Below are 56,290 nucleotides of genomic sequence, written 5' to 3' on the forward strand. Positions count from 1 at the left end.
CTGCCCAGCCACACGATCGGCTCGTCAACCAGGTGCAGTTGCACGAGCAGACCGTTGAGCAGACCGTAGTTCGCGTTGAAAATCCACAGCCACACGAACGACACCACCACACCCGGGATCACCCACGGCATCAGGAACAACCCACGCAGCACCGCCCGCCCACGCAACTTCGTGTTCAGCGCCAGGGCGAGGGCGAAACCGATGACGACCGGGACCACGGTCGAGCCGACGGTGAACACGACCGTGTGCTCCAGGACCGGCCAGAAGTTGCGCTGGAGCACCTCCTTGAAGTTGTCCAGGCCGGCGAACGAGCGGCCGGGCAGGACCAGGCTCTGGTTGAACAGGCTGGTGGACAGCGACCCGACGAGCGGGTAGAGCACGACCGCGCCGAGCAGCGCGAGCGCCGGCAGGGTCAGCAGGAACCCGAACGTCCGGTCCTTCACAGCGACACCGCGCTGGGGTGGTGGGCCGGTCCGACGTACCCGAGGCCGATGCTGATCGAGTCGGCGGCCTCGATGACGATCCGTGACAGTGCGACCTCCCGGGTCTGCAAGTCAATTGCGGAGAGCGGACCCGACACCGACAACGCGGCGACGACACTGCCGGCGCCGTCGCGGATCGGGGCGGCGACGCAGGCCCGGCCGAGCGCCAGCTCCTCCAGCTCCGAGCCGTAGCCGCGGGCGGCGGTCCGGTCGAGCTCGGCGTCGAGCTGCTCGTGGGTGGTGATGGTCCGCGGCGTGTACGCCACCAGGGCGCTCGCCGGCAGCAGCCCCCGCCGTTCCAGCGGCGTCAGACCCGTCAGCAGGGACTTGCCCAGGCCGGTGGCGTGCAGCGGGTTGCGCTGCCCGGCCAGGACGAACGCCCGTGGCGCCTGCCGGCCCTCGAAGTTGAGCAGGTAGAAGAGGCTGGCGTCGCGGCGGACCGCGACGTTGACGCCGAGACCGAGGTCGGCCGCCAGGTTCTGGGCGATCTGGCGCGCCTCGCGGTGCACGGGGTGGCTGTTGAGCACCGCGCCGCCGAGGCTGACCGTGTCCAGGCCGAGCCGGTAGAGCCCGCTGACCGGGTCACGGTCGACGAAACCGGCCGCCTCCAGGGTTGCGAGCAGGCGCGACGCGGTGGAGAGTCCAAGGTCTGCGAGCTTGGCGACGTCGGAGACGCGCAGCTCGGAGCGGCCGGCCGTGAAGACCCGCAGCACCGTCAGCGCCCGCTCGACGCTCTGGTTGCTTCCGACATCCGAAGCCATCGGGACCCTCTCTGGAAGTTACTTGCGTGATACGGCAAGATATCCCGCATGCTGCAAGTGGTCAACCGCAGGGCGGTGGTGCTCGGTGAAGATCGTTGACGTGACGACGTTTCCGCTGAAACTGCGGGGCGACGACGTCTATCTGGGCGCCGCCACCCGGGAGAATCCGGAAAAGTCGGACTATTACACTCGGCCGCCGTGGCGCAGCCTGTACTCGGACCGTTACGAAACGCTCCTGGTCAGGATCACCTGCGACGACGGCACGGAGGGCTGGGGCGAGGCACTCGCACCCGTCGGGCCGGAGATCGTGCAGGCGATCGTCGACCGGCTGCTGACGCCCGCCCTGCTGAAACAGGACCCGCGCCGGGTCCGGCCGCTGTGGACCAGGCTCACCGGGCTCATGCGGGAGCGCGGCCACCTCGTCGGTCACCAGGCCGACGCCCTCGCCGCCGTGGACATCGCGCTGTGGGACCTCGCCGGGAAGGCGGCCGGGCTGCCCGTACACGCGCTGCTCGGCGGGGCGTACCGCGACACCGTGCCCACCTACGTCTCCGGCCTTCCGGTCGCCACCGACCCGGAGCGGGCGGCCCTCGCCCGCAACTGGATTGCGCAGGGTGCAACGTCGGTGAAGCTCCACCTCGGCCGTGGGGTGGAGGAGGACCTCGCCACGTTCGACGCGGTCGCCGCGACCGGCATGCGGGTCGCCGTCGACGCGCACTGGGCCTACGACCTCGCCGACGCGCTGCGCCTCGGCAAGGCCCTGGACGCGCGCGGCGCCTGGTTCCTGGAGGCACCCCTCGCCCCCGAGGACGTCGACGGCCACCACGAGCTGGCCGCCGCGCTCATCACCCCCGTCGCGGTCGGCGAGACACTGCGCAACCGCTTCGAGTTCAAGTTGTGGCTGCAGGAGCGGGCCCTGGACGTCGCGCAACCCGACGTCGGCCGCACCGGCATCACCGAGGCCATGGCCATCGCGGAGATCGCGTCCGTGCACCACGTGCCGGTGGCGCCGCACCACTCCGTCGGGCTCGGCGTCGTGCTCGCCGCCGGGATCCACGTCGCCGCCGCGATCGAGGCCATGCCGGTCTTCGAGTTCCAGCCCGGACCCTTCCCCGTCGCCAACCGCATCCTGACCCGGCCGCTGACCGGCGGACCGGGGTCGTTCCACGTGCCGACCACGCCGGGCCTCGGCGTCGACGTCGACATCACCGCCCTTCTGGAGGACCAGTGAGCCGCTCCGCCGACGTGCGCGGGCTGATCCCCGTGCTCGCCACCCCGTTCCACCCCGACGGCTCGCTGGACACCGGCAGCCTGCGCCGGCTCGTCGAGTTCTCCGTGCGCTCCGGCGTCGACGGGGTTGCCGTGTTCGGCTTCGCCAGCGAGGGTTTCACGCTGACCACGCCGGAGCGGGCGGCGATCCTCGCGGTGGTCCGCGAGGCGCTCGGCCCGGCGCTGCCGATCGTCGCCGGGGTGTCGGCGACCGGCACCGGCGACGCGATCGACCAGTGCCGGGCCGCGGCCGACGCCGGCGCCAGCGTGGCCATGCTGATCCCGCCGTTCATGGTGAAGCCCTCCCCCGCGCAGATCGTCGACTTCTACGGCGCCGTCGCGGCGGCCGGCGGGCTGTCGGTCATGGTGCAGGACGCGCCGGCGTCGACCGGGGTCAACCTGCCGGTGCCGCTCATCGTCGAGCTGTCGAAGCTGGACGGCGTCGACTCGGTGAAGGTCGAGACCCAGCCGACCACCCCGAAGGTCGGCGCGGTCATCGAGGCCACCGCCACGGACTTCCTCGTGCTCGGCGGGCAGAACGCGCTGTTCGTGCTCGAGGAGTACGCCCGGGGCGCCGTCGGCACGATGCCTGCAAGCGAGTTCCCGGACCTGCTCGGGCCCGTCCTGCGGGCGTACCAGGCGGGGGCGGCGGCCGAGGCCCGGGCCGGGTTCAACCGGTTGCTGCCGCTGATCCGCTTCGGGCTGCAGCCCGGCATCGCGTGGTCGATCCACAAGCACGTGCTGCACCGGCGGGGGATCATCGCGTCCACGACGGTCCGCGCTCCCGCCGTCGACGCCGACCCGGCCACGCTTGCCGCGCTGGCCCTGATCCTGGACGACCTCGGTCTCGGGGGTACGGAAGAGGTCGGGGGTCCTGCCCGGTGAGGGGTGTGCTCGTGCTCGGGGCGACCTCGCCGATCGGGCTCTCGATCGGCCGGGCGTTCGCCGGTGACCGGGTCGCGGGTGCCGCCCTGGACACCACCGACGATCCCGCGTTCGAGGCGAGCTGGGCGGCCGACTGCTCCACCAGTGCCGGTGCCACGGCGGTGGTGGAGCGCGCCGCGGCCCTGTTCGGGCGGCTCGACGTGCTCGTCCTCGCCGCGGCGGTGATGCCGGTCTCCCCCGCGGAGACGCAGACCGACGACGAGTGGCGCGCCGCGATCGACGTGACCCTCTCCGGCGCCTTCTACGCCTGCCGGGCGGCGCTGCCGCACCTGCCTTCCGGCGGCAGCATCGTCGCGGTCACCTCCGTCAACAGTTTCCTCGCCGCGCCCGGTCTGCCGTCCTACGCCGCGGCGAAGGCGGGCCTGGACGGCCTGGTGCGCCAGCTCGCCCTCGAGTACGGGCCCCGCGGCATCCGCGTCAACGCCGTCGCGCCCGGCATGATCGGCGGCGAGCACCTGCCCGATGTCACCGAGGGGTACCCGCTGCGCCGGGTCGGCCGGCCGGAGGAGGTCGCGGCGGCGGTCGCGTTCCTGGCCTCGCCCGGCGCCGGTTTCATCACCGGCGCCTGCCTCCCCGTCGACGGCGGCCTGTCGATCGCCTCGCCGGCCGCGTTCCTCCGCCCGGACCTGCGCGCCCGGTGGCTGTCATGACCGCCCCGGCCACCAGCCCGACCACCCGGCCGGCCACGCGACGGCACGCGGCTCCAGCCACCCGCCCGAACATGCCACGGCACGCGGCCCCAGCAACGCAACCGGCCACGCGACGGCACGCAGCCCCGGCCACCCAGCCGGCCATGCCACGGCACGCGGGACCGGCCACCCAGCCGGCCATGCGACGGTATGCGGGACCGTCCACCCGACCGGCCAGGCAACGGCACGTGGGACAGCCCGCGGGCCGTGTCGCCGGACGGGTCGGCGTGGGATGCGGTGGTCCACGGCGGCGGTGGGTGGCATGAGCGGGCTCATCGTCGGGCTCGGTGAGGCGATGGTGCTCTTCCAGCCCACCGACCGCACCCTCGAGGCGTGCCGGTCGGCGTCGGTGCATGTGGCCGGCGCCGAACTGAACCTCCTCGCGGCGGCGGGCCGGGCCGGCGCCCGGACGGCGTTCTGCAGCAGGGTCGGCGACGACCCGTTCGGCCGGAGGGTCGTCGCGGCGGCGGCCGGCCTCGGGGTGGGCACGGGCCTGGTGGCCGTCGACGGGACCCGGCCGACGGGGGTGTTCGTCAAGGACGTGCAACCCGACGGCGCCCGGCGGGTGTACTACTACCGGGCCGGTTCGGCCGCGTCCGTCCTCGACGAGGCCGACGCGGACCGCGCGCTGGCCGCCGGGCCGGACCTGGTCGCGGTGTCCGGCCTGACCGCCGCGCTCGGCGCCGGACCGCGGCGGGCGGTGCTGCGGCTGGCCCGCGAGGCGCACGCCAAGGGCATCCCGGTCGCCGTGGACCCGAACCTGCGCCCCGGGCTGGACGGCGCGGTGGGGGTTGTGACGGAGTTGCTGCCGCTGACGACGTACCTCCTCCTCGGGATGGACGAAGCGGTGCCGCTCTTCGGCACCGACGATCCCGTTGCGGTGTTCGCGCAGGCCAGGGCCGCCGGCGTGGGTGAGGTGGTGCTGAAAGCCGGTGCCGGCGGCTGCTGGCACGAGGGTGGCACGCCGACCCACCTGCCGTCGGTGGCGGTGCGGGTGGTGGACCCGGTCGGCGCCGGAGACGCGTTCGCCGGGGCCTATCTCGCCGCCCGTCTCCGCGGGATCGGACCGAGGGGCGCCGCGTGGCTCGGCACCCGGTTCGCGGCGGGAGTGGTCGCGACGGCCGGCGACACCGACGGCCTGCCGTCCCCGGCCGAGGCCGCCGCGCTCCTGGCGGAGGCCGGCTGACAGCGCCGGTCGGTGCCCGTCCCACGGCGGCGGGCGGGCACCCGATCGGCACGAATGGGGCGAACACCCTTCAGTTCGCCCTCCAGCGGCCGATGGGCGGTTGGGTCCTCTTGCAGGGTCCCGGGGTCAACCGACCAGAGGGAGCGTCGAACGTCATGCCCGGAGTCCTCGCCTGGCTCATGCCGAAGGTCCGGCTCAGCGACGCGGCCTTCCAGTCCAGACATCGGGCGCTGCGACTGCTGCTGTGGCTGCACCTGCCGGTGCTGGTCCTGATCAGCGTCCTCAACGGCCACACGATCACCGGCGAGCACGCGCACGACGGCGCCTGGCTGGTCTGGTCGGCGAACGCCGGTGTCCTGATCTGCGCGGTGGCCGGCAACATCGCCCGCAGCAGGCGCGGCGCCGCGGTCGCCGTGTCGACGGGGATGGTCCTGGCCGCGGCCGCGCTCGTGCACGCCGGCAACGGCCTCACCGACCTGCACTTCCATTTCTTCGTCGTGGTGGGGCTGGTCAGCCTGTACCAGGACTGGGTGGCCCTGTTCGTCACCGTCCTGCTGGTCGGCGCGCACCACCTGCTGGTCGCCCTGGCGATGCCCGACATGCTGTTCAGCAGCCCGCAGGCCCGCGACCACCCGATCCTGTTCGTGCTCATGCACGCCGGTTTCGTCATCGCGATGTGCCTGACGCAGCTGACGTACTGGAGGTTCGCCGCCAACGCCGAGGCCGAGGTCGACGCGGACCGCGCCCGGGTCGCGGCCGAGAACCAGACAGCGCTGCGGGCCGCCGCGGACGACGCCACCCGGCGTGAGGAGGCCGCCGCGAGCAACGCCGCGGAGCAGGTGGCCCACAGCGAACGGCTCGGCCGGCAGCTGGAGACCGTGCTGGCCGACGTCGCCGACGCCGGGGTCCAGCTCGGCGCCGAGGCCGGCGCGGCGATGGAGTCCTTCGAGCAGAAGCTGGCCGGCATGACGGGCACGGTGCGCGACGCCGTCACCGACGTCGAGGCGGCGCTCAGCGACTCCAACCACGCGCGCACCGTCATCAGCGAGCTTGAGACGGCGATCGCCGACATCGCGACCGTGGCCGGGCTCATCCAGGCGGTCGCGGACCAGACGAAGCTGCTCGCGCTCAACGCGACGATCGAGGCCGCCCGCGCCGGGGAGGCCGGCAAGGGTTTCGGCGTGGTCGCCAACGAGGTCAAGGATCTCGCCGCGCAGACCGCCGCCGCGACCGGCCGGATCGAGACGACCGTCGGGCAGGTCACCGCGGGCGCGGCCGCGGCGGCGAACGCGGTCGGCGGGGTCGCGGACCGGCTCGGCACGGTCGCGGCCGCTCAGCGCGAGGTCGAGGCGTCGCTGTTCGAGCAGACCAGCCTCGCCGCCACGACCCGCGGCTCGGTGGCGGCAGCGGCCGAGAAGGTCAGCGCCACCGCCCACCAACCCTGACCGGCCCGACGCCCACGCCACAGCCACAGCCAGCCGACGCCACAACGCGGACAGCCGGCAACCATGTGGTCAGGGAGTGGCGGGTGCCGGCACTTCCGCCGCCAGGGCCGGTGCCACGGTGCGGACGGCACGGACAGCCAACGCCCACGCGAACAACCGACGCCACAACGCGGACAGCCAACGCCCACGACGCGAGCAGCCGGCGATCACGCGGTCAGCCGGCTATCACGCGGTCAGGGGGTGGCGGGTGCCGGCACTTCCGCCGCCGGGGCCGGTGCCGTGGTGCGGAACGCCGGCGCCAGGGCGACGATCCCCACCGCGAGCACCGCCGGCACCACGAAGGCCAGGCGGAGCGACGCGCCCTCCGCCACCGCGCCGATGAGCCCGGCGCCGACCACGAAGCCGACATAGTTGAACAGGTTGACGCGGGCGATCGCGACGCCCGTGCCGGCCGGGTCGAGGCGGCCCGCGGCGGAGAAGGACTGCGGGACGACCAGGGACAGGCCGATGCCGACCACGGCGAACCCGGCGATGCCCATCGCGGCGGACTGGGACGCGGCGACCAGGCCGAGACCGAGCCCACCGACGACCCCGCCGACGGAGACGACGCCGACCGGGCCGAAGCGGCGCACGATCAGGTCACCGGCGGTGCGGCCGACGAGCATCATCGCCTGGTACGCGGCGAGGCCGAGCGCGGCGACGCTGGTGCTCGCCGAGAAGGCGTTGTCGAGGAAGACGGTGCTCCAGTTGGAGACCGCGGAGTCGGCGATGAACATGAGCATCATCGCGACGCCGACCAGGATGACCGGGCGCCACGGGACGGCGGTGGCCACGCCGGGTGGCACGTCGGCGACCTCCTCGGCGCGGCGCAGCTGCCAGGGGCCGGCGGCGACGGCGAGGATCGCGCCGACGACCGCGACGGAGCCGAGCGACGCGGCGATCGACCAGTCCAGCCGGGACGTGCCGGCGGTGGCCAGGGCGCCGAAGATGGCGCCGACGCTCCACACGGCGTGGAAGGAGTTCAGGACCGGGCGGCCGTAGCGGCGTTCGACGCTGACGCCCTGCATGTTCATGGTGGCGTCGACGACGCCGAGCATGAGGCCGACGAAGGCGAGCGCCAGGTACAGCTGCCAGGCCTGCCCGGCGAGGCCGACCGCGGTGATGGCGAGCGCGACGCCCGGGCCACCGGCGCGCAGCACCGGGGAGCTGCCGTGGCGGGTGGAGAGCAGACCGGCCAGGACGCTGCCGACGCCGGCCACGACGGGGACTGCGAGCAGGACGAGGGAGAGCTCACCGTCGGAGAAGCCGAACTTGTCCTGCAGGACGCCGACCTGGGTCAGCAGGGCGGCGAAGCAGAAGCCCTGGACGAGGTACGCCACGGCGACGCTGAGTCTTGCCCGGCGGTCCCGCATGAAGGCCCCCAATGGTGAGAATTCTTCGGAAGCATCGTTCACGAAACTGCGGAGCGCAAGGCCCACCAGCGGCTCGCCTGCAGGGTCGCACCGTATCCGATGAGTGTCAGCAGGTGCAGCACGTACAGCCACAAGAGGACGGCGACGATCGCGCCGACCGCGTCCAGGCCGCCGAAGGGCACCCCGAGGTCCAGCGGCAGCGACCAGAACAGGACGAACCCGTGGGCGAACCCGGACACGTTCGCCGCCGTGAACGCGCCGACCACGACCGTCGGGGCCCAGCTCGGCGTGGGCGGGGCGCACCACCGGTACACCATGACGAACGCGGGGCTGAGCGCCAGCCAGGCGGCAAGGAACGACATGACCACCGCCCCGACGCTCGACCAGCCACCGTCCTGCAAGCGACGTGCGGCGCCGGTCAGCACGAGGAGGAGACCGAGCAGAAGCACCGGAGCGACGGCGAGGACGGGCAGGATCAGCAGCCGCCCCCGCCAGCCGGAGACCGGGGCCGCATCAGGGCCGGAGCCGGCGAGGGAGGCGAACGCGCGGCGCAGGCCCTCGCCGTACCAGGTGGCGGGCAGCAGGGCGGTCAGGGTCAGCAGCCAGGACATGCCGAGCCCCGCGTCGACGAGCACCGCGAGGGCCCGGTCGGCACCGAGCCGGTCCGGCATCGCCGCGATCACCGGGCCGGCCAGGTCGCGGACCCGGCCGGCGCCGGCGATCAGCCCGGCGAGCCTGATGGTGAGCAGCGCGACGGGCACGACGGCGACCGCGCCGTAGAACGTGACGGCGCCGGCGTGCAGGTTCAGGTCACGGCCGTGGAAGAACCGCAGGACGACCCGCACCAGACGCATCACGACCGCCCGGTACCCACCCCGGACGGCTACGACACGGCGGCCGGCAACAGTGTGGTGAGCATGGCGCGCAGCAGGTCGATGCCGTCGTAGCTGAGCACCGACTCGGGATGGAACTGCACCCCGGCGAACGTCGGCCCGCGCAGGGCGTGCACGTCGCCGTTGGCCGGGTCGCGGGACAGCTCCACGTCGCCGTACTCACTGGAGAAATGGTCGTGCGGGTGCGTCGCGGTGAAGGTGGAGTAGAAGCCGACGATCGCCGGCCGCCCGAAGAACACGATGTCGCGCTGCATGCCCTGATACGGGTTGGCCTTGCGCCGCAGCGGCAGCCCGAGCAGCCCCGACAGCAGCTGGTGGCCGAGGCACACGGCGAGGGTGGGCGTGCCGTCGGCCAGCAGCCGCGCGGCGACCGCCCGCATCGCGGCCATCTTCGGCTCCTCGATCCGTCGCGGGTCGCCCGGCCCGGGGCCGAGGACCACGAGGTCGAAACCGGCGACGGATGAGACGTCCGTGTGCTTCCGGAGGGTGACGTCCAGCCCCAGCACCCGCAACTGGTGGTGCAGCATGCCGGTGAACGTGTCCTCCGCGTCGACGATGAGGACCCTCCGCCCGGCGAGCTGGGGCGTCGCCAGGGCCCGCGTGTGGTGGTCCTGCAGCCAGAACGGCGCCAGGGTGGCGTTGCGCGCGACGAGCGCGGCCTGCACCCCGGGGTCCGCGGCGAGCAACGTCGGCGCGGAAACCTCAACAGGCCCACCGAGGCCCAGCGCGGCGAGCACCCCCGCGGCCTTCGTGTGCGTCTCGGCGACCTCGCCGGCCGGCGTCGAGTGCCGCACCAGCGTGGCCCCGACCGGCACCCGCAGCCGGCCGGAAGCGGAGATGTCGGCGGTGCGGATGAGGATCGGCGCGTCGAGGGTCTGCCGGCCGGCGGCGTCCCGGCCGATGAGGGCGAGGACGGCGCCGTAGTAGCCACGGCCACGCCGCTCGTGCCGGGCCACGACCCGGCACGCGTTCTCGATCGGGCTGCCGACGACCGTCGGCGCGAACATCGTCTCGCGCAGCACGTCCCGCACGTCCAGTGCACTACGGCCGGCGAGGAGGTACTCCGTGTGGACGAGGTGCGCCATCTCCTTGAGGTACGGGCCGACGACCTGCCCGCCCTCGGTCGCGACGGTCGCCATCATCTTGAGTTCCTCGTCGAGGACCATGGACAGCTCGTCGATCTCCTTGCGGTCGGTCAGGAACCGCAGCACCGCCTCCCGGTCCGGCACGCCGCCGGGGTGCCGGAACGTGCCGCTGATCGGGTTCATCATGACCAGGCCGTCCTCGACGCTGACGTGCCGTTCGGGGGTGGCGCCGACGAGGGTGCGGTCCCCGGTGTGCACGACGAACGTCCAGTACGCGCCCCGCTCCCGCTCCAGGAGCCGCCGGAACACGGCGAGGGCCGCGGCGACCGGGTCGCCGTCGACGTCGGCCTCGAACACCCGGTGGATGACGAAGTTGGACCCCTCGCCACGGCCGATCTCGTCCCGGAGCACCTCGGCGACGATCGTCGCGTAGTCGTCGTCGGACACGTCGAACGCGCCACCGGACAACACCACCGGCACGGCGGACAGACAGGCAACGACGTCAGCAAGTGGATGCAGCGCACGCGACGCGATGCGCAGCACCGACAGCGGCGTGCCGTCGTCAACGCAGTCGAAGCCGCGCTCGCGGACCTGCCGGAACGGCACCAGCGACAGCGATTCGTCGGGAATGTCGGCGAGCGAGGCGACGGTGACGACGGTGCCGGCGAGCACCTCGACGACGTCGCGGCCCTCGCGGCGCAGCAGGGCGAACGGGCGGGTCAGGTCGGGCAGCATTCGGGTCGTCCCTCTCAGGTCTGGCCGTCCGTCCGGGCGGCCGGCCCCTACGAGGAGGGAACGAAAAAGCGACCGCCGGAAAGGGCGGCCGCGGATGTGGGTGTCACGCGGAAGTGGGCCGCCTCGTCAGGCGGGCCACCAGCAACTGTTCTGGAACGCGGACACGTCGACCACCATACGACGAACCCCCGGGCGGCGCCAGCACCGCCCGGGGGCAACCAACCGATCAGCGGTTCAGCGATCCCATCGTCTCGGCGGCGTACCGCGTCCCGGCGACGTCGCTGCCGATGGCCAGTTTCTCGATCGCGGCCAGATCGTCCGCCGTGAGGACCACGTCCACCGCGGCGGCGTTCTGCTCCAGGTACCGCTGCCGCTTCGTCCCGGGAATCGGCACGATGTCGTCGCCCTGCGCGAGGACCCACGCGAGGGCGAGCTGCGCCGGCGTGACGCCCTTCGCCTCGGCCAGGGACCTGACCTCGGCGACCAGGTCGAGGTTGCGCTGGAAGTTCGCGCCCTGGAAGCGGGGGTTGGAGCGGCGGAAGTCCGACGGGTCGAACTGCGACGGATCGGTGATCTCACCGGAGAGGAAGCCGCGGCCGAGCGGGCTGTAGGCGACCAGGCCGATGCCGAGCTCACGGAACGTCGCCAGGACCCCGTCCTCCGGGTCGCGGGTCCACAGCGAGTACTCGTACTGCCCGGCCGTCACCGGGTGCACGGCGTGCGCGCGGCGCACCGTCTCCGCCGACGCCTCGGAGATGCCGAGGTGGCGGACCTTGCCCGCGGCGACGGCCTCGCTGAGCGCGCCCCAGGTGTCCTCGATGGGCACCCGGTCGTCGACGCGGTGCTGGTAGTACAGGTCGATGTGGTCGACGCCGAGGCGGGCGAGGGACGCGTCGAGGGCAGCCCGCACGTAGTCGGGGTGGCCGTTGATGCTGCGGGTGCCGCCGTCGCGCTGGATGCCGAACTTCGTCGCCAGGGTCACCTCGTCGCGGCGGCCGGCACCCAACTGAGCAAGGGCCCGTCCGACGAGCTGTTCGTTGGTGAACGGGCCGTACATGTCGGCGGTGTCCAGGAACGTCACGCCCAGGTCGAGGGCGCGGTGGATGGTGGCGACGGACTCGGCGTCGTCACCCGGGCCGTAGAACTCGCTCATGCCCATGCAGCCCAGGCCGAGCGCCGACGTGGTCAGAGTGCCAAGGGTTCGCTGTCGCATGCCTCCACCCTCCCCCTTCGAGCGCGCTCTAAGGCAAGCTTGGCGGCATGGAGCACACCATCGCCGAGGTGGCCGAGCAGACCGGGCTGACCGCGCACACGCTGCGGTACTACGAGCGGGCGGGCCTGCTGGACCCGCCGGAGCGGGACTGGAACGGTCACCGCCGCTACTCCGAGCGCGACGTCAGCATGCTCCAGCTGCTGACCCGCCTGCGGGCGACCGGGATGACGATCGCCGAGATGCGCCGCTACGCGGAGCTGTGCCGGGTCGGACCGGCGACCTTCGACGAGCGCCGCGAGCTGCTCGAGGAGCACCGCCGGCAGGTCAAACAGAAGATCGCCGAGCTGCAGACCGACCTGGCGCTCATCGAGTACAAGATCAGCGTCTACACCGGTGTCGAGGAGGTGCCGGCTGCCATGGTGGGCCTGCCGGCGCCGGATCTGGCCAGGCCGTAGAGGCAGACCAGCGCGGCGAGGACGAGCGGGATGCCGTCGCGGATGAGACCGTCGGCGCCGAGCATCAGCCAGCACAGCACCGGCTGCACCAGCAGCACGAACACGCTGATCATGGCGAGGAGCACGCGGGCCCAGGTGTGCCCGAACATCATCGCGAAGCTGATCAGCGACGCCACGAAGGCGACCGCGATGCCGAGCACGAACCACGAGATGACCAGCGGCACCGCCGTCGAGCGGGGCTGGCGCGGCTCGTCCCACAGCGTGCCGGCGGCGACCAGGCACGGCACCGTCAGCAGCGCGGAGTAGGACAGCGCCGCGACCCGCGCGGTCAGGGCCCACGGCGGGATCGGCCGCTTCGGCGGGCGGCGGGTCAGGTGCGCGGCGATGTCGGGCGAGCGGAACAGCTGCCACACCACCACCGCGCACAGCGCCAGGATGACCGTGAGGGCCACCAGGACGGGCCACGGCGGCAGGTACCCGTCCTCGCGGGGCTGGGCGAGCCGGGCCGAGGCGAACACCGTGGTGATCGCGAGAATCAACCCGAACGGCCGGGCGGTGAGCCGCCCCCAGCGGATCTCCCGCATCAGGAACAGGAATCCGAGCGCGCGCAGCATCGCCCAGAAGGTCCGCACGCCGAGACCGAATCCGCCCTCGGCCGCGTACTCCAGGTTGACGAGGTCCGCGCCGAGCGTCAGCACGGCGGTGAGCAGCACGATCCGCCGCAGCCGCCGGCTCGCCGGGGTCGGCGCCGGAGGCCGTTTGATTTGCACCAGTTCACGCCAACTGCCCTGCATGAAACGGCACGCTAACACCGTCGACCGCGCATCGCTGACGTCAATGCACTATCGTTTCCGCCCATGACCGGGCGATTTGTTGGTGTGGTCAGGCGGAGTTCAGTTCTCGCCGCGATAATTGTCGGAATTCTTGGCATCCTGCCGTTTCCGTCAATTGCAACCGCATATGCACCGCGGCTCATGCTCGCCAGCAGCACCCCGGGCGCGGAGACCCGGGTCGGGCACCTGCCACAGGAGCTCCAGCTGGTCTTCAACGACAAGATCCTGGGCGCTCAGGTCACCCTGCTCGGACCGGACAACGCCACGGTCGCCCTCGGCACCGTCAGCGTGCGCAACGAGACGGCCCGCATCGCCCTCGGCGTGCCCGACGGGCCGCCGGGCAGCTACACGGTGTCCTACACCGCCAGCGGCAGCGGCGGCGTGGCGGGCAACGGCAGCTTCTCCTTCACCGTGACCACGGGCACGAAGAGCAGCTCCTCGACCAAGCCGACCCGGACCCCGACGTCGTCGCCGACCGTCGCGCCGCCGCCCGCGACCAGCGCCGCCGCCGCACCCGCCGACTTCGTCACGAGCATCACCCCGCCGCCCGCCGCGGCCACCCCGACGCCCGCCGGCCGACCGGCCTGGTGGACCTACGCGGCGGTGCTGCTGGTGGTGGCCTGCGTGCTGGTGGTGTTCCTCGGGTTCAGCCGGCGCCGGATCCGACCGGCCAACCCCGCGAAGTAAGCCACGCACATCGGCCAAGTACGGCAAGTCCGGCACAATCACGATTTATCGTAAAGGCATGCTGGAGCACCTACGCGTCCTCGTCGTCGACGACGAGCCGGACCTGTGCGAGATCGTCAAACGGGTGCTCAGCCGCGCCGGCGCCGAGGTGTACACGGCGTCCGGGCTCGCCGGCGCCGAACGCGTCTGCGTCGAGCACCCCGCCGCGATCGACCTCGCCATCACCGACCTGAAGCTCAACGACGGCTCCGGCGTGCAGGTCGCCGAGGTGGTGCGCGCCAACTGTCCTGACGCGCTCATCATGTACATGTCGGGCCTGCCGTACTTCGACGCCGCCGTCGTCGAGCTCGGCGAGGACGCCTCGGTCATCGCCAAGCCGTTCCGCGCCACCGAACTGGTCGACATGGTGCAGGTCGCGCTCATCCGGGCCGGAAGGGTCGCACCGTAGCGTTATCCCCGCTCACCGGCAGGGCATAGGTACGGCATGGCGCAGGACGACGAGAGCGGCCCCCAGCTCGACAACCCCCCGAGCCGGCTCTCGCAGCTCACCAAGCGCTCCTGGATCGACGTGCTCAAGCGCACGGTCAAGGAGTTCAACGACGACAACCTCACCGACTGGGCCGCCGCGCTGACCTACTACGGGGTGCTGTCCATCTTCCCCGGCATCCTCGTGCTGCTCGCCGTGTCCGGCATGCTGCTCACCGACACGACCCAGGACGCGGTCATCCGCAACGCCCAGGAGCTGTTCCCGAAGTCGGTCGCCGAGCCGGTGACCGGCGCCGTCGACGAGCTGAAGCAGGGCTCCGGCTCGGCCGGCTTCCTCGCCATCGTCGGCCTTCTCGGCGCGCTGTGGACCGCCTCCGGCTATGTCGGCGCCTTCATCCGCGCCGCCAACGCCATCTACGACGTTCCCGAGGGCCGCCCGATCTGGAAGGTCCTGCCGATCCGCCTCGGCGTCACCGTCGTCGTCGGCGTCCTGATCTCCGTCGCCGCGATGAGCATCGTCTTCACCGGCCGGTTCGCCGAGAAGGTCGGCGGCTGGATCGGGCTGTCGCAGCAGGCGGTGCAGATCTGGGACATCGCGAAGTGGCCGGTCCTGCTGCTGATCGTCCTGCTGATCCTCGCCGTGCTCTACTGGGCCTCCCCCAACGCCCGCCAGACCGGCTTCCGCTGGGTCACCCCGGGCGGCGGCCTGGCCGTGTTCATCTGGCTGGCCGCCTCCGCCGGCTTCGCGATCTACGTGTCGAACTTCAGCTCGTACAACAAGACCTACGGCACGCTGGGCGGCATCATCGCGTTCCTGGTCTGGCTGTGGATCTCCAACATCGCGATCCTGCTGGGCGCCGAGTTCGACGCCGAGCTCGAACGCGGCCGCGCCATCCAGGGCGGCATGCCGCAGGAGAAGGAGCCGTTCATCCCCCTGCGCGACGCCAGCAAGGTCAAGGACGACCGGGATCCGGACCTGAAGGCCACGGAGGACCGGGATCCGGACCTATGAGAACGACCGCGCGGCCGGGGTCAGGACGGCGCCGACCTGGTCGACGAGGCCGGTCATCTCGAACGCCACCTGGCTCACGTCGCAGCCCGGCTGGACCATCGTGGCCAGGCTGGCGAGGGTGCGGCCGTCGCCGAGGGTCATGACGAACAGCAGGCTGTGCCCCATCTGCACGATCGTGCGCAGGACCGGGCCGGCGTCGGTGCACGCGGAGACGCCCTGCGCCAGGGAGACCACGCCGGCGACCATCGCGGCGAGCTGGTCGGCGCGTTCGGGTGGCAGCTCGTCGGACGCCGCGACCAGCAGGCCGTCCCCGGAGACCGCGACCGTGTGACGGACGCCGGCAACACGTTCCGTGAAGCCGCTGAGCACACAGTCGAGCCCCGTGGGAGCTGTCATGACGTGGCATGTCCTTCCTGGTTCACCGGCACCGCCACGGCGTCGAAACGACCGATCGCGTGCTGGTAGGTCGACAGCAGGTCGCTGACGTCGTCGGGTTCGACCGGAGCGGAGACCGGAGCAGGGCCGGGAGCTGAGACAGGAGCGGGGCCGGGCTCGACGGTACGCCGCGGCGGGTCGCCGTCGAACGCCCGGGCCTCGACCGTGGGCCCGTCGGCCGTCACACCAGCCCGGACGGCCGGGAGCCGGCCGCCGTCCTTGCGTGGATGCGGGATGTCCATCGGCTCGGCCCCGGGCAGCGCGGGACTGCGTTCGAGCACCCGCGGCGGCAGGGGACGGGCCGAAACAGGCGGCACAACAGGCAGCGCCGACACGATCAGCGCGGGCGGCAGCCGTACCGCGGCCACCAGCCCTCCATGCGGCGACGACAGGATGGTGACGTCGAGCCCGTGCCGGGCGGCGAGCCGGGCCACGACGGTGAGCCCCGGCCGCGGGCCGAACGGGGCCGGATCGGTGAGCCGGCCGTTGAGCTCCTCGAGGCGGGCGGGGTCGACCCCGGGGCCATGGTCGGCGACGTGCATGACGGCACCGTCGCCGGTGTGCCGGGCCTCCACGACCACGGGCCGGTCGGCGGGCGAGTGCCTGGCGGCGTTGTCGAGCAGCTCCGCGAGCAGGTGCACGACCCCGTCGACGGCCGCCGGCTCGACCGCCACGTCGTCGTCGACCCGGCCGTACTCGACCCGCTGGTACGCCTCGATCTGCGACTGGGCGGCGCGCAGCACGTCGAGCAGCGGCACCGGGGCGGGGTGCTCGCGGGCGGTGCCGGCGCCGGCGAGGACGAGCAGGCTGTGATTGTCGTGACGGAGCAGGGTCGCCAGGTGGTCGACGGCGAAGAGCGCCGCGAGCCGGTCCGGGTCGGCCTCGTCGCGTTCGACGTCGTCGAGGCGCTCGAGGAGCGCGTCGGCGAGCCGGGCGGAGCGGCGGGCGAGGTCGGCATACGCGCCGCTCATGCCGGTGCGCAGCGCGGCCTGCTCGGCGGCCGCCCGGGCCGCCTCCCGCCGGACGGCGTTGAACGCCTCGGTGACCCGGCCGATCTCGTCCCGCCCACCGGCGGCGATCTCGGCGGCCGGCGCCTGCAGCAGGGCGCGCAGCCCGCGACGCTGGGACCGGCCGACGGCGACGGCGAGCCAGACCGCGGCGGCGGCCACCAGCAGGACGGCCGCGAGGCCGAGGATGATCGTGCGGTTCTGCCGGTCACGGGCGTCGGTGACGGCGGCGGCGTTGTCGGCGGCGACCCGGTCGGCGAGGTCGCGCAGGCCGTCGAGCTGGGTGAGGCTGGTCCGGGTCGCTTCGGTGGCGGTGGCCGGCACCGGCCCGGGCCGCTCGACATCCAGGGAGAGGCCGGCCAGCTGCGCGCGCCACGCCGGGGTGGCGGCCGCGGCGAACCGCTCGAACGCGCCCGCGGCGGCGGCCCGGTGGGCGACCACCTCGTCGCGCTCGGCCGGGGTCAGCTCCCCCGCCGCGACGGCGCGGAAGGTCCCCAGCTGGGCCAGGGCGAGCTCCTCCCGGGCCTCGGCGAGCCAGCCGGCGGCCCGGATCGCGGCGGCGACGGCCGGCGGCGCGGGACGCTCGGCGATGCCCTGCTGGAAGGCGACGAGGTCGGCGATCAGCTGCCGGTACCCGAGCAGCACCAGCTGCCCGGACGTGTCGGCCACCCGGGCGCGCAGCACGGCGAGCCCGTCCAGGCCGTCGACGGCCCGGGCCAGCGCGGCGCCGCCGTCGACGTGCGCGGCGGCGGCGCGGAACCGGGCGACGGCGGTGTCGGTGCCGGCGGCCTCGGTGGCGAACGCGTCGCGGGAGCCGTCTGCGCTGAGCAGCCGGGCCAGCGCGAGGCGCTCGCGTTGCAGGCCGTCGGTGACCCGGCCGGCCTCCGTGCCGGCGGCGACGGCGCCCCGCAGGTCGCCGATGCGGCCGCTCTGCGCGGCGTAGACGGACGCGGCGACGCCGGCGAGGCCGAGCAGCCCGGCGAGCGGCAGGACCAGGATGAGAGCGAGCTTCCCGGCGACGGGGATGTCGGCGATCGTCACCCCCCGACGTCGGCGGACCGGCGCAGCGTCGGCCACGACCCCCACCGCCTCCCTATTCGGCTTCCTCATGCGTACACCCTCTTGCGTTACGTGCGGAAGAGATAACTTCAGGTAGTCGCCCGAATTCCACGCATTGACGCGGTATGCGCTCGGCTTAAGCAAGAACAAAGACAAAGTTGAGTCGGACCCGCACCTGCTGGCTTGAATGCGAGATCACGCGCTCATTAGGGTTCAGGGATGCCTGAGCGGCTCTTCTCGGACGACACCCCCGCGTCCGATTCGCCCAAAAAGGTCAAGGGCGCCTTCTTCGCCGACTACACAGGCGAATTTCCGATGCCACGCGTCCTTGAGTCGCCGGCCGCGGACGACGGCGAGGCGCACACCGGTACACCTCCCGCCGCGAGGACCTCCAGAGGACCTGCACCCGCCTGGTTGCGCGCGGGACGGCCCGCGTTGCACGAGCTGATGCGCAACCGGCGCCAGGCGCTCATGGCCCTCGGCGGCGGCGCGGTCGCGATCGGCGGGCTCGGATCGGGCGCGGCCGTGATGCTCGGCCGGCCCGCCGATGACACCGACGACATGGTGAAGACCGGCCAGGGCGGCGGCAACGTCTCCCCGCGCGACGCCGGCTCGTTCTCCAACCGCGACTCCAGCTACACCAGCGGCCAGGGCGACCTCAACGACCTCGGCGCGACCGGGACCGCCGACTCGGCGTCCGCCGCCGCCGTCGCCGCGATGCGCGCCACGCCGCGCTTCCCGTCGCCGCTCAACCGCGACCCGGTCCTGCACCTGCTGCGACGCTGCACGTTCGGCCCGACGCAGGCCGACGTCGCCGCGGTCAAGGAGCTCGGCATCGACGGCTGGATCGACCAGCAGCTCGAACCGGACAAGATCCCCGACCCGGTCGCGGAAGCGGCGCTGAAGACCACGCCGACCGTCACCATGACCACCGCGGAGATCCGCGCGACGGTCAAGGAGGGCGACAACAAGGCGATGTACGACCTGACCAAGGCCGTCATCGCCCGGCAGGTCTGGAGCAACCGCCAGCTCTACGAGGTCATGGTCGACTTCTGGAACAACCACCTCAACATCACCAGCCCGTTCGACGGCGGCTGGGACACCCGCGTGCCGTACGACGTGAACGTCATCCGCAAGCACGCCCTGGGCAAGTTCTCCGACATGCTCATCGCCTCCGCCCGGGACCCGGCGATGATGCGCTACCTGGACAACACGTCCTCGGACAAGCGCAACGTCAACGAGAACTACGGCCGGGAGCTGCTGGAGCTGCACACCGTCGGCATCGACGGCGGCTACAACGAGAAGGACGTCCGCAACTCGGCGTACCTGATGACGGGCCGCACCGCGACCCGCGAGGGCGTGTTCAAGTACGAGCAGAACCGGCACTGGACCGGCGCGGTGAAGGTGCTGGGCTTCCAGCACGCCAACAAGTCCGCGAAGGACGGCCTGGCCGTCGGCGACGCGTACCTGCTGTACCTGGCGACGCACCCGTCGACCGCGAAGTACGTGGCGCGCAAGCTCGCGGTGCGCTTCGTCTGCGACACCCCGCCGCAGTCCCTCGTCGACCGGCTCGCGACCGCGTACCAGCAGAGCGGCTCGGCGATCGTGCCGGTGCTCAAGGTGCTGTTCCGGTCCCTGGAGTTCTGGATCGCGGCCGGGCTGAAGACCCGCCGGCCCCTGGAGAACTTCGTCGCCACCGCCCGGGTCGTGGGCACCAAGCCCGGCGCGGACACCGGCAAGGCCCTCGAGGACCTGTACAACTTCACCCGCAAGCTCGGCCAGGCGCCGCTGGGGTGGGAGCCGCCGGACGGCTACCCCGACGTCGCGAACGCCTGGAGCTCGGCGGCCGGGATGCTGGAGACCTGGAACTCGCACCGCGCCTTCCTGCAGCAGTCGTTCAAGGGGCTCAACAACCCGCGCGCCGACTCCCTCGTCACCCAGCCCGCCGCGACCATGGCGACCTACCTGGACGTGCTGTGCAACCGGCTGATCTTCCAGCCGATGCAGCCCGCCGAACGGGACGCGCTGATCAAGTTCCTCGGCGCGAAACCCGACACCCGGATCACCGACGCCAACCTCGGCGGGAAGCTGCCGAACCTGGCGCCACTGGTGCTCGACTCCGTCTACCACGCGCTGCGGTGAGGTCATGATTCCTTTGCCTGAAGGTGAACGCCGACCGGCTTCGCTTGAGGAGCTCCGCCGGCACGGGCCCAACCTGTGCGAGGCCGCGATCCGCGTCCACGCCGAGCAGGTCTCCGATGAGCTGGACGCCGAGCGCGACCGCTGGAGCAAGGGCTTCACCCGCCGCCGCCTGGTGCAGGGCGCCGGCTTCGTCGGCGTGGCCGCGCTCGGCGCGCAGCTGGTGACCAGCCGCGTCGCGTTCGCCGCGCCCGAGGACACCAAGGGCACGCTGGTCGTCATCTTCCTGCGCGGCGGCATGGACGGGCTGTCCGTGGTCGCGCCGGGCGACGACCCCAACTACCGCCAGATGCGGCCCAACATCGCGATCCCGATGGCGGCGCTGCTGCCCGCCGGCCGCGGCTTCGGGCTCAACCCGGCGATGACCGCGCTGTACCCCTTCTGGCAGGCCGGCAAGATGGCCGCCGTGCACGCGGTCGCCTCCCCCGACGCCAGCCGCAGCCACTTCCAGGCGCAGGACGCCCTCGAGCGGGGTGCGGCCTCCGTCGCGGTGCGCACCGGCTGGCTCGACCGGGTCCTCGCCCAGATGGGCCCCGGGACCACGTTCCGCGCCGTCGCGCAGGGCTCGGCGCTGCCGCGCTCCCTCGTCGGTGGCGAGCAGGCGATCGTGCTCAACGGCATCCGCGACTTCCGCATCGACAACGACGCGATGCGCAGCCAGACGATGGCCGCGCTGCAGACCCTCTACACAGGCCTCGACCACCCGCTCGCGGGCACCGCCGCCGGCACCATCCAGGCGATCAACACCGCGCAGAAGATCGCGAACTCGCAGTACCGCCCGGCGGAGGGCGTCCAGTACCCCGGCGGCGGCCTCGCCGACCGGCTGCGGGACATCGCGCAGCTCATGAAGGGCGGCGTCGGCCTGCGGGTCGCGGCGCTGGACGTCGGCGGCTGGGACATGCACACCAACCTCGGCAAGGTCGACGGCGGCGACATGCGCAACTCGCTGACCAACCTGTCCGAGGCGATCGGCGCCTTCGCCACCGACCTCGGCCCGCTGCTCGACAACACGACCATCATCACGATGAGCGAGTTCGGCCGGCGCGTCCAGGAGAACGGCAACGTCGGCGTCGACCACGGCCACGGCAACGCGATGCTGCTCCTCGGCGGCGGCCTCAACGGCGGCAAGGTCCACGGCAACTGGCCCGGCCTGTCCCCCGGCGCGCTCGACCAGGGTGACGTCGCGGGAGCCAACGACTACCGCGACATCCTCGCCGAGATGCTCAAGAAGCGCTTCAACGTCCAGGACTCGGCGGCCATCTTCCCCAACCACCAGTTCAAGACGCTGGGCGTGTTCAAAGGCTGATCTTTCGCCTACAGGCTGAAAACCGGGCCTGTCGTCGTCGACAGCGAGCACGCGTTGCCGTACGTCTTCTTGTAGTCGACCCGCTTGCCCTTCCACCGGCCGACGGCCGTGACGGTGACCGGGTCGTACTGCATCGTGCACGCGACCCCGGCCCCCTGCTGCAGCCGGCCGAAGTCGCCGCCGACCTTGGCGAGCGCCGAACACGCGTCGCGCGCCATCTTGTGCGAGCCGCCGGCGGGCCGGCACGTCAGCGACGCCCGCCGCTGCACCGGCTTCGTGCTCTCGCCCTTGGCGACCGTGAGCACGAGTTTCGTAGGATTGACGGGGGCCGCTGCCGCCGCCGCCGCTGTCGCTGTCTCCACGGCCGCGATCGCCGCCACCAGCATGGTGGCCGTCGCGACCAACCGTCCTGCACCCATTCCTGACCCCCGTTGCACCTGCTGAAATCGTGCGTAGCCTACACCTTAAACCTGGACATTTCGCATTTTTCCGTATTGTACGACCAGCGCCGCCCCGCCCCTTCGCCCCTACATCCGCGCGCAGTCCTGCCCGCACCCCGTCCACGGGTGATTGACGGGTGATTGACGGGTCGGGGCGAATTGCGGAGCGCGGTGCTCCCTGTTGATCGACGTCGAGGTCTAGGGTGCTAGCAGCGGATGCTCGGGAGGAGACTGCCGTGACCCTTGAGGCACAGGCGCAGAAGCTCGTCGCCGGCCTGGTGCGGGTCGCCGTCATGGCGCCCACGGACGCTCCCCCGGACGATCCGCCACCGCTGCCACCGCCGCACCGGCAGGTGATGCTGCTGCTCGGCCGGCGGGACCGTGAGTTCCGGCTGTCCGACCTCGCCGCCGAGCTCGGGTCGTCGGTCGCCGCGACCATGGCGATCGTGTCGCCGCTGATCGCCGAAGGGCTGGTCGAGATGCGGCCGGCGCCGTCGTACGCGGCGCACGACATGCGGGTCGCCGCGACCGAGCGTGGTCTTGCCCTGACCCCGGCGCCGTCCAACTGGGCGGAGACCGTGCTGGGCAAGGTCGAAGAACTGGACGAGCCCACCCAGGCGCGGCTGCTGCGGATGGTCACCACCAGGATCACCCAGCTGCAGCGCGAGGGGCGGATCCCGGTGAGCCGGATGTGCCTGTCATGTCGCTTCTTCGACGGGTACCGGCACCCCGGCACCGAGGCGCCGCACCACTGCTGGTTCGTCGACGCCCCGTTCGGTTACCGGGAGCTACGGCTGCACTGCCCTGACCACATTCAGGGCGGGGCGCCACCGCGCACCGGGTGAACGGGGCGGGATGCGCGCTGCGAGCGGCCGCGATCGCTCCTATGCTGTGGCGGATGAGCACGCTGGGAGCGCCATGTCGATGTCGGTAACGGTCAACGTCATGATGGACGGATCAACGGTGGTCTCCGTCCGGGGCGAGATCGACCACGGCACCGCCACCACGCTCCGTCAGGACCTCGTCGCCGCCGCCACCCAGCGCCGGCCGAGCGTGCTGCGGGTCGACCTGGGGCTCGTCACGTTCCTGGACTCGGCCGCGGTCGGCGCCATCGTCGGTGCCCAGCGGGAGGCCGGCGCCGAGGGTGTCCGCCTGGTCATCCACCGGGCCAGCCCGTTCGTGCTCCGGCAGCTGCGCATCGCGGGTGTCGACCAGCTGCTCGGCGCGCCCGCGGAGCCGGATCCCGACCACATCCCGTTCTGACCGCTCCGGCTAGTCGGTGGCGTTGACCGACGGGGCGGCGCCCGCCTGGGACGGCACGGTGTGGTCCCAGCGCTGCGGGGCCGGACGCACGTCGTCGTGGGGGAAGACCCACGTGCGATACGCCCACAGCCGGAACAGCATCGCCAGCGCGGTGCCCAGCACCATGCCGAAGCCGAAGTCGGAGATCTCCTCGGCCAGGGCGCTGACCGCCGGCTCCTGCAGTCCGAAGACATAGCGCGCGACGAACAGCGGCGCCGCGTTGACCGCGACGCCGATGCCGTTGATGATCAGGTAGAGCGCCAGCTCGTGATGGCGGCGCCGGCCACCCCTGGTCCGGAACGACCATTCGCGGTTGAGGAAGTACGACACGACCGACGCGACCACGTTCGCGATCGTGAGCGCGGTGACCGGTTTGTCCTCCAGCACGGTCAGCCGGAGCCCGTAGTTCACCAGGAGCGTGACGACGTAGCAGAAACCGCCGACGATCACGAACTTGACCGTCTCCCGATGGTCCCGCATCAGGCTTGCCACGGGGCGGGGTAGCCGGTTGAGGGTCCGGTCAGTGAGCCGCATCGGCCGGACTATACCCGGCAAACCTTGCGACACGCTTGACGCCTGCCACTCGTTCCCACCCTCGCGCTCAGCGCTGCCCGGTGCACACCGACGTGCCCGGGGTGAGCGCGACGGTGGCGTCGACAGGCCCGACGACCACGCAATACGCCACGGCCGGATCGACGCCCTTCACCACGTACGAGGTCGTCCCCGGCGGCACCTCCGCCAGCACGACCGCCGGCCCACCGGCCCGTGAAAGTGCCACAACGGCCTTGCTCTGCAGCCCCGTCCAGGTGACCGCGAGGGCGGTCCCGTCGTCGCGCAGCCGCAGGTCCCGCACCCGCACCGGCTCACCGCCCGCACCGCCACCACCCTGCCCGGCAGCCCCGGCAGCCCCTGCCGCCCCCGAAGCCCCGGCCGCACCCGAAGCCCCTGCGGCGCCGGACGGACCGGATGCGCCGGAAATGTCGGAAGCGCCGGAAGCGCCGGCGGAACTCGCGGCCCCAGCGGACCGGTCCGACGCGTCCCCGGACGGCCACAGGATCGACACCGCTGCGATGACCAGCGCCCCGACCACCAGCCCGGCCACCGCCTTGAGCGGCACCACGACCCGCCGCTCCCCCACGACCGGGGCCCGTCCGACCTCAGGATGACCCACGACGACCGGACCGGAAGCCACTTGCACCACGGCAGCGGCGCCTACGACCTCAGGAGGAGCCCCGACCGGCCCCCAGGACAGTACATCGTCATCGAGGTCCGAGCCGGATTCCAGGTCCAGGTCGGCATCCAGGTCCAGGTCGGGATCGAAGTCCAGGTCGGCATCGAGGTCCGGGTCCAGGTCGGCGTCCAGGTCGGCATCCAGGTCGACACCGACCGCGCCACGGTCGTCGCCGCCGGAATCAAACTCGGCGGGCGCATCCAGCCCGCCTGCCGGGCTCGACAGGCCGAACGGCGCCGCGGCCACCGGGGCAGCGAGCGCAGCCGTGGCAGCCGTGGCAGCCGGGGCGACCGGCGCGACCGGCGCGACCGGCGCGACCGGCGGCAGCAGCGAAGCGGGCATCGCCGGCTCGACCGCCGCCAGCTCCCACTCGACCGCCTTCGTCAACGGGTGCCGGTTGCCCAGCCGGGACCTCGCCGCCGCGTGCGCGAGCGTGAACAGCCGCCGCGACGCGGGCACGTTGCCGTCGGCGTGGTGCAGGGCGGCGAGTTCCGCGGCGATCCGGATGGTGTCGAGGTCGTCGGCGCCGTACTCGCGGCGGTGCACCACGTAGGCGGCATTGAGCATGGCCAGCGCGAGCGGGCGCTGACCGCGGTCGCGTTGCAGCAGGGCCAGGTTCACCCGGGTGAGCCGGATGACACGGGCCGCCTCAGCATCCGACTCGTCGACGCCGCTGTCCAGGACGCGGTGGTAGAGCGCCTCGGCCGCGTCCCACTCGTCATAGTCGTGGCGGACGGCGGCGAGGACGGCCCAGGCGTGCACCGTCGACACGTCCGAGGGCCCGTACGCGTGCTCGGCCTGGGCGGCGACGGCCTCGGCGAGGTCGTAGGCGGCGTCGAGGTCGCCGAGCTCGCGCAGCGCCTCGGCGAGCAGCCGGCGGGCGGTGAGCCGGTCGTCGGGCGGCAGGTCGGGCTCGTCGAGCAGGGCCCGGGCCTCCACCTGGGCGCCGTGCAGGTCCCAGTTGGCGACGAGGTCCTCGACGGCGGCGAGCCGGGCGCCGAAGCCGGGCCCGGGTGCCGGGACGAGACCCGCAGTGGTATCGACGCTAGTCACAGCCTTCCCTCCGCCCGAGAGCCTAGAGGGAACGGTGACGCAACGCCAGCCTTCGATCACGATGCGCGCAGATGGCGTCGGCTCCGGCAGCCTGCCACGTCGCTGCCGGAGCCGAGCCGTCCCGCGTTACCGCGTCGTATGCCGCGGGCGCCGCACACTGTGAAGGTTCGGCCGCGGGGCGTGGGCCTTGAGGGAATTCCAAGGTGCACCACCGGATTTCAGCTCAGCAGGCGGGTGTAGAGCCGCAGGTAGTCGGCGACCATGCGGTCGGCGGAGAAGCGGCTGACCGCGTGACCGCGGACCTGGTGCCGGTCGAGCTTGAGGGCGTCGTCGAGGACCTCGACGGCCTCGGCGACGGAGCCGGCGAGGTAGCCGGTGATGCCCTCGTCGACGACCTCGGGCATCGAGCCGAGCGGATACGCCACGACGGGCGTGCCGCAGGTCATCGCCTCGACGACGGACAGCCCGAACGGCTCCGCGAACCCGATCGGGTGCAGCAGCGCGGCGGCGGCGCCCAGGACGTCGGCGCGCTCGGCGGGGCCGATGTTGCCGAGGTACGCGACCTGGTCGCCGTCGATCTGGGGCAGGACCTCCTCGGCGTGGTACCGCTCGTCGTGCACCGGGCCGGCGATCAGCAGCCGCCGGCCGGCGGCGCGGGCGATCCGGATCGCCTCCGCGGTGCCCTTGTCGGGGTGGATCCGGCCGAAGGCGACGAGCGCGTCGCCCGGCGCGGCCTGGAACGGGAACTGCGTGACGTCGATGCCGTGGTAGATGGTGGCGGCGTAGTCGAGGCCGGGGCCGCGGTCGGCGTCGGAGATGGACACGAACGCGGAGCGGGCCCGCTGGTAGGCGGGGAGGATGGCCGGCGAGCAGAAGCCGTGCACGGTGGTGACGAGCGGCGCCGCGCAGAACCCGCTCATCGCGAGGGGCAGCCAGTCCAGGTTGTTGTGGACGAGGTCGAACTCGCCGCTGCGGTCGAAACAGTGCGCCACGTGCAGCGCTTCCCAGATCCTCCCGTCATAGGAGGTGTCCTCGTTGTACGGGCGCGCGACGACCCCGTCGAGCCGGGCGGCGGTGACCGAGTCGAGGCTGGCGAAGAGAGTGACGTCGACACCTTGCGCGACGAGCCCCTCGGCGAGCAGGGACACGATCTGTTCCCACGGCCCGTACGCGCGGGGCGGGGTCCGCCAGGCGATCGGCCCCAGCAGTGCGACCTTCATCGGCGCTTCCTACCCCTCGCTCGGCAGTCGAACCCGTCCATCTTCGCCCTGCTCAGTTACGCGGTCCCGCTGCCGATAGGCAGGTCAGCCGAATCAGCGACAAGGAGACCGATGACCGCATGGCGTTGGTATGCGGGACTGGGACTCGGCGCGGTGATCCTCGGCGCGCTCCTTCCGATCATGCCACGCCAGTTCCTGTATACGCTGGTCGGCGCGTCGACGGTGGTCGCGGTGGGCGTCGGGATGCGCCGCCACCGGCCCGCGCACCGCCGGACGTGGTGGCTGTTCGGCGCCGGTCTCGCCTGTTCCGTGCTGGGTGCCGGCGCGTGGGCGGTCGACTACGCGCTGACCGGTGAGGTCGGTTTCCCCTCGGTGAAGGACGCCCTGTTCCTGGCGGCGTACCCGTTCTTCGGCGGCGGGCTGGTCAGCTGGGTGCGCCGGGATCCCCGCCGGCCGCGCTGGGAGCGGCTCATCGACTCCGGCATCGTCGCGTCCGGGGTGGCGGCGCTGAGCTGGACGTTCATCGTGCATCCGGTGCTGTCCAGCGCCCGGTTCGACGGGCCGCACCGCACCAGCCACCTGACCTACGCGGTGATCGACCTCCTGCTGGTCGTGGTCACGACCCGGATGGCGTTCACCAGCAGCGTGCGCAACACCGCGCACCGGCTCGTCTGCGTGGCCGCCGCGACGCTCATCGCCGGTGACATCGTCTACTACGTCGCCCTCGCCTGGACCGGCGACGCGAAGGGCGACCGCGTGTCCGCGGCGCTGTACCTGTGCGCGTACGCGTTGCTCGGCACCGGCGCGCTGCACCCGTCGATGGCCGAGGCCGCCGGCCGGCTCGAACGCGCGCAGCAGGTGATCCCGCGGCACCGTATCTCCCTGTACTCGGTGCTGTCGCTGATCGGGCCGGTCATCGCGATCACGATGCTGCTGGCCGCCGACCCGCTGCCGTCGCGGTCGTGGGCCGTCGTGCCCCTGGCCACGTCGATCGTCACGTCGGTGCTGCTGATCGCCCGGTTGAGCCAGCTCGTCCAGTTCGCGAACCGGCGCGTCGAGGAGCTCGACGCGCACGCGCTCGCCCTCGGCGAGGCGCTGCGGGAACAGGAGGCGCTGCGGCAGCAGCTGACCCACCGGGCGCTGCACGACGCGCTGACCGGCCTGGGCAACCGCGCGCTGCTGCAGGAGCGGCTCGAGCACGCGTTGACCCGCACGAACGCGGCGCACGGCCTGCTGCTGCTGGATCTGGACGGGTTCAAGGACGTCAACGACTCGTTCGGGCATCCGGTCGGCGACGCGCTGCTGATGGAGGTCGCCGCCCGGCTGCTCGGTGAGGTCGACACCGCCGACACCCTGGTGCGCCTCGGCGGGGACGAGTTCGCCATCCTGCTGGAGGACGTGCCGGTGCTGCGGGTCAACGCGGTCGGGCAGGCGGTCGTCGACGCCCTCGCGCAGCCGTACGAGATCGGCGGGCGGGAGCTGAGCGTCACGACCAGCGTCGGCACCCTGGTGGTGCACGCCCCGGACACGCCGGCGGAGGCGCTGCGCAACGCGGACCTGGCCCTGTACGCGGCGAAGGCGGCCGGCAAGAACCGGCTCGCCGCCTACGAGCCCCGCCTGGCCAGCGAGCGGCACGAGCACATGCGCCTGGCGTCGGACCTGCGCCGGGCCGTCGCGAACGACGAGTTCATGGTCAACTACCAGCCGGTGGTGGACCTGTCCACGGGCCGGGTCACCGCCGTCGAGGCGTTGCTGCGCTGGAGTCCCGACGGCCGGCCGGTGCCGCCGCTGGACTTCATCCCCATCGCCGAGCAGTACGGCCTGATCGTCCCGATCGGTGCATGGGTGTTGCGGCAGGCGTGCCGCGACGTCCGACCGTGGCATGACCGGTTCGACATCTCCGTGACCGTCAACGTCTCCGGCCGCCAGCTACGCGAGCCGGACTTCGCGCAGACCGTCCTGTCCGCGCTGCGGGACGCGGACCTGCCGGGCAGCGCGCTGATCCTGGAGATCACCGAGACGGTCCTGGTGTCCTCGTCGACGGAGAACGACGACGTGACGGTCCTGTTGTCGGCGTTGCGCGAGGAGGGGGTACGGGTCGCCGTCGACGACTTCGGCACCGGGTACTCGTCCCTGGCGTACCTGCGGCACCTGCCGGTCGACATCCTGAAGATCGACCGGGCGTTCACCCCGGAGGGCGGGATGGCCGAGGAGATGGCCTTCACCCGCGCGATCGTCGAGCTCGGCAACAGCCTGCGCCTGTCGTCGATCGCGGAGGCGGTCGAGACGCCGGAGCAGGCGGAACGGCTGCGGGAGCTGGACTGCCCACAGGCGCAGGGATACCACTTCTCCCGCCCGCTGCCTGCCGAGGACCTGACCAAGGTGCTCAACGCCGGCAACGGCGTCCTGCACGGCATTCCCACTCCGGCCAGTACCTGAGGACGACACGCAGACGCCGGCCGGGGCGAGCCCCGGCCGGCGTCGAGCGACAGCGGAGACGCTTACCAGTCCTTCATCCACGGGAACTGGGCGTCGAGCCACTCGTTGAGCCGGGCGACCTGGTCGACGTCGCTGTCGAGCCAGCTGACCTGGCCGGTGAGGGCGAGGATCGCGAAGACCACGGCGGTGCCGCTGAACAGCACGCCCAGGGTGCCGGTGCCACGGCCGGCGACGTGCCGGCGGGCGCCGGCGATGATCCCGCCGAAGGACAGCAGCAGGCCGAGCGCGCCGAGCGGGAGCGCCCAGGTGGCGAGCAGGCCGGTGAGGGCGGTCGCGACGGCGACCACGCCGACGACGAGGCCGAGCGTTGACAGCAGGCTCGCGCGGGCCGGGCGGCCCGGCTCGACGACGGCAACGGCGTCGGTGTCGGAGGCGGTGTCGGGGGCGGGCTCACGGTCGATGACCGGCTTCATGGTCGTCGTGGGGGTCTCCCGGCGGTCGGCGATGCCGTCCCGGTCGGTGTCGCGGTCGGTGACCCCGGACAGGGGCGCGACGGCGGGGATCCGCTGGGTGCGGTCCGACGTGCGGAGCCGCTTCGACTCGACCCGGTCGTCGACACCGTCACCGTCCCGGTCGACCCGGTTGTCCAAGGTGCGGTCGACAACACCGTCGCGGTCACGGTCGACGCGCTGGTCGACGGTGCGGTCCTCGTCCCGGTCGTCGACACCGTCGTGGTCGCGGTCCACCACTGCGGCGTCCCGCTTGCCGAACAGCTGCCCGATGCGTGCCACGTGTGTTCACCTCCTGTGAAGCGCCCGGCCGCACACCCCGGGGGTGGGAGCGCGACGGATCGGGCGGATGTCGATGCGGGTACCCAACCTCGTCCCACCTCAATCGGGTGTCGTTCGTTTGGTGGGGGTATGCCCGGGTATCGCCGGTGACATGGAGCCTGAACTCACCCATGACGAGGTCGAAGCCCGGAGCCGGCTCGGCCGGTTCATCCCGCTTGCCAGCCTGCCGGGCGACCGCGACGACCTGGTGGCCGGCGCGACGGACCTCAACGCACCCGACGACGTCCTCGCCGAGCTGGAGCAACTGCCCGAGGACGAGCTGTTCGAGACGGTGAGCGAGGTGTGGGCGGCCCTGGGCCACCGCAACGAGGACGCCACCCGCCGCTGACGGCAAAGATCGCCGCTGATCGGGATCCTTGTGTACGCCACGCGCACGAAGCGCTAGCGTCCCACTGCGTGGAGTGCTACGTGCTGGGGCAGGTCAAGGTCATCGTCGGCGGCGTGCCCGTCGACCTCGGCGGGCCCCGGCAGCAGCTGATCGTGGCGGGCCTGCTGTTCCACGCGGGTCGCGCGGTCACCGTCCCGGACCTGGTGCAGCTGGTGTGGGACGACGACCCGCCGGCGACCGCCCGCAACCAGTTGCAGACCGCGGTGTACCGCATCCGCCGGCTCCTCGGCGCCGACGGCGCCTCCCTGCAGACAGACCCGGCCGGCTACCGGATCACGCTGCCGGAGGACCGGCTCGACCTGACCCGCTTCCAGGCCTTGTTGCAGCGGGCGCGCGCCGCGACGGACCCCGAGATCGCCGCCGTGCACTACCGGGCGGCCCTCGACGAGTGGCGTGACACCCCGTTCGCCGGGCTGCCCGGCTCCATGGTCGCGCGGTGGCGCGACTCGCTCGCCGAGCAGCGCTGGGCGACGGTCGAGGAGTGGGCCGAGACCCTGCTCGACCTGCGGCGGCCCCGGGAAGTGGTGGAACGGCTGGCGCCGCTGGTCGCCGGGGATCCCCTGCGGGAGCGGCTGACCGGTGTGCTGATGGCGGCGCTGCACCGCGAGGGCCGGCAGGCGGAGGCGCTGCAGCTGTTCCAGCGCACCGTTGTGGCCCTGCGCGAGGAGCTCGGCGTCGACCCCGGCCCGCGCCTGCGTGAGCTGCACCTGGAGGTGCTGCGCGGCACCGGGCCGGCGGGGGCCGGCGGGCCGCCCACGGCCAGCGCGCTGCCGCGGGTCGCCCGGCTGCGCGGCCGGGTGCAGGAGACGGACCGGCTGCTGCGAGCGGCCCACGGGGTGTACCGCGTGATCGTCGTGGACGGGATGGCCGGCGTCGGCAAGTCGGCGTTCGCCGTGTCCGCCGCGGAGGCGTTGCGGGAGGAGTACCCGGACGCGCAGTTGTTCGTGGATCTGCAGGGGCACAGTGAGGGCGCGCCGGTGGCCCCGGTCGATGCGCTCGGGCTGCTGCTCGCCCAGCTCGGTGAGCCGCCGCAGCGCATCCCCGACGACCTGCCCGGGCGGCAGGTCCTGTGGCGGCAGGCGCTGACCGGCCGGCGGGCCGTGGTGGTGGTGGACAACGTCGCGGGTGCGGAGCAGGTGCGGCCGTTGCTGCCGCCGGCGGATGCGGCGTGTGTGGTGTTGGTGACGAGCCGGACGCGGATCGGTCCGATCGACGGTGCGTTCCTGTTGAGTTTGGAGCCGTTGCCGGTCGGTGATGCGGTGTCGGTGTTGCGGGACGCGATCGGTGACCGGGTCGATGCGGAGCCGGCTGCGGCGGCCGAGGTGGTGGAGTTGTGTGGGCGGTTGCCTCTGGCGGTGCGGTTGATCGCGCATCGGTTGCAGCATCGGCCGCGGTGGAGTGTGTCGGCGATGGTGGGGCGGTTGCGGGCTGCGGATCCGCCGCCGATCGCGGTGTCTGCGGAGGGGCACAGTGTGGCGGCGGCGTTCGACGTGTCGTACCGGCAGTTGAGCGGTCTGGAGCAGCGGTGTTTCCGGTTGCTGGGGTTGCATCCGGCGGGTGAGTTCGAGGTGTGGCCGGTTGCCGCGCTGGCCGAGGTGCCGGTGCCGGTGGCGCGGGAACTGCTCGACCGGCTGGTGGAGGTGCACCTGCTGCAGGAGGATCAGCCCGGGCACTACCGGCTGCACGACCTGATGCGGGAGTTCGCCGGAACCCTGGTCACCGGTGCGGAACGCCCGGCCGCGCTGACCCGGCTGCTCGACTACTACCTGCACACCGCCGCGACCGTCAACGCCCACCTGGAGCTGCGGCCGCAGGACGCGCCGAGCTTCCCCGCCGACGCGTTCACCCGCCCGTTCGCCGGCGTGCGGGAAGGCGGGGCACGGGACGGCGGGGCACGGGAAGGTCTGGCCTGGATGCGGTCGGCGTGGCCGGCCCTCGTGGCGCTCGCCGACGACGCGCACCGCGCCGGCGCGCACCGGCACGCGGTGCAGTTGCACCGGATCCTGTGGCGGTTCGCGAACAAGGAGGGCCGCTCCGCGGTCGCCGAACGGCTCGGCCGGCAGGCGATCGCGTCGGCCCGCGTCCTCGGCGACGACGAGCTGATCGCGCAGGCATGCAAGTGGCACGCCGGCACGATGCTGCGCCTGTCCCGCCCCGCGGAGAGCGTCGAATACCTGCGCGAGGCCGCCGCCCACTACGCCGCGGCGGGAGTCACCGGCCAGCTCGGCGCCGTCGCGGTCAACCTCGGCGTGGTCTGCCGGGTCACCGGGCGGCTCGACGAGAGCCTGGCGCACCTGCGCACCGCCGAGACCGCCTGCCGTGCGTCCGGCGACATCAGCAGCCGGCTGCGGGGCGTGGCCGAAACGGGCGCGGTGCAGCTGCGGCTGGGCCGGCCCGAGCAGGCCCGCCTGGCGTTGCGGGAGGCGGTGATCAGCATGCACCAGCTCGGCGCGACGATGCAGGTGAGCCTGGCCTGGGCCGCGTCCGAGTTCGGCCGGGTCCATCTCGCGCTCGGGCATCCGCGCCTCGCGTTGCTGCTGCTGCGCCGGGCACTGCGGGTGAACATCGACGCCGGCAACGTGTCCGGCGCGGCGGAGACGCTCAGCTCGGTCGGCCGGGCGCACGCGGCCCTGGGCGACCTCGACGAGGCGCTGCGCTGCCAGCTCGAAGCATGCCAGCAGGTGCAGCACCTGACCGACCCGCACTTCGAGCTGGGCATCCGCAACGACCTGGGCACCACGCTCACGTTGCTCGGCCGCACCGACGAGGCGATCGCCGAGCACGATCGGGCGCTGCTGCTCACCGCGCAGACCGGGCAGCAGTACGAGCAGGCCCGGGCGCACACCGGTATCGCCGACGCGCTGCGCCGCGCCGGGCGGGACGACGCCGGCGAACGGGCCGATGCACGTGCCCTGTTCCGGGCGTGCGGGCTGAGCGACGCGGCCGCGACGCAGGCGTCAGAGCCGCCGCAGCAGCCGGTGCTCCTCGACCACCGGCACTGACAGGGTCTTGTAGCCGACGTTGTCGAACAGCACCGTCATCTGCTCACCCGCGTAGGACAGCACCACGCCCTTGCCCCACTCGCCGTGGCGGACCTCGCTGTGGATCGGGAACGGCACGTCCCCGGCCGCGTCGAGACCGGCCTGCGCGCTGCCGTCGAGGCAGTTGTCGCAGTGCCCGCAGGTGCCGTCGAGGTGCTCGCCGAAGTAGGCGAGCAGGGCCTGACCGCGGCACAGCTCCGTCTCGGCGAAGTTGCGCATCATGTCCAGCCGGGACCGCGACACCGTCTGCTGCTTCTCCGCCTGCGCCTCGGCCAGCTCGGCGGACTTCGCCGGGGTCGGCGCCCAGCGGGGCGCCTTGACCTTGCTGCCGTGCAGCAGTTGTGCGCCGCCGACCTCCTCCAGGAGGCTCAGCAGCTGGCCGAGCTTGCGGGCGCCGAGGCCGGTGCGCTCCTCCAGCTCGTCGCGGGTGATCGGGTCGGGCGCGACCGAGCGCAGCAGCGCCGCGAGGGAGCTGACCTCCTCGCGGTCGACCGAGACGTTTGTGAAGAACTTCCGCAGCCCGGTGTCCTCGGTGCGGTGCAGCAGGAGCACCTGCGCCGGCTGCCCGTCCCGGCCGGCCCGGCCGATCTCCTGCAGGTAGGAGTCGGGCGAGTCGGGCAGGGCGATGTGGTTCACCCACCGGATGTTGGGTTTGTCGATGCCCATGCCGAACGCGGTCGTCGCGACCATGATCTCGACCTCGTCGGCGAGGAATGCCTCGTGGGCGCGTTCGCGGTCGCCGGCGCTCATGCCGCCGTGGTACGCGACGGCGGGCATGCCCTCCTCGACGAGCCGCTCGGCGAGCTCCTCGGTCGCGCGCCGGGTCGGCGCGTAGATGATGCCCGGCGGCGTGGATTCCTTCAGCCGGGCCAGCAGCCGCCGCCAGCGGGTCTGCTCGTCGGGGCAGTGCACCGACTCCAGGAACAGGTTGGGCCGGTCGAGACCGGTCACGACGATCTCCGGGTCGCGCATCCCGAGCCGCTCGACGATGTCGTCGCGGACCGGCGGCGACGCGGTCGCGGTCAGGGCGACGATCGGCGGCCGGCCCAGCTCCCGGATGAACTGTCCCAGCTGCAGGTAGTCGGGCCGGAAGTCGTGCCCCCACGCGGAGACGCAGTGCGCCTCGTCGACCGCGACGAGGCTCGGCTTCAGGGCCTTGATCTGCGCGACGCGGGCCGGGTCGGCGAACTGCTCCGGGGTCAGGAACACGAACTCGGCGTCGCCGGCCCGCAGCGCCTCCAGGGCCTCCGCGCGCTCGGCCTTGCCCTCGGCGGAGGACAGCCGCACCGCCTGCAGCGACGCCTGGTTGCGGGCGGTCAGCGACGCGATCTGATCCTGCTGCAGCGCCAGCAGCGGCGAGATGACGATCGTCGGGCCCGGCAGCAGCGGCGCCGGCACCTGGTAGATGGCGGACTTGCCGGCGCCGGTCGGCAGCACCGCCAGGGCGTCGCGCCCGGCCATCAGCGCCGCCATGGCCTTCACCTGCTCGTCGCGCAGGCGGTCCCAGCCGAAGCGTTCCTTCGCGATGCGCCGCAGGTCGTCCGTCATGCCGCTCTTACTACCATCCCTCGATCCGTCTGGTAGGACGGAGGGTATGCCTATCGAAACGCAAGGCGTGGTCGCGCTGGGCAAGGGCCAGCCTGTCAGCCTCGAAACCGTCATCGTCCCCGACCCCGGCCCCGGCGAGGCGGTGGTGGAGGTCCAGGCGTGCGGGGTCTGCCACACCGACCTGCACTACCGCGAGGGCGGCATCGGCGAGGACTTCCCGTATCTGCTCGGCCACGAGGCGGCGGGGATCGTCTCGGCCGTCGGGCCGGGCGTCACCGACGTCGCGCCGGGCGACTTCGTCGTGCTCAACTGGCGGGCCGTCTGCGGGCAGTGCCGGGCCTGCCTGCGCGGGCGTCCCTGGTACTGCTTCAACACGCACAACGCCAAGCAGAAGATGACCCTGGCCGACGGCACGCCGCTGTCGCCGGCGCTGGGCATCGGTGCGTTCCTCAAGTACACCCTGGTCGCCGCCGGGCAGTGCACGAAGGTCGACCCGCGGGCGTCGGCGAGCGTCGCGGGGCTGCTCGGCTGCGGCGTCATGGCGGGCATCGGCGCCGCGCTGAACACCGGCAACGTGGGCCGCGGCGACACGGTCGCGGTCTTCGGCTGCGGCGGGGTCGGCGACGCGGCGATCGTCGGGTCGGTCCTCGCCGGCGCGAGCAAGGTCATCGCGATCGACGTCGACGTCCGCAAGCTTGCCTGGGCGCAGGAGTTCGGGGCGACGCACGTCGTCAACTCACGCGAGACCGACCCGGTCGAGGCGGTCCGGGCGCTGACCGGGGGCTTCGGCGCCGACGTCGTCATCGAGGCGGTCGGGCTGCCGCAGGTGTACGAGCAGGCCTTCTACGCCCGTGATCTGGCCGGGACGGTCGTCCTGGTCGGGGTGCCGCGCCCCGACATGCAGCTGACCCTGCCGTTCCTGGAGGTGTTCGGCCGGGGCGGTGCGCTCAAGTCCAGCTGGTACGGCGACTGCCTGCCCTCCCGGGACTTCCCGCTGCTCATCGACCTGCACCTGCAGGGCCGGCTGCCGCTGGACCGCTTCGTCAGCGCCACCGGCACCCTGTCCGACGTGGAGGCGGCCTTCCACGAGATGGAGGCGGGATCGGTGTTGCGCACGGTCATCGTCCTGTAACGAACATAACGGGATGTACCGGTCAACGACTTGTCGCCGATAGTCTCCCGATATATCGTCGAACTGTCGGCGACAGTCGTCGACAGTTCGATGACAGGAGAACGATCATGCGATCACGACACGGAGCAATGCTCTTTGACGCAGGTGCCTGGCACCGTGGCTTCGGCGGCTTCATCCCGCCCTTCCCGCCCGGTGGGCGCGGGCCATGGGGACCCGGGCACGGCCGCGGCGCGGGCCGGGGCGGCGGCTGGGGCGGCAAGGGCACGGGCCGGGGCGGACGCCCCAACGTGCGCCTCGCCGTCCTCGCGCTGCTGCACGAGCGCCCCATGCACGGCTACGAGATGATCCAGGAGCTCGAGTCCCGCACCGGCGGCATCTGGCGACCGAGCCCCGGCTCGATCTACCCGACGCTGCAGCTGCTGGAGGACGAGGGTCTCATCACCGCGGAGGAGACAGGCGGCCGCAAGCGCTTCGTCCTCACCGACACCGGCCGGCCCGAGGCGGAGGCCGCCGCGCAGAACGCCCCCTGGCAGGAGTACGGCGACGAGAACGTCTCCCAGGCCCAGGAGTTCCGCGACGCCGCCGTCGGCATCATGGACGCCCTGCGCCAGGTCGGCTTCAACGGCACCGCGGAGCAGCGGACCCAGGCCCTCGAGGTGCTGACCGAGACGCGCCGCAAGCTGTACGCCATCCTCGCCGACTGATGCCCGACCGGAGCCCGGCCGACGCCCATGTCAGGGCACGGTCACCACGTGGGTCAGGCCCGCCGCACGAGCGGCGGCCTGCCCACTGAGGCCACACGCCCGGAACAGGGCGTGCGCCGTGTTCCGCTGGTCGGCGACGGTGACGACCCGCCCGGCGTGGAACAGCAGACCGGCCACGATCAGCTGCTGCCTGGGCCCACCAAGGTCGACGGGCACGTCGCCGACGCGCACCTCGACCGGTCCGAGCACACCGAACTGCACGTCTGGGGACGGTAGTCGCTCAGCCGCGGAGCGTACACCGCTATCCCATTCCGGCTCAGACGGGCGCGGGCTCGGGGTCCGGGGTGGTCTCCTTCCCGGCGGGACGGCGCCGGGTGGCCAGGAACGAGCCGGCCAGGATCAGCGCGAACGCGCCCACCGTCAGCGGCGTGATCTCCTCACCCAGGACCAGGGCGCCCAGGACGACCGCGACCGCCGGGTTGACGAACGTGATCACGGTGGCGCGCACCCCGCCGACCTCGGCGATGAGGGCGAAGAACAGCACGAACGCCAGCGCGGTGCAGATGACCGCAAGGGCGAGGGCGGCCAGCGCCGGGCCGGGCGTGACGGTGCGGGCCAGCGACGGCAGGTTCGGCACCGCGACGGGGGCGAACAGCAGCGCGCCGGCGACCAGGGACGCGGCCGAGACGCCGTAGCGGGGGACGTCGGCGAGCCAGCGTTCGATGATCAGCGGGCCGGTCGCGTAGCACAGCACCACGCCGAGGAGCTCGAGGATCGGGATGGCGCCGCCCGTACCCCCGTGAAAACCGACGAGCAGTCCGACCCCGGCCAATCCGGTGAGGAGTCCGGCGACCCGGGTGCCGGAGAGGCGTTCGCGGGCGATCAGGGCGGCGACGAGGGGGACACCGGCGATGACGAGACCGGTGAGCGAGCTGTCGACCTCCTGCTCGGCGTGGGACAGCAGCAGCCAGGGCACGCCGATCTCGACGACGGTGTAGGCGAGCAGCGGCAGCCACGGGCGCAGCGACGCGCGGAGTTCCTTGCGATACAGGGCGATCGGCAGCAACAGGAGCGCGCCGACGGCGGTGCGGACGAAGACGAGCTCGGCGGGGCCGATGTCCCGGACCGCGACCTTGATCAGCAGGTACGGGATGCCCCACACGACGGACATGGCGAGGAAGAGGATCCATCCGCGACGACTCATGCCGACAGCGTCACGCCGCGGTGCGCACCGGGTCTTGAACGGAGTTGCGGAATGCGGCCGGGGTGACGCCCGTCACGCGCTTGAACCAGCGGGTGAGGTGGGCCTGGTCGGCGAAGCCGACACCGCTGGCGACCTGGGCCGGGGTCAGGCCGGCGGCGAGCAGGTGCCGGGCCCGGCAGACCCGCTCCAGGACCAGCCAGGTGTGCGGGGGGAAGCCGGTCGCGTCGCGGAAGACGCGCAGCAGGTGGAACGGGGACAGCTCGACACCGGCGGCGAGCTCGCGGAGGCTCGGCGCGCACCGCAGGTCGGCCGTGAGCCGGTCCCGGATCTCGGCGATCTTCCGTGCCGCGGCCGCGTCCCGCGGCGACAGGACCGGCCCGGCAGGACGCCCGTCACCGTGGCGGCGGGCCACGGCGGACATGGCCCACACCAGCTTTGAATGCGCGGCGAACTGGTCGACGCCCGCGGTCAGCTCCTCGTGCGCCGAACGGATCAGGTGCACGCTGCGCGAGTCGTGGACCACGGCGTCGGCGAAGTGCGCCCTCGGCCCGTCCTCGAAGAGCAGGTCGGCGGGCGGGTAGAAGACCCGGTACGCCCAGCCGTTCGGGTCGGCGGCCTGCCCGTCGTGCGGCTCGTCGGGCTCCAGGATCGCGAGGGTGCCCACGCCCGCGCGGTGCAGCGAGCCCCGGTAATGGAACTGCTCGACGCCGCAGACGACGACCCCGATGGCAAAGGTGGAATGGCTGTGCCGGGTGAACGCGTGCCGCTGGTAGTCCGCGGTGAGCAGGTCGACCTGGAACCGCCCGTCGTCGACCCGGGTCCAGGTCGCGCTCTCGGTCACGCTGTCACGGTATACCCGAACGGGAGCTCCAGCCTGTGCCGTTCGAGCAGGTCGGCGTCGGCCAGGAGCTCGCGGGTGGGGCCGTCGGCGACGATCCGGCCCTCGTCGAGGATGACGGCGCGGGGGCACAGCTCCAGCGCGTAGGGCAGGTCGTGGGTCACCATCAGCAGCGTGACCGGCAGCGACCGCAGGATCTCGGCGAGCTCCCGGCGGGAGGCGGGATCCAGGTTGGAGGACGGCTCGTCCAGCACCAGGATCTCGGGGCGCATGGCGAGCACGGTGGCGACGGCGACGCGGCGGCGCTGGCCGAAGGACAGGTGGTGCGGGGCCCGGTCCCGGACCGACGCCATCCCGACGGCGGCGAGGGCCTCGTCGACCCGCTCCGCGAGCTCGGCGCCGCGCAGGCCCAGATTCGCCGGGCCGAACGCGACGTCCTCCGCCACGGTCGGCATGAACAGCTGGTCGTCGGGGTCCTGGAAGACGATCCCGACGCGGCGGCGAACCTCCTTCAGCCCGGTCCGGTCGCGGGGGTCGACGGCGAGGCCGCCGACCTCGACACCGCCGCCGGTGGCCGTGTTGATGCCGTTGAGGTGCAGCACGAAGGTGGTCTTGCCGGCGCCGTTGGGCCCGAGCAGGGCGACCCGGTCCCCCTGCGGCACGGTGAGGTCGACGCCGCGCAGCGCCACGTGCCCGTCCGGGTAGGCGAAGTGCAGGCCGGTCACCTGCAGGGATGGCGTCACCCGAGTAACGCTACCGTCGCGATCGCGCCGGCCACGACGGGCACCGGCGCGGCGGCGGCCCACTGCCGGGCGGTCGCGCCCGTCCCGGCGAGTGCCATGGGGATCCGCCCCTCGTAGCCCCGCGAGACCATCGCCAGGTAGACGCGTTCGCCGCGCTCGAAGGCGCGCAGGAACAGGGCGCCGATGCCGCTGGCGAAGCCCTTGATCTGCCACAGGAAGCGGGGGTCGTAGCCGCGCGAGCGCTGCGCGATCCGCATCCGGCGGCCCTCGGCGGCGAGCACGTCGAGGTATCGCAGCATGAACGTGGCGATCTGCGTGATCATCGTCGGGCAGCGCAGCCGGTCCAGGCCGAGCAGCAGGTCACGGGGCGTGGTCGTCCCGGCGAGCAGCAGCGAGGACAGCACGCCGAGGGTGCCCTTGGCGACGATGTTCCATGCCCCGTAGAGCCCGTCGACCGACAGGCTCAGCCCGAGCCAGTGCACCCGCTCGCCGTGGCCGAGGAACGGCAGCGCGAATGCGAACAGGATGAACGGCAGCTCGATCAGGGACCGCAGCGCGAGCCAGCCCAGGCCGATGCGGGCGGTGAACGCCACCGCGACGATGACCACGAGGTAGCCGCCGAACGCCCACAGCGCCTCACGTGGCGTCGCGACGACCGCGACGGTGAACAGGACGCTGGCGGCGATCTTCACCTCGGGCGCGAGCGCGTGCACCGGCGAGTCGCGGTGCACGAACAGCGCGTGGCTGTGGCCGGCGCCCATGTCAGGCGGTCTGCTTCTTGCGGTTCCTGGTGCCGGCGCGCAGCAGCCAGAAGACGCCGCCGCCGATCGCGAACGTGGCGACCACCCCGATCACCCCGGACAGGCCGGTGGACAGGAGGTCGTTGCCGACGCCGCGCAGCCCGTAACCGGCCAGCGGGCTGTCCCTGGTCTGGTTCCCGGTCTCGCTCTGCGCCATGCAGGTGCCACCGGTGATGTTGTCGTCGGCGTCGAAGGTGCAGCCCTCGCGGGCGACGGAGTCGAGGCCGTCGGGGTGGCCGGAGGCGAAGTTGCTGACCACGCCGGCGAGCAGCAGCGCGGCGATCAGCCCGCTGAGAATGAACCAGGTCGACTTCTTCATACCGTCACCGCCTCGCTGACGACCGGACGCTTGAGGTTGCGCACCGCGTAGACGAGGTCGGGCCGGACCTTCGCCACGTAGGTGACGGTGAGCGCGGTGATGACGCCCTCACCGAGCCCGATCAGCAGGTGCGTGCCGGCCATCGCGGCGGAGATCGCGCCGAGGGAGCGGCCGACGTCGACGGCGCCGCCCAGGTAGTACTGCAGGACGAAGCCCTGCGAGGCGACGGTCACCGACACGACGGAGGCGATGACGGCGGCCACCGTCAGCGTCCAGGTGCGCCGGGGCAGGACCCGCAGCAGGGTCGCGACGAGCAGGTAGCCGGCCGCGGTGCCGAGCAGCGCCATGTTGGTGATGTTCAGCCCGAGCGCGGTGACGCCGCCGTCGCTGAAGATCAGCGCCTGGACGACGAGGACGATGGACACGCAGATCGCGCCCAGGTATGGCCCGACGAGGATGGCGGCAAGGGTGCCGCCCAGCAGGTGGCCGCTGACCCCGGGCAGGACCTGGAAGTTGAGCATCTGCACGGCGAAGATGAACGCCGCGACCAGGCCGGCCATCGGCACGAGCCGGTCGTCGAGCTCGCGGCGCCCCTGGACGAAGCACAGGCCGAGCCCCGCCAGGGCGATGGCGGCGAACAGCAACGCGATCTGGTTGTCGATGATCCCGTTGGAGATGTGCATGGCTACCGCAGGCATGCCATGGAGCCTATTGCCGATCGGGCGTTGTTGCCAAGAGCTTGCAACAACGCCGACACGAAGTTCACGCGAGAATCTTGGTGTCCCTGGTCGTCCGGATCGGGTCGGCCAGGTGAACACGGTTCCGGCCGTTGTGTTTGGCGTGGTAGAGCGCCTCGTCGGCGCGCCCGACGACCTCGTCCGCGGCCTCGACCCCGTTCCACCGGACCAGGCCGGCGGAGAAGGTCTGCCCCTGCGGGGTGACCGCGCGCAGCCGGTCCAGGATGCGCGCGGCCTCCTGCGGGGACGCGCCGACCAGGATCACCCCGAACTCCTCGCCGCCGTAGCGGGCCAGGACGTCGCCGGGGCGCAGCAGCGACCGCCACGCGGCCGAGGCCTCCTTGAGCAGCCGGTCGCCGGCCTGGTGGCCGTGGGTGTCGTTGAACCGCTTGAAGTGGTCCAGGTCCAGCAGCGCCACGCAGACCTCCGCGCCGCTGCGGCGTGCCTTCGTGGTCTCGCGGTGCAGCTCAATGTCCCAGGACCGGCGGTTGGGCACCCCGGTCAGGCCGTCGTTGTGTGCGAGGGCGTCGAGCTGGACGGCCTGGTCGCGCACCTGCGCCACCAGACCGGACATCCTGGCCACGACCAGCAGGAACAGCACGACCGAGCCGGCGCTGATGGCCTTCCAGTCGACGTGGGCCGGGTCGGTGAGCCCGTCGTAGACGAGCATCGCCGGGGCCAGCAACGAGGTGGTGGCGAGCAGGCTGATGCGCTGCTTCTGGAAGCGTTCCGCGCGGTCCGGCGCGACCTCCGACAGCGACCGCATCGACGGGTGCAGCGCGGCGGCGCCGAACATGACGTAGGAGGCCATCCAGCCGGCGTCCATCGCCCCGCCCTCGTACACGGCGACGGTGTTGACGACGCTGTAGAGCACGTCGGTGCCGAGGGTGAAGGCAAACCCGCCGATCAGGAACCGGTAGCTGGCGCTGCGGCCGCCGGGGCTGGACAGCAGGCGCAGCAGCATCGAGATGAGCAGCAGGTCCCCGGCCGGCGCGCCGAGCGACACCAGCCTGGCCAGCATGCCGATCGAGTGGTCCTCGGCGATCGGGCGCATCATGAACGTCCAGGTCAGCAGCGCCAGGCCGGTGGAGATGACGAGCGCGTCCTGCAGCCCGGCGCGGTCCCGGCCGGAGACCCGACCCTTGATCAGGATGAACACGCCCGTCGCGAGGACGGGGATCGCGGCGAGGTAGAAGGCGTCGGCGTAGGACGGGAACGCCTCGTCGCCGCGGACGTAGTACAGGTAGGCGAAGACGAAGTCGCCGGTCGACCACATGCCGAGCCCGGCCGCGACGCAGTACCAGACCGACGGCCGGACGGGGTGGTTGCGCCGGATCCCGGCGACGACCATGAGCGTGCACGACGCCGACAGGGCCGGGTAGAGAAAGCCGCGCTGGATCCCCCCGAGCGGGAACATGTAGTACACGGCGATCATGAGCGCCCCGCACCCGATCCAGATCTGCCACGGTGCGGGGCGTCCCCTGAGTCCTGCCATACCCGCCTGTTCGGCAGGACGGCGGGTGCACGTGAGGCGTTTGCGGTTGTTACTGCGGCTTTTACCAGGTCAGGCTTTACCAGGTCACCGGCAGCGACTCCACGCTGTGCACGATCATGCCCTGCTTGAAGAGATTCCTGCTGCACCTTCGGTGTTCTCGTCGCCATGTTCCGTGACGGTTCCCAGCACGCCGTTCGCCAGATCGACGAGGCGGTCGGTGACGGCGCGGGCGTGTTCCGGCTGCTGTTCGACCAGCAGCACGGTCAGCCCGGTGCGGGTCAGCTCCGCCACGACGGCCCGGACCCGGGCCGCCAGGTCGACGGCGAGCCCTTCGCACGGCTCGTCGAGCAGCAGCAGCCGCGGCTGGGTCAGCAGCGCCCGGGCGATCGCGAGCATCTGGGCCTCGCCGCCGGAGAGCTGGTTGCCCTTGTGGGTGAGCCGCTCCCCGAGCCGGGGCAGCAGCTCCAGGATCCGCGGCACGGTCCAGTCGCCCTTGCGCCGCGACAGCGCGAGGTGCTCCGCGACGGTGAGGCTGGCGAACACCCGGCGGCCCTGCGGCACCAGCGCGACGCCGGCCCGGGCGATCCGGTGCGCCGGCCGCCCGGCCAGCTCCACGTCGCCCAGCCGGATGCTGCCCGAGCGGGCCTTCACCAGGCCGGCGATGGTGTGCACGAGGGTGGTCTTGCCGGCGCCGTTCATGCCGAGCACCGCCAGGGCGCCGCCCTCCGGCACGACCAGGTCCACGCCGTGCAGGACGGTGCCGCCGCCATACCCGGCGTGCACGCCCTCGATGGTGAGCGTCATGGCATGACCCCCGCGTAGGCTGCCGCGACCTCGGGCGAGGAGCGGGTCTCCGGGACGGTGCCGGTGTGCACGTGGCGTCCCGAGTGCAGGACGGTGATCCGGTCGGCGAAGCCGTAGACCAGGTCGAGGTGGTGCTCGACCAGCAGGATCGCCACGGTGAGCGGCAGCGACGCCAGCAGCGACGCGAGGACCTCGACCTCCGCCGGGGCGAGGCCCGCGGCGGGCTCGTCGAGCAGCAGCAGGCGCGGCTCCCCGGCCAGAGCCATCGCCAGCTCCAGCTGGCGGCGCTGCCCGTGCGACAGCGCGCCCGCCAGGGTCTGCTCCACGCCGGTCAGCCCGACCCCGGCGAGCAGCTCCCGGGCGTGCTCGCGGGGCTTGGCCCGGCGACCGGCGCGGAAGCGTCCCCACGGCAGGCGGGCGGCGACGAGCACGTTGTCCAGGGCGGGCAGGCTCGCCCAGACGGCCGGGTGCTGGTGGGTGCGGCCGATGCCGAGCCGCGCCCGGCGGGCCGGCGCGAGCCGGGTGATGTCGCGGCCGTCGAAGTGGATCCGGCCCGACGTCGGCCGCAACGACCCGGCGATGAGGTTGAGCAGCGTGGACTTGCCGGCGCCGTTGGGCCCGATCAGCCCGAGCCGGTCGCCGGGCGCCACCCGCAGGTCGACCCCGTCCAGGGCGGCGAGGTCACCGTACCGGCGGCCGAGACCGTCGACGGCAAGCAGGTCACTCATGTGCCGTCCGCTTTCCGAGCAGGCCACGGGGCAGGAGGTAGACGCAGAGGATGAACAACCCGCCGAGCACCAGCGGCGCGTGCCCGGCCATGGATCCGCCGAACCAGTCCCGGCTCGCGATCCAGTCGCGGGTCGCGACGACGAGGCCGGCGCCGAGCAGCGCGCCGACGAGTGAGGTGGCGCCGCCGATCACGACCGCGAGCAGGACGAGCGCGGAGATGTCGAAGCCGCCGGCGCCGGGTGAGACGTAGCGTTCGACGGTGACCAGCAGCGAGCCGGCCGCCCCGGCGAGGGCACCGGCGGCCACGTAGGTGACCGTGAGGTATCCGGCGACGGGATGCCCGCTGGCCCGCATCCGGGTCTCGCCGTCCCGCGCGGCGCGCAGCAGCGCACCGGCCGGTGAGCGCAGCACCAGCAGCATGACGCCGACCAGCACCGCGACGACGGTGAGGACGTAGAGGTACGTGGCCCGGTCGGTGTCCAGCGTGACCAGCCCCGGCAGCGGCGCCGGCGCGGCGAACGCGAGCATGCCGTCGGTGCCGTTGGTGACCGACTTCCACCGTCCCGCGACGGTCATGGTCAGCTCGCCGAGCGCGAGGGTGATCATGAGCACCACGACACCTCGGGCGTACACCACGAGCGGCGCGGTGACCAGGGCGAACACCGCCCCCGCCGCGGCCGCGGCGAGCAGCTGCACGACGCCGATCGAGACGTCGTGCCGCACCAGGGTCGCGGCGGTGTACGCCCCGACGAGGTACGGCGCGGTCTGCCCGAGCGTCGGCAGGCCGGCGACGCCGGTGAGCAGCGCGACGCTGACGGCGAGCAGCCCGAGGACGAGGATGCTGGTGAGGGTCTTCGTGGCGTACTCGTCCAGCACCCACGCCATCGGCACCAGCACGGCGATCAGCAGGGGGAAGCCCAGCGGCGTCAGCCGCTTCAGGATGCTCATGCCGCGCTCCGGCCGGATGTCAGCAGGCCACGGGCCCGGGCGGACAGCACGACGGCCATCGCGCCGAACAGCAGGAACGGGGCGAAGTCCTGGGTCGCCTCGGAGGTCACCCCGATGGTCTGGATCTCGCCGACCGCGATCGCGGCGACGAGCGCGCCGCCGATCGAGCCGAGCCCGCCCAGCACCACCACGACCAGCGACAGCATGAGGACGAGGTCCGCGGTGCGCGGCCCGGGCCCGATGATCGGGGCGCCGAGGGCACCGGCGAGCCCGGCGAGGGCGCCGCCGGCCGCGAGGACCCCGGTGCGCACCATGAACGGGTTGACGCCCAGCGTGGCGACCATGTCGCGGTCGTCGACGGTGGCCCGCACGAGGCTGCCGACCCGAGTCCGGGCGACGACGACGTACAGCACGACCGCGATCAGCGCGGCGACGCCGATGAAGGCGAGGCGGTAGCCGGGGTAGGAGTGACCGACGATGTCGACCGGCCGGTCCAGGACCGCCGGGACCTTGACCGGCAGTTCGTCGGGGCCGAACAGCCCGACGAGCAGGTCGCCGACGACCAGCGCCACGCCGAACGTCAGCAGCGCCTGGGCGAGGTGACCCCGCCCGGCGAGCGGCACCAGCAGCGCCGACAGGACCGCGCCGCCCGCCGCCGCGGCCGCGGTGCCGACCAGCACCGCGAGCGCGAGCGAGAGCCACGTGCCGTCGCTGACCTTCGCCGCCGCGTAGGCGCCGAAGGCGAACAGCGTGCCGTGGGCGAGGTTGAGCACGTCACCGACGCCGAAGGCGAGGGTGAGCCCGGCGGCGACGACGAACAGCAGCAGGCCGTAGCCCACGCCGTCGACCGCCGGGATCAGGTACGCGTCCAACTCGGTCAGGCACCGACCGTCGCGAGGTCCTGCACCATGACGTTGGCGAGGGCCCGGCCGTCGTTGCGGACCTGCCGCAGGTACCACTTCTGGATCGGCGAGTGGGTCTGCGGGCCGAACTGCCAGTTGCCGCGCGGCGAGGGGATCTGGCCGAGCTTGCCGACGGCCGCGTTGATCGACTCGGGCGTCGGGTTGTCGCCGGCCGCCGCGATCGCGCGGTCCAGGACCGCGGCCGCGTCGTAGGACGCCATCGCGTAGGTGGTCGGCGTCGCGTCCGGGTGCTTCTGCTTCCAGGCGGCGACGAACTTGCGGTTCTCCTCGTTGTCGAGGTCGGGCGAGTAGTTGCAGACGTTCAGGATGTTCTTCGCGGCGTCACCCTGGGCCTGCAGCACCGAACCCTCGGTGAGGAAGCCCGCGGAGTACAGCGGGATGTCCTTGGCGTCGGACTGGGCGTACTGCTTCACGAAGTCGATCGCGGCCTTGCCGGCGTAGAACGTGTACACGGCCTTGGCGTTGCTCGCCTTGATCTGCGAGAAGAACGGCAGGAAGTTCGTCGTCGTCGGGAACGGCGTGAACGTGGCCTTGCCGTTGACCAGCGTGCCGCCGAGCTTCAGGAACTCGGTGGTGAAGCCGCCGACCTGGTCGTAGCCACCCTGGTAGTCCGGGCCGATCGCGTAGACCGGGCCGTTGACCTTGTCCTTGATGTACTGCGCGATGGACTTGCCCGTGTCGGTGGACATGAAGCTGGTCGTCCACACCCCGCTCAGGTCCTTGAGGTCCGGCCGGCCGTTGGAGCCGATCAGCGGGATCTTCGCCTCGGCGAGCAGCGGTGCGACGGCCGCGACCGAGCCACCGCCGACGATGCCGGTCAGCGCGACGACCTTGTCGTCCTTGATGAGCTTCGTCGCCGCGGGCACCGCGGTCGGCGCGCCGTCGCCCTCATCGGCGATCTTCAGGTCGATCGGGTGGCCGCCGAGCTTGTTGTCGTGCGTGGCCAGGTACAGCTCGAAGCCGCTCTTCAGGTCGGTGCCGACCGCCTGATAGGTGCCGGTGAGCGAGCCGAGGAAGCCGATCTTCAGGGTGGACGCGGCCGCGCCGCTGGAGCTCTTCGGGTCGGAATCGGCGCAGCCGGCGGCTGCGAGCAGCAGCCCGGCGGCAAGCGCCGCACTGACCAGCGATCGTCGTTGCATGGTTCTCCCCTATGTGTTCTGTGCGTTCGCGGTTGGTGAAACGGTTCAACGGGGGTTTCGCGCGGGGTTCAGCGACGCGCGCCGGTGCGCTGTGCGAGCGCGTGCTCGGTCACGGCGACCAGGATCTCCTTGGCGGACGCACGTGAGCGGACATCGGCGTTGATCATCGGGACTCCCCGGCTGACCGCCAGGGCCTCGCGGATGTCCTCAAGGTGATACTTGGCCGCGCCTTCGAAGTGGTTGACCGCGATGACGTACGGCAGCCGCCGGTTGTCGAAGAAGTCGATCGCGCCGAAGCAGTCGGCGAGCCGGCGCGTGTCGGCGATGACGACGGCGCCGATCGCGCCGCGACACAGCTCGTCCCACATGAACCAGAACCGCTTCTGCCCGGGCGTGCCGAACAGGTAGAGCACGAGGTCCTGGTACAGCGTGATCCGGCCGAAGTCCATGGCGACGGTGGTGCTGCCCTTGTCCGGCACGAGGGTGGCGTCGTCGTGCCCGAGGCTGGCCGCGGTCATCACGGCCTCGGTGGTCACCGGCGGGATCTCCGAGATGGCGCCGACGAGAGTGGTCTTGCCGGCACCGAACCCGCCCGCAATGATGATCTTGACTGCGGTGGGTCGCCCGCGTCCAGGAGTCGTCACGCCGGCGCCCCACGGACCGACGGCGACAGCGCGTCACCGATGCGGTTGGCCAGCTCGGTCATCTCGTAGGACACCTTGCCCACGTCGGCGTGCGGTGAGGCGAGCACCAGCAGCGACGCGCCGTCGCTGAACGCCATGCAGAACATGAAGCCGCCGTCGAGCTGGGTCACGTTGGAGACCACGTTGCCGGCCTCGAAGAACCGCGCCGCGCCGGCGAGCAGCGCGACCAGGCCGCTGCCGGTGGCGGCCAGCTGATCGGCACGGTCGCGCGGCAGAGCCCGGGTATGGGCCAGGACCAGCCCGTCGGTGGAGATCGCCAGCGCATGGCTGACATCTGGAGTGCGGCTCGCAAAGTTGTCCAGCAGCCAACCGAGATTACTCGGGTCGGTCACAGAAATGGTCCTCTCTTGCTGTTCTTCGTGCTTCAGGAGCCGGCAGGCCGGCGACCGGCCACACCGCGGGCGTAGGCGGACATCGCAGCGGCGACCTTGCTGGGGTCGCGACGCGGTGTGTTGGAACGGTCCACCTGCGACGGCACGGCGGCGCCCGGGACCAGATGCCGCTGCGGCGCGCGGACGGGCAGGCCCGACGCGGTCATCGAGCTGACATCGGGCGTGGCCGCCTGCTGGGCGGCACGCCAGCCTTCATCGGCGCTGGACTCCCAGTTGGGGGGCTCCTCCGCGACGGGGACGGCGGCAACGGTGTACGGACTCGGGACGGTGACCTCGACCGGCACCTCGGTGGTGCGGAACCAGCCGTTGACCGACTGGAAGATCGGCAGTTCGATCGAATCGTCGGCGTCGGCGAGGATCGACGGCACGTCCGGCTCCGGCAGGGGCGGCCAGGCGCCCGGCCCCGGTGGCATCGGCGTGGCGGCGCGGTAGTCGCGCGGCGGCGCGTAGTCCTGCACGGCCGCGAAGCTCTGCGTCTGGTCCTGCGAGTAGTCCTGGGTGTACTCGGCCGCCTGGCTCGGCGACGCGACCCGGTACTCCTGGGTCGGCACGTCGAACAGGCTCGGCGGCGCGGTGCGCGGCGCGGGCGTGAACAGCTCCGCGGCGACCGGACGGGCCGCGGCGCCCCCACTGCCGCCGTTGCCGTTGCCGTTGCCGGCGGCGGTCGCGCTGTAGCCGGCCGGCGGGCCCGCGATGACGGACGGCGCGAGTTGCGGCTGGCGCTCCGCGGCCATGATCGGCCGGAACACGTCCTTGGGGATGACGACCTCGGCGAGGGTACCGCCGTGCTGGCCAGGCCGCAGCTGCACCTCGATCTGGTACCGGGCCGCGATGTGCCCGACCACGGTCAGACCCATGGCCCGCACGGCGGCGATGTCGATCGCGGGCGGCTGGGCGAGCAGCTGGTTGAGCTGTTCGCGCCGGGACGGCGCCAGGCCCACGCCCTCGTCGACGATCTGCAGGATGATCCGGTCGCCGAGGGCCCGGCCGGTGACCCACACCTCGGACTCCGGCGGCGAATACCCGGTCGCGTTGTCCAGCAGCTCGGCGAGCAGGTGCACGATCTCGTCGACCGCCTCGGCCACGACCGCGACGTCGTCGTCGACGCTGCCGAAACGGACCCGGGTGTAGTGCTCGATCTGCGAGATCGCGGCCTGCAGGACCTTGCCCATCGGGGCGTCCTCGCGGCGGACGCGGGCCGCGCCGGAGCCGCCCAGCACGAGCAGGCTCAGGTTGATCCGGGCCATCCGGGTCGCGAGGTGGTCCAGCTGGTACAGCTGCTGCAGGCGGTCCGGGTCCGTCTCGTCGCGCTCGACCCGGTCGACCTGGGCCAGCACGGCGTCGACCAGTCGCTGCTCGCGGCGGGACAGGTGAACGAAGATCTCCGCGACGTTGGAGCGCATGACGGCCTGCTCACCGGCGATGCGGACCGCCTCACGGTGGACCGCCCGGAACGCCTGGGCCACGTCGGCGACCTCGTCCGCGCCGCCGACGACGAGCTTCGCCGAGGCCCGGTCCGCGACCTCGTCCGGGTCGACCGTGCCGGGCGCGGCGGCTCGCAGCTCCGCGACGACCGCGGGCAGCTGGTCGTAGGCGACCTCGCGGGCCGCGTCGTGCAGGGCGCGCAGGCGCCGGGTGATCCGCCGGGCCACGACACCGGTCAGCACGATGGCGATGAGCAGCACCAGGGCAACGCCGGCGATCTGGATACCGGCCTGGGTCACCTGCTCGTCGCGCAGTCCGGCGACCTCGTCCACGACCGAGTCGTCGATCTTCTGCTGGACCCCGAACAGCAGGCCCGACCAGCCGGACATCGCGTTGATCCAGCCGCTGGTGTCGAGGTTGAACCTCTCGCCGGGCCGGGCGCGGTTGACCTGGTCCTGCAGCCGCTGCGCGGCGATGATCTGCTCACCGGTGCTGGCCTGCTCGAACCAGCTGCGCCACTCGACCGGGGCGAGGTCGTTGAACTGGACCGTGGCCTCGACGAAGCTGGTCCGCGTCGCGGTGATCTCCTGCTGGAGCGCCGGGGTCAGCTCGCCTGCGGCGTAGGCGCGCAGGACGGCCGCCTGCTGCTGGCCGAGGGCCTCCGCCGCCCGGGACAGCGCGGCCGCGGCACGGATCTGGTCGGCCAGCTCGGTCGGGGCGCCGGAACGGGCCACCGACTCCCGGTAGGACAGCAGGTCGGCGATGAGGATGCGGTAGCTGAACGCGATACCGGACACCGACGCGCGGGCGTCCTTGCGGACCTGGTCGCGCAGGTTGGCCAGGGCGTCGAGGTTGCTGTCGACGCGGCGGACCGCGTCGGGCACGTCGCTGATGCCGGCGCGGCGGTCGCGGTACGCGTCGACGGCGTCGTCGGTGATCATCACCTGCGACGAGTAGGCCTCCAGCTGCGCCGGCGCCGGGTTGACCAGCACGTTGACGGCCGCGGCCCGCTCGCGCTGCAACGCGTGGGCCAGGGCGCCCGCGTCGGAGGCGAGCTCGGCGTACTCCTGCAGCTGCCGGCTGCGGTTCACGTCCTGCACGGTGGTCACCAGGGCGATGCCGGCGAACACGACGACAGCGACGAGCGGCAGGGCAACGATGAGCCGGAGCTGGTCGATGATGCGCCGGCCCGGCCGCTCCCGCCGGCCGCCAGGGTCGCGCTGCTGCGCGGCGGTGGCGGCTATGGCATGGCGCGTCGGGCGGCGATCGGGACTCAGCCGAGGGTCGCGCTCCTGCCTTGGGACGGGCAGCGACGACGAGCTCTGGCTTTGGGTCACGAAGAGTCCCCGCAGGCATCCGAGATTGACAATACGGGTCAGTCCTGACAAGCAGGCGCATGACGATGAGCACAATCACAGCTCGGCCGATCCGTGTCAATACCGACGTCCGTGATGCATCGCCGAACGCCTCGTTTTTCCTCATCCGTTGGGTCGGTGTACCGGAAGCCATACGGACCCTAACGGCTGCCGGGGGCCCTGATTTCGCCGCTCAGGGGACGCCGGGCGCAACGCCGACGTTTCCGGGTTTTTACGATACCGAAATACTTACACAACGCATTGTCGACAGCACAAAGGGTTAGTGCTTGTCATTGACCACATAATTTCATGCGAATGCCGAAGCGTTTGCAAATACCTTGTTCGCGATCCGCACCTGCTCCTCGTCGAGGCAGGTCCGGCCACGGAAGCCGAGCCGTCGCAGGACCTCGGCGGACCGTTCACAATCCGTGCCGGCCGGGCACGACGCGGCAATCGGCGGTTCGAGCGAGGCGGCCGCGCCGGCGATCACGACCATCGACCGGGCCCACAGCAGTTCGCGTTCGTCCCGCCCCGGTTCGACCCGGAGCCGGCGGATCAGCGGACCCTCGGCGAGCTGGAGCCGGGCGACCCGGGGGGCCCGGGCGATCTCGGCGGCCTGCAGCACCGCGGCGGCGGACTCGAGGCGCGGGACCACCGCGATCCGGCCGACCGGCAGGCCCACCGCCTCCTCCGCCTCGGCCAGGACGGTGGCGAGGACGGCCAGCTCGTTGGCCGACTCCGCGGCGACGCAGACCCCGGTCAGCGCGGGTGAGACGACGGCACGCACGGCGCGCCGGCCCGGCTCGTCGTTGGTGATCCGGGCCCAGACCGCCGCCGGGCCGGCGGTCTCGATCCACGACCGCACCCGGGCCGGGTCACCGGCGCGTTCGAGGTCGACGACGAGCGCGTCCGCCCCACTCTTCCCGACATTTCGGATATCGGGGATATACAGCCACGACCTCATACCTCGATCATCGAACGGCCGGCGCGCACGCGCACGTCGTGCGGTGCGTTTTGACCGTTTGGCACCTCTTGTCACCGGGTATGCGTGCACGCTGAACGTGACCGCGACGACAGGGGGAGTCATGGCATCCGACGCCGTCACGCTGATCATGAATGACCACCGGGTCATGGAGCAGCTCTTTGACCGGCTGCGCGCAGGAGCGGGCGACCGGCAGCTGCTGCTCGACGAGATCGCCGCGCGGCTCACCGCGCACAGTCACGCCGAGGAGCTGCAGGTGTACCCGTCGCTACCCACCGACGAGGCACACCACGGTGCCGACGAGCACCACGAGGCCGAGCGGATGCTCCACGACCTGCAGCGGATGGGACCTGACGACGAGGGGTTCGCCGACTGCCTGGACGACTTCATCGCCACCGTCGGCCACCACATCGAGGAGGAGGAGAACACCGTGCTCCCCGCCCTGCGCGACGCGGTCGACGACGCAAGACTCATCGAGATCGGCGCCGCGTTCGAGCGGGTCCGCCTCGAGGAACTGGCCGTCGCGGGCATCAGCGTCTCATGAGGGTTCCCGCCCGGTCCGGGTTTGGGTACAGTCGGCCTGGTCATGGTGCTTCTCGGCCCTTCCCCGACCACGGCCGTCGATGCGGCGCGGCTCAGTGACCTGCCGGCCCACCGGGCGCCGCAGCGGGCCCAGGACCACGTCGTCATCCTCGCCAGCACCGGGCAGGGCACCCACACGCTCGACTTCGTGACCCACGCCTGCCGCCCCGGCACCCTGCTGTGGGGGCGGCCCGGCCAGGTCCACCAGTTCGGCGGCCAGGCGGGCTTCGACGCGACCGTCCTGGCCTTCCCGCCGTCGATCCTGCCGCCGCTGCCCGTCCAGCTCGTGGCGGACCCGTTCGCCCCCGCCTGCTGGCAACCCGCCGGCGAGGACGAGGAGGCCATCGTCGCGGAGATCGCCCAGATCGCGGTCGACCGGGCCCGCAGCGACGACAGCCACCTGAGCCGCACCCTCCTCGCCCACCAGGTCGCGGTCCTGCTCATGCGGATCATCGCCCTGGCACCTCCGCCGCACTCCGGCCCCGCCGCGAACCTCATCGAACTGCTGCGGACCGAGATCGAGCGCGACCTCACCCACCGCCGGGTGGAGGACTACGCCGAGACGCTGCGCTGCTCCGTCCGCACGCTCACCAGGGCCAGCCTCGCGGTGACCGGCCGCAGCGCGAAACAGCTCATCGACGAGCGGATCGCCCTGGAGGCCAAGCGCCTCCTCGCCACCAGCGACCTGCCGGTCGCCGAGGTCGGCCGCCGGCTCGGCTTCGACGAGCCGACGAACTTCGGGCGCTTCTTCGGCCGCGAAACCGGTCAGGCACCGGGCGCGTTCCGGGCCGGCCTGCTGCGCTCCCCCGCCGCCCCCCGCATCCCCCACCAGCGCTCGTCCCTGCCGGGCCGCCTGACCCCGTTGGCCCCCCGCTCCGCCTGACCCGAGCACCCACATATAGATAAGGTGTAATCACTCCGGAGGCCGCTCACCCGGAGCCCCGCACCGGCCACCCAAGACCCGCACCCGACTTCGATCACCGCGAAGCCCCGCCGTCATCCTCGCGACCGCCACCCACCGGCGATCGAAGGAGCGCGCAGTCGCCCAAGCCCAAGGCGACCACCCGACGTCTTCGATCAAGCAACCAAGACCGTCAGACCCCTGACCTGGGTCCAGACAGCAACCCGCACACGACTTCGATCAACGCGCCAGGATCACACCGGTCAACCACCCCACTCCAACCAGGCAGGAACGGCAACCACGACGACCTGCGGAAGCGCAGCGCCCGATCGAGCCACTCGGGCTGGCCAAGAGAGTGCGGCGCGCAGCGGTCGCATGGGGGCTGCGGGTGGGAACCCCCGCCGCCGCGCCGCAGGCGCGGCAGCATTGCAGCGGCCCCGCCCCACTCCAACCAGGTAGAGACGGCGACCACGACGAACCTGTGGAAGCGCAGCGCCCGATCTAGCCACACGGGCTGGTTACGAGAGTGCGGCCGCGCAGCGGACGCATGGGGGCCGCGGGTGGGAACCCCCGCCGCCGCGCCGCAGGCGCGGCAGAATTACAGCACTACATCCCCAACTGGCAGCCCGACGGGTCGTCCGTCGGCGGGATCGTGAGCTCGCTGGCCGCTTCCTCCCGTCCGACGAACGGCACCAGCGTGAAGTACGCGAGGGTCGGCAGCAGGGCCGGCAGTTGCTCCACCCGTCCCGCCGCGACGTAGCGGTAGATCGTGGCGTAGATGCCGCCGACGACCGTTTCGACCAGTTCCTCGGGCATCGGCAGGTCGCTGGCGCTCGGTGCCTCGCTGAAGAAGCGGTCGAAGCGGCGCAGCAGCTCGGCGCGCTCCGCCCGGGCAAGGGGGCCGGCCGCGTCGATCTCCACCACGGCCGTCGTCGCGAACGCGGGCAGCTCGGCAAGGACCTGCAGCAGCACCCGGAGCGCGGCGCGGGCCCCGTCGCGCCAGGCGGGTTCGGCCCGGTACGCGGATTCCATCAGGTGCAGGAGCAGGTCGGTGCCGTGGCGGTAGGTGGCGATCAGCGCGTCGTCCTTGCCCGCGAACAGGGCGTAGAACGCGGGGCGGGTCACGCCGGCCGCGCGGCAGATGTCGCTGACGGTGGCGTTGGCGTAGCCCTTCTCGGCGACGGTGTGCACCACGGCGTCGAAGAGGCGCTCCCGCTGGTTGGCCGCGACGACCTCGGGCGGCACCCGGCTGGGCCCGCGTTTGATGGCACGGGCCGGGTCGCGCGCCTCACGGGCCCCGGGCAGCGGGCTCAGCGGGTGATCTGCCATGACTCAAGTATCGATCAGGCGCGCTCGCCGCACCGGGGTGGCGCCCGGGGTGTGCGACAGGGCAGAGTAACGGCGTGTCCTCGTCCGCCCAGCTTGCCAACGCGGTGCAGGGTGCCCGCGCGGTGGCCGCGCAGGGTGATGTGCGCGGCGCGCTGGCGCTGCTCGACCGGGCTCTCGGCGGGGCCAGCGGGGCATTGGGTGACGACGATCCGGACGTGCTCGCGGCGACCTGCGTGCTCGCGAAACTCCACACCGACCTCGGCGAGCTCAGCGACGCCCGGCGGGTCCTGGAGGAGGGGCTCGCGGCCGGCTACCACAAGCTCGGCGACGGGCACGCGGTGATGCTCGCGCTGTCCTACGAGCTGGCCCGCATCGCCGACGAGCTCGGCAACGTCTACGAGGCGAAACGGCGATACGGGCAGCTGGCCAGGCTCGGGCCGGCCGCGCTCGGCGAGGACCACCCGAGCGTGCGGGCGGCCCGGCGATACCTGGGGCTGCCGGAGCCGGAGGGGCCGTTCCACGTGCCGCACCAGTCCGCGCCGGCACCGTTCGAACCACTGTCCGCGCCGACCGGCACGACCACCCCACCGCAGTCCGCGCCGACCGGCACGACCACCGCGCCGACCAACACGGCCACGCCACCGCAGCCGACGTGGCCGGTGGACCAGCGCGCCGACACGGCCCCGGACGACCGGCCGATCTTCCACCCGGAGCCCCGCCAGGAGGACCGGCCCGCGCCGCCGTGGCGACCGGACGAGCCGGACGGCCGGATCGACTGGTCGCAGGAACCCCGCCAGGAGGCGTTCCAGGGCACCGGCGACGCCGGCTGGCAGCAGGTGGACCTGGGCGTCCTCCAACGCCCGGACACGCCATCCTGGCCGTCCCCAGGCCCCACGGATCCGACCAGCGGCGGCGCCTATCCCGTCAGCGGCGCCTACCCCGTCAGCGGCAGCCCGTTCCCGACGAGCGGCGGCGCCGCCGGGCCCGAGTCCGGGCCC

General features: G+C 72.4%; 54 protein-coding genes (1 of these 54 cut by a window edge). 21 read left to right on the forward strand and 33 right to left on the reverse strand.

The features are described from left to right. Positions 1-443 (reverse strand): carbohydrate ABC transporter permease (locus ACFPIJ_RS48280; protein WP_380126250.1); only part of this gene is annotated, 443 nt, incomplete at its 3' end. Then, a complete protein-coding gene (locus ACFPIJ_RS48285; protein ID WP_380126251.1) occupies positions 440-1,243 on the reverse strand; it encodes an IclR family transcriptional regulator in 804 nt (267 codons plus the stop codon). The genes ACFPIJ_RS48285 and ACFPIJ_RS48280, both read right to left, overlap by 4 nt. Positions 1,244-1,328: 85 nt before the next feature. Between ACFPIJ_RS48285 and ACFPIJ_RS48290 the strand changes: the two genes are divergently transcribed. The 5 genes from ACFPIJ_RS48290 (at position 1,329) to ACFPIJ_RS64605 (ending at position 6,777) form a co-directional block, all read left to right on the forward strand. After that, positions 1,329-2,474 carry a mandelate racemase/muconate lactonizing enzyme family protein gene (locus ACFPIJ_RS48290; protein ID WP_380126252.1) on the forward strand — a complete coding sequence of 382 codons (1,146 nt, stop codon included), beginning with the start codon at positions 1,329-1,331 and terminating at the stop codon, positions 2,472-2,474. Next, the gene (locus tag ACFPIJ_RS48295; RefSeq protein ID WP_380126253.1) at positions 2,471-3,397 is read left to right on the forward strand and encodes a dihydrodipicolinate synthase family protein; all 927 of its coding nucleotides are present in this window, start codon (positions 2,471-2,473) and stop codon (positions 3,395-3,397) included. Before ACFPIJ_RS48290 ends, ACFPIJ_RS48295 begins: the two co-directional genes overlap by 4 nt. Beyond that, a complete protein-coding gene (locus ACFPIJ_RS48300) occupies positions 3,394-4,107 on the forward strand; it encodes an SDR family NAD(P)-dependent oxidoreductase (protein WP_380126254.1) in 714 nt (237 codons plus the stop codon). The genes ACFPIJ_RS48295 and ACFPIJ_RS48300 overlap by 4 nt, the downstream gene beginning before the upstream one ends. Before the next feature lie 301 nt (positions 4,108-4,408). Beyond that, positions 4,409-5,332 (forward strand): sugar kinase, encoded by a 924-nt coding sequence (locus ACFPIJ_RS48305; RefSeq protein WP_380126255.1) that lies wholly within the window; start codon positions 4,409-4,411, stop codon positions 5,330-5,332. Positions 5,333-5,487: 155 nt separating this feature from the next. Continuing rightward, positions 5,488-6,777, forward strand: coding sequence for a methyl-accepting chemotaxis protein (locus ACFPIJ_RS64605; protein WP_460494626.1), 1,290 nt, complete (start codon positions 5,488-5,490; stop codon positions 6,775-6,777). A gap of 233 nt (positions 6,778-7,010) precedes the next feature. On the opposite strand, the gene ACFPIJ_RS48315 is transcribed toward ACFPIJ_RS64605, so the two are convergent. The 4 genes from ACFPIJ_RS48315 to ACFPIJ_RS48330 all read right to left on the reverse strand — a co-directional run bounded on the left by ACFPIJ_RS48315 (position 7,011) and on the right by ACFPIJ_RS48330 (position 12,115). Beyond that, positions 7,011-8,189, reverse strand: a complete 1,179-nt coding sequence (locus ACFPIJ_RS48315) for an MFS transporter (RefSeq protein ID WP_380126256.1) — start codon at positions 8,187-8,189, stop codon at positions 7,011-7,013. A gap of 38 nt (positions 8,190-8,227) precedes the next feature. Beyond that, the gene (locus ACFPIJ_RS48320) at positions 8,228-9,043 is read right to left on the reverse strand and encodes a YhjD/YihY/BrkB family envelope integrity protein (protein ID WP_380126374.1); all 816 of its coding nucleotides are present in this window, start codon (positions 9,041-9,043) and stop codon (positions 8,228-8,230) included. A gap of 29 nt (positions 9,044-9,072) precedes the next feature. After that, positions 9,073-10,902: an anthranilate synthase family protein gene (locus ACFPIJ_RS48325; protein WP_380126257.1), complete on the reverse strand. Its 1,830-nt coding sequence runs from the start codon at positions 10,900-10,902 to the stop codon at positions 9,073-9,075. Between the two features lie 226 nt (positions 10,903-11,128). Then, positions 11,129-12,115 (reverse strand): aldo/keto reductase, encoded by a 987-nt coding sequence (locus ACFPIJ_RS48330; protein WP_380126258.1) that lies wholly within the window; start codon positions 12,113-12,115, stop codon positions 11,129-11,131. Positions 12,116-12,162: 47 nt separating this feature from the next. Here ACFPIJ_RS48330 and ACFPIJ_RS48335 point away from each other — a divergent pair, with 47 nt between their 5' ends. Next, positions 12,163-12,570: a MerR family transcriptional regulator gene (locus ACFPIJ_RS48335; protein WP_380126259.1), complete on the forward strand. Its 408-nt coding sequence runs from the start codon at positions 12,163-12,165 to the stop codon at positions 12,568-12,570. Here the strand turns inward: ACFPIJ_RS48335 and ACFPIJ_RS48340 are convergent. After that, positions 12,501-13,340, reverse strand: coding sequence for a hypothetical protein (locus ACFPIJ_RS48340; protein WP_380126260.1), 840 nt, complete (start codon positions 13,338-13,340; stop codon positions 12,501-12,503). The genes ACFPIJ_RS48335 and ACFPIJ_RS48340 overlap by 70 nt on opposite strands. 204 nt (positions 13,341-13,544) lie before the next feature. Here ACFPIJ_RS48340 and ACFPIJ_RS48345 point away from each other — a divergent pair, with 204 nt between their 5' ends. The 3 genes from ACFPIJ_RS48345 to ACFPIJ_RS48355 are packed head-to-tail and all read left to right on the forward strand — an operon-like array spanning position 13,545 to position 15,588. Then, positions 13,545-14,090, forward strand: a complete 546-nt coding sequence (locus tag ACFPIJ_RS48345; protein ID WP_380126261.1) for a copper resistance CopC family protein — start codon at positions 13,545-13,547, stop codon at positions 14,088-14,090. A gap of 58 nt (positions 14,091-14,148) precedes the next feature. Then, positions 14,149-14,538, forward strand: a complete 390-nt coding sequence (locus tag ACFPIJ_RS48350) for a response regulator (protein ID WP_380126262.1) — start codon at positions 14,149-14,151, stop codon at positions 14,536-14,538. Between the two features lie 36 nt (positions 14,539-14,574). Next, complete coding sequence (locus ACFPIJ_RS48355) at positions 14,575-15,588, forward strand: YihY/virulence factor BrkB family protein (protein ID WP_380126263.1); 1,014 nt, start codon at positions 14,575-14,577, stop codon at positions 15,586-15,588. Here the strand turns inward: ACFPIJ_RS48355 and ACFPIJ_RS48360 are convergent. Together ACFPIJ_RS48360 and ACFPIJ_RS48365 are read right to left on the reverse strand one after the other, a co-directional pair. Further along, on the reverse strand, positions 15,583-15,984 hold the full coding sequence (locus ACFPIJ_RS48360) for a roadblock/LC7 domain-containing protein (protein WP_380126264.1): 402 nt from the start codon (positions 15,982-15,984) through the stop codon (positions 15,583-15,585). The two genes, ACFPIJ_RS48355 and ACFPIJ_RS48360, sit on opposite strands and share 6 nt — an antisense overlap. Beyond that, positions 15,981-18,140: a sensor histidine kinase gene (locus ACFPIJ_RS48365; protein ID WP_380126265.1), complete on the reverse strand. Its 2,160-nt coding sequence runs from the start codon at positions 18,138-18,140 to the stop codon at positions 15,981-15,983. Before ACFPIJ_RS48365 ends, ACFPIJ_RS48360 begins: the two co-directional genes overlap by 4 nt. A gap of 168 nt (positions 18,141-18,308) precedes the next feature. On the opposite strand from ACFPIJ_RS48365, the gene ACFPIJ_RS48370 reads away from it, so the two are divergent. Together ACFPIJ_RS48370 and ACFPIJ_RS48375 are read left to right on the forward strand one after the other, a co-directional pair. Next, positions 18,309-20,231 carry a DUF1800 domain-containing protein gene (locus tag ACFPIJ_RS48370; RefSeq protein WP_380126266.1) on the forward strand — a complete coding sequence of 641 codons (1,923 nt, stop codon included), beginning with the start codon at positions 18,309-18,311 and terminating at the stop codon, positions 20,229-20,231. 4 nt (positions 20,232-20,235) lie between these two features. Beyond that, complete coding sequence (locus ACFPIJ_RS48375; RefSeq protein ID WP_380126267.1) at positions 20,236-21,594, forward strand: DUF1501 domain-containing protein; 1,359 nt, start codon at positions 20,236-20,238, stop codon at positions 21,592-21,594. An 8-nt stretch (positions 21,595-21,602) separates the two neighbouring features. Here ACFPIJ_RS48375 and ACFPIJ_RS48380 read toward each other — a convergent pair whose 3' ends face one another. Next, complete coding sequence (locus tag ACFPIJ_RS48380; RefSeq protein WP_380126268.1) at positions 21,603-22,013, reverse strand: subtilase-type protease inhibitor; 411 nt, start codon at positions 22,011-22,013, stop codon at positions 21,603-21,605. A 257-nt stretch (positions 22,014-22,270) separates the two neighbouring features. Here ACFPIJ_RS48380 and ACFPIJ_RS48385 point away from each other — a divergent pair, with 257 nt between their 5' ends. Further along, positions 22,271-22,879, forward strand: coding sequence for a hypothetical protein (locus tag ACFPIJ_RS48385; RefSeq protein ID WP_380126269.1), 609 nt, complete (start codon positions 22,271-22,273; stop codon positions 22,877-22,879). A 79-nt stretch (positions 22,880-22,958) separates the two neighbouring features. Then, positions 22,959-23,297 (forward strand): STAS domain-containing protein, encoded by a 339-nt coding sequence (locus ACFPIJ_RS48390; protein ID WP_380126375.1) that lies wholly within the window; start codon positions 22,959-22,961, stop codon positions 23,295-23,297. Between the two features lie 9 nt (positions 23,298-23,306). On the opposite strand, the gene ACFPIJ_RS48395 is transcribed toward ACFPIJ_RS48390, so the two are convergent. The 3 genes from ACFPIJ_RS48395 to ACFPIJ_RS48405 form a co-directional block, all read right to left on the reverse strand. After that, a complete protein-coding gene (locus ACFPIJ_RS48395) occupies positions 23,307-23,870 on the reverse strand; it encodes a GtrA family protein (protein ID WP_380126270.1) in 564 nt (187 codons plus the stop codon). A gap of 67 nt (positions 23,871-23,937) precedes the next feature. Beyond that, entirely contained in the window at positions 23,938-25,620 is a 1,683-nt protein-coding gene (locus ACFPIJ_RS48400; RefSeq protein ID WP_380126271.1) for a tetratricopeptide repeat protein, read from the reverse strand. 218 nt (positions 25,621-25,838) lie between these two features. Then, a complete protein-coding gene (locus ACFPIJ_RS48405; protein ID WP_380126272.1) occupies positions 25,839-26,840 on the reverse strand; it encodes a glycosyltransferase family 4 protein in 1,002 nt (333 codons plus the stop codon). 111 nt (positions 26,841-26,951) lie between these two features. Here ACFPIJ_RS48405 and ACFPIJ_RS48410 point away from each other — a divergent pair, with 111 nt between their 5' ends. Beyond that, positions 26,952-29,279, forward strand: a complete 2,328-nt coding sequence (locus ACFPIJ_RS48410) for an EAL domain-containing protein (protein WP_380126273.1) — start codon at positions 26,952-26,954, stop codon at positions 29,277-29,279. 62 nt (positions 29,280-29,341) lie between these two features. On the opposite strand, the gene ACFPIJ_RS48415 is transcribed toward ACFPIJ_RS48410, so the two are convergent. After that, positions 29,342-30,070 carry a hypothetical protein gene (locus ACFPIJ_RS48415; RefSeq protein WP_380126274.1) on the reverse strand — a complete coding sequence of 243 codons (729 nt, stop codon included), beginning with the start codon at positions 30,068-30,070 and terminating at the stop codon, positions 29,342-29,344. Between the two features lie 67 nt (positions 30,071-30,137). Between ACFPIJ_RS48415 and ACFPIJ_RS48420 the strand changes: the two genes are divergently transcribed. Together ACFPIJ_RS48420 and ACFPIJ_RS48425 are read left to right on the forward strand one after the other, a co-directional pair. Further along, complete coding sequence (locus ACFPIJ_RS48420) at positions 30,138-30,458, forward strand: DUF2795 domain-containing protein (protein WP_380126275.1); 321 nt, start codon at positions 30,138-30,140, stop codon at positions 30,456-30,458. Positions 30,459-30,526: 68 nt separating this feature from the next. After that, entirely contained in the window at positions 30,527-33,520 is a 2,994-nt protein-coding gene (locus tag ACFPIJ_RS48425) for an AfsR/SARP family transcriptional regulator (protein WP_380126276.1), read from the forward strand. Here ACFPIJ_RS48425 and ACFPIJ_RS48430 read toward each other — a convergent pair. Beyond that, positions 33,476-35,107, reverse strand: a complete 1,632-nt coding sequence (locus tag ACFPIJ_RS48430; RefSeq protein WP_380126277.1) for a RecQ family ATP-dependent DNA helicase — start codon at positions 35,105-35,107, stop codon at positions 33,476-33,478. The two genes, ACFPIJ_RS48425 and ACFPIJ_RS48430, sit on opposite strands and share 45 nt — an antisense overlap. A 46-nt stretch (positions 35,108-35,153) precedes the next feature. Here ACFPIJ_RS48430 and ACFPIJ_RS48435 point away from each other — a divergent pair, with 46 nt between their 5' ends. Next, the gene (locus ACFPIJ_RS48435) at positions 35,154-36,239 is read left to right on the forward strand and encodes an S-(hydroxymethyl)mycothiol dehydrogenase (protein WP_380126278.1); all 1,086 of its coding nucleotides are present in this window, start codon (positions 35,154-35,156) and stop codon (positions 36,237-36,239) included. Positions 36,240-36,367: 128 nt separating this feature from the next. Beyond that, positions 36,368-36,943, forward strand: coding sequence for a PadR family transcriptional regulator (locus tag ACFPIJ_RS48440; protein WP_203854319.1), 576 nt, complete (start codon positions 36,368-36,370; stop codon positions 36,941-36,943). Between the two features lie 30 nt (positions 36,944-36,973). Here the strand turns inward: ACFPIJ_RS48440 and ACFPIJ_RS48445 are convergent, their stop codons facing one another. From ACFPIJ_RS48445 to ACFPIJ_RS48525, 17 genes are all read right to left on the reverse strand, one after another. Then, entirely contained in the window at positions 36,974-37,204 is a 231-nt protein-coding gene (locus ACFPIJ_RS48445; RefSeq protein WP_380126279.1) for a hypothetical protein, read from the reverse strand. Between the two features lie 55 nt (positions 37,205-37,259). Next, positions 37,260-38,147, reverse strand: coding sequence for a DMT family transporter (locus ACFPIJ_RS48450; RefSeq protein WP_380126280.1), 888 nt, complete (start codon positions 38,145-38,147; stop codon positions 37,260-37,262). Positions 38,148-38,157: 10 nt separating this feature from the next. Beyond that, complete coding sequence (locus tag ACFPIJ_RS48455) at positions 38,158-38,988, reverse strand: AraC family transcriptional regulator (RefSeq protein WP_380126281.1); 831 nt, start codon at positions 38,986-38,988, stop codon at positions 38,158-38,160. After that, complete coding sequence (locus ACFPIJ_RS48460) at positions 38,985-39,728, reverse strand: energy-coupling factor ABC transporter ATP-binding protein (protein ID WP_380126282.1); 744 nt, start codon at positions 39,726-39,728, stop codon at positions 38,985-38,987. The genes ACFPIJ_RS48455 and ACFPIJ_RS48460 overlap by 4 nt, the downstream gene beginning before the upstream one ends. Continuing rightward, positions 39,725-40,489 (reverse strand): cobalt ECF transporter T component CbiQ, encoded by a 765-nt coding sequence (gene cbiQ, locus ACFPIJ_RS48465; RefSeq protein ID WP_380126283.1) that lies wholly within the window; start codon positions 40,487-40,489, stop codon positions 39,725-39,727. Before cbiQ ends, ACFPIJ_RS48460 begins: the two co-directional genes overlap by 4 nt. 1 nt (position 40,490) lies before the next feature. Then, on the reverse strand, positions 40,491-40,847 hold the full coding sequence (locus tag ACFPIJ_RS48470) for a PDGLE domain-containing protein (protein WP_380126284.1): 357 nt from the start codon (positions 40,845-40,847) through the stop codon (positions 40,491-40,493). After that, positions 40,844-41,545: an energy-coupling factor ABC transporter permease gene (locus ACFPIJ_RS48475; RefSeq protein WP_380126285.1), complete on the reverse strand. Its 702-nt coding sequence runs from the start codon at positions 41,543-41,545 to the stop codon at positions 40,844-40,846. The genes ACFPIJ_RS48470 and ACFPIJ_RS48475 overlap by 4 nt, the downstream gene beginning before the upstream one ends. 64 nt (positions 41,546-41,609) lie before the next feature. After that, complete coding sequence (locus ACFPIJ_RS48480) at positions 41,610-43,079, reverse strand: GGDEF domain-containing protein (protein ID WP_380126286.1); 1,470 nt, start codon at positions 43,077-43,079, stop codon at positions 41,610-41,612. 114 nt (positions 43,080-43,193) lie between these two features. After that, the gene (locus tag ACFPIJ_RS48485; protein ID WP_380126287.1) at positions 43,194-43,883 is read right to left on the reverse strand and encodes an ABC transporter ATP-binding protein; all 690 of its coding nucleotides are present in this window, start codon (positions 43,881-43,883) and stop codon (positions 43,194-43,196) included. Then, on the reverse strand, positions 43,880-44,611 hold the full coding sequence (locus ACFPIJ_RS48490) for an ABC transporter ATP-binding protein (RefSeq protein ID WP_380126288.1): 732 nt from the start codon (positions 44,609-44,611) through the stop codon (positions 43,880-43,882). The genes ACFPIJ_RS48485 and ACFPIJ_RS48490 overlap by 4 nt, the downstream gene beginning before the upstream one ends. Then, positions 44,604-45,560, reverse strand: a complete 957-nt coding sequence (locus ACFPIJ_RS48495; protein ID WP_380126289.1) for a branched-chain amino acid ABC transporter permease — start codon at positions 45,558-45,560, stop codon at positions 44,604-44,606. The genes ACFPIJ_RS48490 and ACFPIJ_RS48495 overlap by 8 nt, the downstream gene beginning before the upstream one ends. Beyond that, positions 45,557-46,432 (reverse strand): branched-chain amino acid ABC transporter permease, encoded by an 876-nt coding sequence (locus ACFPIJ_RS48500; protein WP_380126290.1) that lies wholly within the window; start codon positions 46,430-46,432, stop codon positions 45,557-45,559. The genes ACFPIJ_RS48495 and ACFPIJ_RS48500 overlap by 4 nt, the downstream gene beginning before the upstream one ends. Before the next feature lie 5 nt (positions 46,433-46,437). Beyond that, positions 46,438-47,622 (reverse strand): ABC transporter substrate-binding protein, encoded by a 1,185-nt coding sequence (locus ACFPIJ_RS48505; RefSeq protein ID WP_380126291.1) that lies wholly within the window; start codon positions 47,620-47,622, stop codon positions 46,438-46,440. A gap of 68 nt (positions 47,623-47,690) precedes the next feature. Beyond that, positions 47,691-48,266: a GTP-binding protein gene (locus ACFPIJ_RS48510; protein WP_380126292.1), complete on the reverse strand. Its 576-nt coding sequence runs from the start codon at positions 48,264-48,266 to the stop codon at positions 47,691-47,693. Continuing rightward, complete coding sequence (locus tag ACFPIJ_RS48515) at positions 48,263-48,658, reverse strand: roadblock/LC7 domain-containing protein (RefSeq protein WP_327005364.1); 396 nt, start codon at positions 48,656-48,658, stop codon at positions 48,263-48,265. The genes ACFPIJ_RS48510 and ACFPIJ_RS48515 overlap by 4 nt, the downstream gene beginning before the upstream one ends. 32 nt (positions 48,659-48,690) lie before the next feature. Continuing rightward, complete coding sequence (locus ACFPIJ_RS48520; protein ID WP_380126293.1) at positions 48,691-51,480, reverse strand: sensor histidine kinase; 2,790 nt, start codon at positions 51,478-51,480, stop codon at positions 48,691-48,693. A 325-nt stretch (positions 51,481-51,805) separates the two neighbouring features. Further along, complete coding sequence (locus tag ACFPIJ_RS48525; RefSeq protein ID WP_380126294.1) at positions 51,806-52,462, reverse strand: aldolase/citrate lyase family protein; 657 nt, start codon at positions 52,460-52,462, stop codon at positions 51,806-51,808. 121 nt (positions 52,463-52,583) lie between these two features. Between ACFPIJ_RS48525 and ACFPIJ_RS48530 the strand changes: the two genes are divergently transcribed. Beyond that, positions 52,584-53,024 (forward strand): hemerythrin domain-containing protein, encoded by a 441-nt coding sequence (locus ACFPIJ_RS48530; RefSeq protein WP_380126295.1) that lies wholly within the window; start codon positions 52,584-52,586, stop codon positions 53,022-53,024. A 42-nt stretch (positions 53,025-53,066) separates the two neighbouring features. Then, the gene (locus ACFPIJ_RS48535) at positions 53,067-53,945 is read left to right on the forward strand and encodes a helix-turn-helix domain-containing protein (RefSeq protein ID WP_380126296.1); all 879 of its coding nucleotides are present in this window, start codon (positions 53,067-53,069) and stop codon (positions 53,943-53,945) included. Positions 53,946-54,569: 624 nt separating this feature from the next. Here the strand turns inward: ACFPIJ_RS48535 and ACFPIJ_RS48540 are convergent. Further along, on the reverse strand, positions 54,570-55,292 hold the full coding sequence (locus ACFPIJ_RS48540; RefSeq protein WP_380126297.1) for a TetR/AcrR family transcriptional regulator: 723 nt from the start codon (positions 55,290-55,292) through the stop codon (positions 54,570-54,572). Positions 55,293-55,366: 74 nt separating this feature from the next. Here ACFPIJ_RS48540 and ACFPIJ_RS48545 point away from each other — a divergent pair, with 74 nt between their 5' ends. Continuing rightward, a protein-coding gene (locus ACFPIJ_RS48545) for a hypothetical protein (protein WP_380126298.1) crosses the window boundary here: on the forward strand, positions 55,367-56,290 show its 5' portion. The gene runs 483 nt beyond the window's last position; only the first 924 of its 1,407 coding nucleotides appear in the window; the start codon lies at positions 55,367-55,369; its stop codon lies beyond the right edge, outside the window.

The sequence above is a fragment of the Dactylosporangium cerinum genome (assembly GCF_042653625.1).
GTDB classification, from domain to species: domain Bacteria; phylum Actinomycetota; class Actinomycetes; order Mycobacteriales; family Micromonosporaceae; genus Dactylosporangium; species Dactylosporangium cerinum.

Coding starts and splice junctions, on each gene's coding strand:
- ACFPIJ_RS48530 (WP_380126295.1), top strand. CDS start 52,584: ATGGCATCCGACGCCGTCACGCTGATCATGAATGACCACCGGGTCATG.
- ACFPIJ_RS48470 (WP_380126284.1), bottom strand. CDS start 40,847: ATGAAGAAGTCGACCTGGTTCATTCTCAGCGGGCTGATCGCCGCGCTG.
- ACFPIJ_RS48360 (WP_380126264.1), bottom strand. CDS start 15,984: ATGACAGCTCCCACGGGGCTCGACTGTGTGCTCAGCGGCTTCACGGAA.
- ACFPIJ_RS48315 (WP_380126256.1), bottom strand. CDS start 8,189: ATGCGGGACCGCCGGGCAAGACTCAGCGTCGCCGTGGCGTACCTCGTC.
- cbiQ (WP_380126283.1), bottom strand. CDS start 40,489: ATGGGCGCCGGCCACAGCCACGCGCTGTTCGTGCACCGCGACTCGCCG.
- ACFPIJ_RS48420 (WP_380126275.1), top strand. CDS start 30,138: ATGTCGATGCGGGTACCCAACCTCGTCCCACCTCAATCGGGTGTCGTT.
- ACFPIJ_RS48450 (WP_380126280.1), bottom strand. CDS start 38,147: ATGAGTCGTCGCGGATGGATCCTCTTCCTCGCCATGTCCGTCGTGTGG.
- ACFPIJ_RS48435 (WP_380126278.1), top strand. CDS start 35,154: ATGCCTATCGAAACGCAAGGCGTGGTCGCGCTGGGCAAGGGCCAGCCT.
- ACFPIJ_RS48390 (WP_380126375.1), top strand. CDS start 22,959: ATGTCGGTAACGGTCAACGTCATGATGGACGGATCAACGGTGGTCTCC.
- ACFPIJ_RS48490 (WP_380126288.1), bottom strand. CDS start 44,611: ATGAGTGACCTGCTTGCCGTCGACGGTCTCGGCCGCCGGTACGGTGAC.
- ACFPIJ_RS48325 (WP_380126257.1), bottom strand. CDS start 10,902: ATGCTGCCCGACCTGACCCGCCCGTTCGCCCTGCTGCGCCGCGAGGGC.
- ACFPIJ_RS48320 (WP_380126374.1), bottom strand. CDS start 9,043: ATGCGTCTGGTGCGGGTCGTCCTGCGGTTCTTCCACGGCCGTGACCTG.
- ACFPIJ_RS48410 (WP_380126273.1), top strand. CDS start 26,952: ATGACCGCATGGCGTTGGTATGCGGGACTGGGACTCGGCGCGGTGATC.
- ACFPIJ_RS48355 (WP_380126263.1), top strand. CDS start 14,575: ATGGCGCAGGACGACGAGAGCGGCCCCCAGCTCGACAACCCCCCGAGC.
- ACFPIJ_RS48380 (WP_380126268.1), bottom strand. CDS start 22,013: ATGGGTGCAGGACGGTTGGTCGCGACGGCCACCATGCTGGTGGCGGCG.
- ACFPIJ_RS48430 (WP_380126277.1), bottom strand. CDS start 35,107: ATGACGGACGACCTGCGGCGCATCGCGAAGGAACGCTTCGGCTGGGAC.
- ACFPIJ_RS48350 (WP_380126262.1), top strand. CDS start 14,149: ATGCTGGAGCACCTACGCGTCCTCGTCGTCGACGACGAGCCGGACCTG.
- ACFPIJ_RS48535 (WP_380126296.1), top strand. CDS start 53,067: ATGGTGCTTCTCGGCCCTTCCCCGACCACGGCCGTCGATGCGGCGCGG.
- ACFPIJ_RS48525 (WP_380126294.1), bottom strand. CDS start 52,462: ATGAGGTCGTGGCTGTATATCCCCGATATCCGAAATGTCGGGAAGAGT.
- ACFPIJ_RS48540 (WP_380126297.1), bottom strand. CDS start 55,292: ATGGCAGATCACCCGCTGAGCCCGCTGCCCGGGGCCCGTGAGGCGCGC.
- ACFPIJ_RS48285 (WP_380126251.1), bottom strand. CDS start 1,243: ATGGCTTCGGATGTCGGAAGCAACCAGAGCGTCGAGCGGGCGCTGACG.
- ACFPIJ_RS48475 (WP_380126285.1), bottom strand. CDS start 41,545: ATGCCTGCGGTAGCCATGCACATCTCCAACGGGATCATCGACAACCAG.
- ACFPIJ_RS48375 (WP_380126267.1), top strand. CDS start 20,236: ATGATTCCTTTGCCTGAAGGTGAACGCCGACCGGCTTCGCTTGAGGAG.
- ACFPIJ_RS48365 (WP_380126265.1), bottom strand. CDS start 18,140: ATGAGGAAGCCGAATAGGGAGGCGGTGGGGGTCGTGGCCGACGCTGCG.
- ACFPIJ_RS48485 (WP_380126287.1), bottom strand. CDS start 43,883: ATGACGCTCACCATCGAGGGCGTGCACGCCGGGTATGGCGGCGGCACC.
- ACFPIJ_RS48405 (WP_380126272.1), bottom strand. CDS start 26,840: ATGAAGGTCGCACTGCTGGGGCCGATCGCCTGGCGGACCCCGCCCCGC.
- ACFPIJ_RS48345 (WP_380126261.1), top strand. CDS start 13,545: ATGCTCGCCAGCAGCACCCCGGGCGCGGAGACCCGGGTCGGGCACCTG.
- ACFPIJ_RS48330 (WP_380126258.1), bottom strand. CDS start 12,115: ATGCGACAGCGAACCCTTGGCACTCTGACCACGTCGGCGCTCGGCCTG.
- ACFPIJ_RS48440 (WP_203854319.1), top strand. CDS start 36,368: ATGCTCTTTGACGCAGGTGCCTGGCACCGTGGCTTCGGCGGCTTCATC.
- ACFPIJ_RS48305 (WP_380126255.1), top strand. CDS start 4,409: ATGAGCGGGCTCATCGTCGGGCTCGGTGAGGCGATGGTGCTCTTCCAG.
- ACFPIJ_RS48480 (WP_380126286.1), bottom strand. CDS start 43,079: ATGGCAGGACTCAGGGGACGCCCCGCACCGTGGCAGATCTGGATCGGG.
- ACFPIJ_RS48395 (WP_380126270.1), bottom strand. CDS start 23,870: ATGCGGCTCACTGACCGGACCCTCAACCGGCTACCCCGCCCCGTGGCA.
- ACFPIJ_RS64605 (WP_460494626.1), top strand. CDS start 5,488: ATGCCCGGAGTCCTCGCCTGGCTCATGCCGAAGGTCCGGCTCAGCGAC.
- ACFPIJ_RS48335 (WP_380126259.1), top strand. CDS start 12,163: ATGGAGCACACCATCGCCGAGGTGGCCGAGCAGACCGGGCTGACCGCG.
- ACFPIJ_RS48495 (WP_380126289.1), bottom strand. CDS start 45,560: ATGAGCATCCTGAAGCGGCTGACGCCGCTGGGCTTCCCCCTGCTGATC.
- ACFPIJ_RS48370 (WP_380126266.1), top strand. CDS start 18,309: ATGCCTGAGCGGCTCTTCTCGGACGACACCCCCGCGTCCGATTCGCCC.
- ACFPIJ_RS48505 (WP_380126291.1), bottom strand. CDS start 47,622: ATGCAACGACGATCGCTGGTCAGTGCGGCGCTTGCCGCCGGGCTGCTG.